Raw genomic sequence first — 57,112 nt, 5'->3', positions numbered from 1 at the left:
CGACATCTTCAAATACCGGCGCAAAACCGACACAGGGGCCACACCAAGGCGCCCAAAAGTCGATCACCAGTGGTAAATCATCCTGCAACAGCTTATCGAAGCTGGCGGAACTGGCATTGATCACCTCGCCAGAAAAAAGCCGTTCTTTACAGCGACCGCATTTAGCGGCATCGCTGATTTTGTCATCAGGGATACGATTGGTAGCAAGACAGTGGCTACATACAGTATTCATTCACCCCTCCGGGGACGGTCATTAGTTCATAGTAGCGTTAATTATCTGCCATACTAAGAACAACCACCAACAGGATCCGGCAATTACTCTGATAGATGAAGGGATTCGGGGCAAAGTTGATAGATTAGCAGCGTGACATCAGGTAATCTTCGCGCTCCAGAACAGGAGGAAAGAATGAGCGACGATTTAAAAGGCAAAAGCAGTAAAGTAAAAGTGATGTATGTTCGCAACGAGGATGATACCCGTCAACGTACCGGTAACCCGCGGACAGGCAAAGGAGGTCGTTCTCCGTCACGACAGCAGGAGCCAGGTCGTCGTCAGGAAGAGAAATCCCGTTCTCCGTGGCGGACTGTGTCGCGTTCTCCTGCTGAGGAGCCGCAGACGACGAAAGAACCCGCGGTGAGAAATATTGTTGATCCCGAAGTGATCCGTAAACAGCGTCAGGAAGAGACCCGCGTGTACGGCGAAAATGCCTGTCAGGCGCTGTTCCAGAGCCGTCCTGAAGCGATTGTTCGCGCTTGGTTTGTGCAGAGCGTGACCCCGCGTTTCCGTGAAACCTTACGCTGGTTAGCGGCGAACCGTAAAGCTTACCACGTGGTGGACGATGCGGAGCTGGTCAAAGCGGCGGGTACTGAACACCACGGCGGCGTCTGTTTCATTATCAAAAAGCATATGGGGCAGGATGTTGCCGATTGGCTGGCGAATGCCGGGGAGAAAGAGTGCGTACTGGCATTAGAAAATGTCGGTAACCCGCATAACCTCGGCGCGATCATGCGTAGCTGCGCACACTTTGGTGCCAAAGGGATCTTAGTCGATGATGCTTCTCTGCTGGAATCCGGTGCCGCCGTCCGTACTGCAGAAGGTGGCGCTGAACATGTTCAGGCCATTACCTCCAATAGTTTTGCCGCCGGGCTGGATGCATTCCGTAAAGCGGGTTACAGCATTGTGACCACTTCCAGCCACACCGGTACGCCACTTTCGACGACAGAACTGCCTAAGAAGATGGTATTGGTACTGGGGCAGGAGAGTGATGGTCTCACCGAGTCTACTCTGAAGCAGGGGGATATCAGTGTCTCTATCGACGGTACTGGAAATGTTGAAAGCCTGAATGTTTCAGTGGCGACCGGTATTCTGCTTGCTCAGTGGTGGCGTCAGAATCACTAAGTCTGTCTGATAAAAAAAGCGCCATTAGGCGCTTTTTTCGTTTCTGTCATTCACTCATCGGCACTGGTACAGGTTAATGCGCACCACCGGCCTCGCTTTTTTTACTCCCCCCTCCACCGCTGCCAAAAGGTGGACGGGCAAACCAGATGGTGACCAGCAATAGAATAAACACTCCACCGGCGGCCCAGAAAATCTCGTTAGCGGAGATAATCAGTCCTTGCTCGGTGATCTGTTGCGCCATCCAAGCCGAGACCTGCTGGTGACTCATGCCCATATTTTCCAGCTTTTGATACATCTGCTGTGCATTGGGATTATAAGGGGTTACGGCTTCGGTCAACTGACTGTGATGCAACGACTCACGGTTACTCCATAACGTGGTGGTAATCGATGTGCCAATTGAACCTGCCAAGGTGCGCAGGAAGTTCGATAGACTGGATGCCGCGGCCATACTCTCGGGCGGCAGTCCTGACAAGGTAATGGTTGTCAGTGGCATAAAGAAGCAGGCTACCGCAAATCCTTGGATAAACTGTGGCCAGGCAGAGGCTGCAAAGTTCATCGCCGGTTCAAAGGTATAGGCTCGCCAGTAGAAGCAGATGGCGTACATGATAAAGCTGAAGGTTACCAGCCAGCGCATATCAATTTTATGGGCAAATCGACCAATGATGGGGGAGAGGAGTACCGGCAGAATACCGACCGGCGCCGACGCTAAACCAGCCCAAGTCGCGGTATAGCCGAAGACTTCCTGCAACAGTTGCGGCAACAGTACGATAGTCCCGAAATAGAGCATATAGGCTAAGCTGATAGAGACACAGCCTATGGTAAAGTTCCGTGAACGGAACAGGCTCAAATCCACAATCGGATGTTTGTCTGTCAGCTCCCAAATCAATAACACCAGTAGGGCGATAACCGCGACCACCGTCAGGGTGACGATTTCTGTCGAGCTAAACCAGTCCAACTCTTTACCGCGATCCAGCATCACCTGTAGACAGCCAATACCAATCACCAGACTGACCAGTCCGACAATATCAATGGGTTGTCGAATGATCCGCGTTTCACGGCCACGTAGTGTCTGCAGGCTCAAGAGGATGACGATGATACCAATAGGCACATTGATAAAAAAGATCCAACCCCAGTGGTAGTTATCGCTGATCCAGCCGCCGAGGATCGGCCCACAGATCGGCGCAACAATAACAGTCATTGCCCATAGAGAGAGGGCGATACTGCGTTTTGCCGGCGGATAGTTATTCAGTAGCAGACTCTGCGACAGCGGGATCAGTGGACCTGCCACCACGCCCTGAATGACGCGGAAAACGATCAGCATTGTCAGGCTGTTGGACATACCACATGCCCAGGAGGCGATGGCGAAACTGACGGTGGACAGCATAAACAATTTTACTTCACCAAAGCGTTTCGCTAGCCAGCCGGTGAGGGGGATAGAAATAGCGTTAGCGACACCAAATGAGGTGATCACCCAGGTCCCCTGGGAGTTGGATGCCCCCAGGTTTCCGGCAATGGTTGGGATCGCCACGTTAGCAATAGTGGAGTCCAGTACCTGCATAAAGGTCGCCAGCGATAAGGCAATGGTCATTAAGACCAGTGCCATACCTTCTAGAGGTTTCTTCTCCATACTGTTGTCTCCGGCCATCAGTCCGCGTTAGCGTGGATAATGGCTGCAATCACCTGGTTCACCGGTGCCAGAGAAAGCTCCAGAGCATTACTCTGATAGGCAGGTGTGGTTCGAACGCTAGTGGCTAAGACAGCCCCCTGCTTATCGCTGGTATCCACGGTCACCAATGTCGATAGGCCAATACGTAACGGATGTTTTGCCAAGTCTTGTGGATCGATAGAAACCCGCACCGGCAGACGCTGAACCACTTTGATCCAGTTACCGGTGGCATTTTGTGCCGGAAGCAGAGAGAACGCACTGCCGGTTCCCATATCCAGTCCCACTACCTTACCGTGGTAGACCACATCATCGCCGTAAATATCGGAGACAATTTTGGCCGGTTGACCGATACGCACATCGGCCAGTTGGGTTTCTTTAAAGTTGGCATCGATCCACAACTGTCGGTCTGGTACCACTGCCATCAGCGCGCTGGAGGTGGAGATCTGTGAACCGACCTGCACGGAACGCTGAGAAACGTAACCATTAATCGGGCTGCGGATATCGGTACGCTGTAATGCCAGCCAAGCATCACGCAACGCGGTGGCGCTCTGCTGGACTGCTGGTTGGTTTTCCAGTGAGGTATTCAGTAGCATCGCCTGGTTAGCATTATATTGCTGAGTGGCGACATCTAAGGCTGCCTGGGCGCTGGTGACCGCATCACGGGCGTGTTGTAAATCTTCACGACCAATCAGTTGCGATTTACCTAATGGGATACGACGCTGTAGATCAGCTTGGGCCTGATTGAGGGCAATTTTTTTCAGGGTAATGTTGGCCAGATACTGTTTACTGTTAATCATCGCCTGCTGGGTCTGGCGAACGCTGGTGGCCAGACCGGTCATTGCTTTTTCATAGGCCTGCTGGGCATCAGTTTTATCCAGAGAGACCAGGATATCGCCTTGCTTCACGTAGTCAGTATTATCGAACCAGACTTTGGTTACGCTGCCGGAGACTTGCGGCATGATTTGTACTTGGTTGCCGGAGACGTAAGCATCGTCGGTTTGCTGATAATGGCTCAGCACCAGCAACCAGTAAACAAAGTAGCCGATAGCCGCCAGGACACAGACGAGTGCCAGCAGACTAAGCAGGGTTTTCCTTTTATTCTTTGCTGGCTGGCGGGGTGGCAGCGTTTCTTCACCTGCACTCATGGTATTCTCCGGATAGGTATAAGTATAAAATCCGGTACCTTGCAACCTTTTCAAGTGAAAAGCCGGTACCGGAGAAAAGGCACGCAAGCATACCTAAAACCCGTACCGGTGATTTAGCACTTCATGACTTATTGACGTATTTGACGTGGTTATCCGTGCTTATAACTGAGTGCCCATTTCGTCAAGACGATGCAGTAACTTGCGGGAAATGGCTTCCAGTTGTTGTTGTTCTTCAGAGTTTAATACGCTCCACAGGTGCTTCAGGCTTTCATGTTGTGGCGGCAGCACTTCACATAAGAAATCGTAGCCCTGTTGGGTGAGATGAAGATGCAGGCAGCGGCGATCGCTGTCACTCTCTTTGCGTTCAATCCAGCCGCGTTTTTCCAGCTCATCCGCAATGCGGGTGGCATTGGTGCGTGAGGATCCCAATGCTGAACTGAGCTCAGAGGGCTGAATACTTTGGTTTTCACGGGCATCTAGGGTCATGAGTGCGGTAAACAGCGTGTCATTGATACCGCGCTCTTTGAGCATTTTATTACGATTATCGAGCAATTTTCCCTGAATATGCATGCACAGACGGGTTAGGAGAACTTCATGTACAGGATAATTGGTGTGACGTTCTGCCAGAACATCCAGCATTTCTTCGATAGGGGTAAAAGAGCTTTCCACGTAGCGGCCTCGCTGAAAAAATAAAGTTCACAATAGATTACTGTTCGGGGACGGTACGCTAAGGCAGTGTTTCCTCAGAATGATAATTACTTCTGCAAAAGTCACCTAACTAAAACAGTAATAGCCTAACGATATCAAAACCCTTAGCAGGGTAATAGTCTGCAACGGTCTTTTCTGCTGATAAAAGGCGAAGAGCTACCGAAAGACACCGATGTGGGATAAAAAAAGGACAGCCGAAGCTGTCCTGAGCGGTAATTGTAAACTTAAGATTTTGCTGCAGCCAATGCGTCACTGATCCATTGGTTAAATTGGGTCTGATGGGCACCAATCCAACCGTTGACCTGGCTGTTGACATCGGCATCACTGCTTTGGCCGTCATTCATGCGGGCATTCTGCGCATTAATATCGGCCAATGGCAGACGCATTTCAGCAAACAATTTTGCCGCAGCGGGGTTTTTCATGGCCCATGCTTTGTTGGCAACAATGTGCATGGTGTTGACCGGGAAGCCATAATTCGCGCCGTTTGACAGCTGGGTATTTACATTCTTTTGGGCTCCCGGTAAGGAAGAGAATGGTACCTGCAACCAGACGACATCGCGGCCGGGCTTGAGGACATCACTGACCCAGTACGGCGTCCAAGTGTAATAGAGGATGGGTTTGCCTTGTTTATAACGGGAGATGGTATCCGCCATCATGGCAGAGTAATTCCCTTCATTAACTTGAACGGTATTGCTCAGGCCATAGGCTTTAACTTGATGGTTAATGACTGCTTCACATCCCCAGCCTGGGGTACAGCCGGTCATATCGGCTTTCCCGTCGCCATTGGTATCAAACAGTTTGGCCAGCTTAGGATCTTTCAACTGCGCAATATTGGTGATGTGGTACTGCTCAGCGGTTTTTTTATCAATCAGATAACCTTGCGCCGCACCGGTGACATAGGTGCCTTCACGGTAAAAGACTTTATCTCCACCCGCCGCTTGATACATATCATCGTGCAGGGGTTGCCAGTTAACCGCGGTAAAGGTCGCATCGCCTGACGCAATAGAGGTGTAGCCGACGTTGTAATCCACTTCTTCTGGCTTCTCAACGGTGTAACCCAGTTTTTCCAAGGCGCGGCTGACCAGCAGGGTCTGGAAGGTTTCTCCACTGATAGAACTCTGTACTGGCTGAACGGTAACGCCGGTACCTGGCAGATCGGCGGCATAACTGTGACCTGCCATCAGTAAGGTAATGGTGGTGGCTGTGGTGAATAATTTACGCATAGGTATTCCTCTGATATCGCGATGCCCGCAGCAGGCGGGCATCTGTTCAATTAGCGGGTAGTGGAATGCTTGGAGAACGGACGCATCAGCAGTCCGACCGGGCCACTGAGGCACCAGTGACGTTGCTGACGGTTGCGGCTGCTGCCTCCGACAGACTGTGTAAGACGGTCAAGGATAATCGCCAGAATGACGATACCGACACCACCGACCGTGGCCAGCCCCATATCGAGACGACCAATGCCGCGTAGTACCATCTGACCTAAACCGCCGACGGCGATCATCGAGGCAATCACTACCATAGACAGGGACAACATCAGGGTCTGGTTAACCCCGGCCATGATGGTTGGCATGGCCAGCGGCAGCTGTACTTTAAACAGCATCTGACGCGGGCTGGCACCGAAGGATTCACTGGCTTCGATCAGATCTGCCGGCACCTGTTTGATCCCGAGGATCGTTAGGCGAACGATAGGCGGCAGGGCAAAGATAATAGTGACCACCACGCCTGGCACGTTACCGATGCCAAACAGCATAACGATCGGGACCAGATAGACGAAGGCCGGGGTGGTCTGCATGGCATCAAGGATCGGGCGAATAATTTTGGCTGCTCGCTCACTGCGTGCCAGCCAGATCCCCAGCGGCAGACCGATAACAATACAGAACAGCAATGAGGTCAATACCAACGATAAGGTGACCATCGCATCGCCCCAAGCCCCGATTGCACCGATGACGACCAGCGAGACAAGCGTTGCGATCCCCATGACGCCGTTGGTCATCTGCCAAGCGATCAATGTAAAGATCAGGATCGCGACAGGAGAGGGCAATGACGTCAGTAGATGCTGGAAAGCACTGAGGATGTAATCCACCGGGACGCGGATCCCCTGAAACACCGGGCGGAAGTTGTTGACCACCCAATCGATCGCATGAGTGACCCAGCTGTCCAGCGGGATCAGTGTCTTATGGAAGGGATCCATCAAACTGAAATGCTCATGACTTGGCGGTGGCGTGGCATTCAGCCAGTCGTTACTGCTGCTACTGTTAGTCGAGGTTCCACCGGTACTCCAAGCATCTCCGCCACCACTACTGGCATCTGCGGTATTGCCGGAAGGGGCTGCCGAGGAGGATGACCAAGGATCGCTGTTACCGGAAGCGGCAGGTGTTGAGGCTGGGGCGCTGCCGGTGGTGGAAGCGGTGTCGCCCCAAGGATTGGTATCTGGTTTACTCATTACTGATTCCCCTCGCGGTCCAGAGCCCGTAACAGACTGCTTTTTGAAATAACGCCAATGTATTGATTGTCTTCATCCGTCACTGGCACTGCACAAGGTGCCGCCGCCACATGACTGAAAATCTCGTTAAGTGGTGTGGTTGCCGGAACCGGCTCCGGCTGCGCCAGGAAAGCACTTTCCAGCGGGGTACCGTTATCCAGTGCTAATTGCAGTGAATCACAGGAGACCACGCCGGCAAATTTTTGCTTATCCAGCACATAGCCATAATCGCGATCCTGATCCCGTAACAGCTGCAGTGCAGTACGCGGACCAAAGCCAGGGGCTTTACGCAACAAGGCGTTGGCACCACGTTTGGCAATGTCTTTGGCACTGAAGACTTGGCTGATATCGACGCCACGGAAGAAGGTTTTCACATAGTCATTGGCCGGATTATTTAAGATCTCATCCGGGGTACCGACCTGTACCACTTCCCCATTCTGCATAATGGCAATACGGTCACCGATACGCATGGCTTCATCAAGATCATGAGAAATAAACACGATAGTGCGTTGCTGGCGGGTTTGCAGTTTGACCAGTTCATCCTGCATTTCCGTACGGATGAGGGGATCGAGGGCAGAGAATGCTTCATCCATCAATAAGATATCAGGGTTTATCGCTAGCGCTCGGGCCAAGCCAACACGCTGGCGCATCCCTCCAGATAACTCATCTGGCCAGGCATGGGCATACTTTTCCAGGCCAACTTGGCGCAGCGCATCTAAGGCTTTTTCCTCACGCTCTGCGAGAGGAACGCCGGCCAATTCCATACCAAAAGCGGTATTGTTAAGCACGTTCATATGCGGCATCAGCGCAAAAGACTGAAACACCATACTGATTTTACTGCGACGAATATCGCGTAACTGTGACTCAGGGATCGCAGCGATATCCAAGCCATCAATCAGCACTTGGCCACGGGTGGGTTCGATCAGACGATTGAGAAGGCGAACCATAGTGGATTTTCCGGAGCCGGATAATCCCATGATCACAAATATCTCGCCTTCTTCAATGGCCAGACTGGCATCTTTGACGCCAACGGAAAGCCCCGTTTTTTCAAGGATCTGATCTTTGTCCATTCCGCGCTCTAGGTATTTAAACGCTCGCCCGGGGTGGTCTCCAAAGATCTTATACAGGTTTTTTACTTCAAGTTTAATTGCCATTCAGTTGTCATTTCCTGAGTGTTATTTATTTTTTCATGGGGTTATGCAGTCCGGAGGGTGATTTACTTTTTTAACCGTACCACAATGAATTTATCTGGCAACCCTTGGTGTGACATTATTCCGCTTGGTTAACTGTGCGGATCTGCGATTATTCCAGTACTGATAAGGGATGGCAGGAAATATTTCACTCTCGATATTTTCTGTTCATTAAATAAAAAATGAATAATAAGCCACGAAACTTTATGTCATTTTTTTTAGCCAAGATCGGGTCTTATCCCTTATTGGATAAGAGGATTTCTTCGCTGACTACGGGCTGTGGGTAGCCTTACTGTGTAGTCCTCTGGCAGACACTGTCAGTATCGCTGGTAAGTGACGTAGAGGTATTCACCAATGAATCCTGCACAGATAAAATTTATTACTGCTTTTAGGTGTTAATTATGGACTTATGGTCTAGGTAGCTATGTTATTTTGGGGGATATTTCTTTTTGAATTTTTGAAGTAGAGGGCGGTAGGAAGTGTAAATATTCTCTTAGCAACCACAAATATATTCATGCTATTCATCGGTCAATATTTTATCCATTTTAGTTCCTTGGAGGACAGAATAATGCTCTGACTTCGTCAGCATATTTTTGTTAATTTCAAGGGGGCGAGTGATGGCTATTTCTGTTGCTAGAGGATGAGTGTCAGGGGGGATTTTATTAAAAATATGGAATGACGAGGGATACATTATTGTGGGGGGAGTGAGTCAGACCTGAGGACTATTTTTGAAAAGTTTTGATGATAGGTAGCGCTATTTTGGACAAAATCGGCCTTTGGCCTTGTCGTCAACGTGGTGGTCGCTGAAAGGGGGAAGCGTACGGAGGTGAGGGCAAGGGGGAGAATATCCGTTCAAAAAAAACTACCAGTCCTGAAAGCGGGCTGGCAGTAACAGGTAAGGCATCAACTTATGCCTTGAGCGGGCCAGAGATTAACGTCTTGCCAGTAGGAAACCGGCAATAAGGCCCAGTGCAGCACCGATACCGGCAGCCGGTACCGGATTACTACGCACCCAAGCATCTGCACAGCATGACGGTTCGCCGATATCGTCGGCATCCGGCAGGTTGTCTTTCAGCGAGGCACGTGCTTTCTTCAGAAGCTTCTGGGCATTTTTTTGCGCTTCTTCTAGGCCGTCCTGAGCATCATCAGAATAAGACTTGAGTAATGCATCCAGGCTGTCCGCGAGTTCACTCACGTCCAGTTGAGTTTCTTCAGTTTCGGCTTCAATTTTTTTTGGTTTAGCTGGCATTTTTAATCTCCGTTTTGATTAATACCTGTTAACTGAGTATAGACGCTGATCTGAACTATGCTGAAAGTTAAGGAAGATTCCGAATGATCTTAGCCACAGGATAGAGGTGCTGCGATAAAGTTAACCGGTATCATAAGAATGAAGGGGATTAACTATGTATTTACGTCCGGATGAGGTCGCCCGCGTATTGGAAAAAGCAGGATTTGAGATGGATCTGGTGACCGCAAAAGCATATGGCTACCGTAGGGGGGAAGATTATGTGTATGTTAACCGGGAAGCCCGCATGGGACGTACCGCATTGGTGATCCATCCGACCCTGAAAGCGAAAAGTCAGAACTTCGCAGAACCGGCGTCTGAAAGTAAAAGCAGTGACCACTACACCGAGTTTCCGTTGCTGTCTACGGATGAACCGGGAGAGCATTATGGCATCCCACACGGTTTCAGTTCACGTATGGCACTGGAACGTTATCTGAACGGTGTCTTCGGCTGAATCTTAACACTTGGCAGAAACAGCCGCGTCGCCGCAGGCTGTTTCTGCCTTACCTTGAGGTAGGCGTTTGTTGCTGCCTTATTGCGCAGTCGGGCTGACCATCGGGGAGCGGGGCTGGCGGAACTTTTCCAGAAACTGATGTTGAAAGATACACATACGAATGGTGTTACGGTATTCACCATTGATAAAAAACTCGTGTTTTAACACGCCCTCTATTTCAAACCCCAGCTTGCTGTATATGTGGATCGCCTTTTCGTTTTCTTCATCAACGATCAGGTAGAGTTTATACAAGTTCAGCACTGAAAACCCATATTCCATTGCCAGTTTAGCCGCTTGACTAGCTAGCCCTTTTCCCTGATGGGCTGGGTCGATGATTATCTGAAACTCTGCACGGCGGTGTACATGGTTGATTTCCACCAGCTCGACCAAGCCAGCATTTTGTCCTTGATGCTCCACCACAAAACGGCGCTCGGTCTGATCATGAATATGTTTGTTGTACAGGTCAGAAAGCTCGACAAAAGCTTCATAGGGTTCTTCAAACCAGTAACGCATGACACTGGCATTGTTATCCAGCTGATGAACGAAATGGAGATCTTCGCGTTCCAGTGGGCGAAGTTTGATAGTCATGGTGGACTCCTGAATAGCCTGTGGCATCCGTGTGCCGAGTAATAAATGCCATTATGATAGTCTAAACCGGCAGGGGAATATCCGGATGATTGTGCAACAGTGCCGTGAAAATGGCGATGGCACAATCCTTGCTTACTGAACTGTGACGCATTTGGCAGCAAGGGAACAGTTACCCGATTCAGGAGAGCATTAACATGAGCGAACGTCACCTTCAGAAATACGATCTCGGCGATCACTATCCACGGGATCTGATCGGTTATGCCGGTAAGCCGCCTCGGGTAGTCTGGCCCGGTAACGCCCGAGTGGCAGTACAGTTCGTCCTCAACTACGAAGAAGGAGGGGAAAATCATGTCTGGCACGGTGATGCCGGGTCTGAACAGTTCTTATCGGATATTATCGGGGCGGCCAGTTATCCGGCACAGCATATGTCTATGGATTCGCTGTATGAGTACGGCTCCCGGGCAGGGTTCTGGCGCATCCATCAGGAATTTGAAAAGCGTGGACTACCTCTTACGGTATTTGGGGTGGCGATGGCGCTGGCCCGTAATCCAGAGATTGTCGCGGCGATTAAAGCGGCTGATTATGATGTGGTGAGTCATGGCTGGCGCTGGATCCATTATCAGGACATGCCGCCACATCAGGAGCAGCAGCATATGCAGCAGGCCATTGACGTCCTGACTGAGCTGTTCGGTAAGTCTCCTGTGGGGTGGTACACCGGACGAGATAGCCCCAATACCCGCAGGTTGCTGGTGGAGCAGGGCGGATTCCTTTATGACAGCGATAATTACGGGGATGATCTGCCTTTCTGGACGCCGGTTACCTGTGAGTCTGGTGAGGTACGACAGCATCTGGTGGTCCCTTATACGCTGGAATGTAATGATATGCGCTTCGCCACGCCACAAGGGTTTAATACCGCAGAGCAGTTCTTTACCTACCTGCGTGACAGTTTTGACGTGTTGTACCAAGAAGGAGCGGATTCACCGAAGATGATGTCGGTCGGCATGCATTGCCGTATTCTCGGAAGGCCGGGACGTTTTCGCGCCTTACAGCGCTTTCTTGACCATATCAGTCAGTATTCGGATGTGTGGGTCTGCACTCGCCAGCAGGTCGCTGAACACTGGGCTACCCATCATCCGGCTCCCTAAAAGCCGAACGCCCCCGGATGGGGGCGCTAGGATCAGGACATTAAGCTGACTTGGGCGGCGACAATGCGCCAGCCTTCTGGAAAACGCACCCAGGTCTGTTGTTGGCGACCAATTTTGTCGGTGGTGGTACGGGTGAATTCGGTGCTACAGACCGCGAAATCCGTACCGTAGGTGGTGATCACGGTATTTCTCAGTGTTCGCTCCAGGTTAGCGGAAGGGCGAGCGTTACGGAAATCACGGATTTCATCGATACCATAGAGGTTCTCACCGGCTCCGAGGCGCACGGTGTGAGGGCTATGCCAAAATAACTCGTCCAGTACCGCAATATCATTCCCGGTGAGGGCTTTTTCATAGCGCTGGAACTGGGTGGTGACTTCCTGCAGGGTGGCAGGGTGATTGATCACAGGTGCATTCATGCGGATTTTTCCATAAATGAAAGTGGAGGCAGCGTGATGTGCTGCTTTTCTAACGCCCGGGCGGCACGCAGAGCGACAGCTTCTTTAAACGGCGCGGCAATGATCTGTACGCCGATAGACAGTCCGTTCGCGGCAGGTAACGGCACGGTACACACCGGCAGCCCAAGGAAGGAGATCGGTTGGGTCAGCATCCCCATACTGGCACGTACTGGCAGTTGCTGACCGTTAATCAGCATCGTTTCCTGATTGATCACCGTGGCACTACAGGGGGTTGCCGGAGCCAGTAATAGATCAACCTTATCAAACAGAGGCAAGACTTGATCGCGGAAGTGACGGCGGAAGCGTTGCGCTTGCACATACCAGGTCCCTGGCAGCATGGCGCCGGCCAGCAGGCGTTCACGAGAATGAGGCTCGAAGAGTTCCGGACGGTTACGCAGTTCTGGTAAGTAATGGTTGCCCCCTTCGCTGGCGCTGAGAATAAAGGCTGCGGAGCGGGCCAAGGCCGCATCTTCAAGGATAACCTCCTCGCTCGCTCCCAGTGCTGCGGCAACCCGAGCCACCGCCTGACGCGCCTCATCATCACACCATTCTGAGAAAAAGCCTCCCAGTACTCCAACTCGCAGTCCGGAAACCGGATCTTCTAGGGTCGTTAATGCCGGTTCCGACGGACGCATCGCTTGGAAACTGTCTTGTGGGTCGTTGCCCTGCAGTTGATCGTAGACCAGCGCCAGATCTTCCACATAACGTGCAAAGGGACCGATATGATCGAGGCTAGCAACGAATGGATGGGTGCCCTGTCTTGAAAGGCGACCAAAGGTCGGTTTTAAGCCAAAAACGCCGCACAGTGAGGCGGGTACTCGGATCGAACCGTTGGTATCGGTGCCGAGAGAAAAAGGCACCAGCCCAGCGGCAACGGCAGCGGCTGAACCGCCGGAAGAACCGCCAGCAATGCGATGTAAATCCCGAGGGTTATGGGTTGGCCCGAAATGGGTATTTTCGGTGGTAAAACCGTAGGCGTAAGCATCCATATTCAGCATACCGGACAGCAGTGCCCCTGCATTATGTAGGCGGGAGACCGCCCAGGCATCTTGGCTGGCCGCTGCACGGCCGGAGAACAGCTTAGCCCCCGCGAGGGTGGCATATCCCTGAACATCAAACAAGTTTTTGACCGCGTAAGGGATCCCGGTCAGCGGACCACCGCGTTCTCCCTGCTTAAATGTTTGGTCTGCGGCGGCGGCTTCATGCAGCATCCGCTCGCGGGTCACTTCCGTCCACGCATTGATTTGCGGGTTGTAACGGGCAATGCTCTCCAAGGTTTGCTTGGCAATATCGGTGGCACTGAGTTCACCCTGCTGTCTGGCCTGCTGGATCTGGCGGATGGTCATTGATGGAAGGGTCATAGCTTGTACTCCCCAGCCACTTCGAGGCGATCATCGAGGGGATACGCCATTAATGGGCCAGCCATGCCGGCAATACGGGTCAGCTGTACCAGGAGTTCGGCGCGGCGTTCATCCGTAAGATCAAGGTCAAGTATCGCTTCCATTTGGGTCAGATAGGAGGACCAGTTATCCTGTGTTGTCATTTTATTCTCCTTAGAAACCGGCTGCACTGCCGTTACTGCGTGGGTCCGATGCCCCTTCCAGCATACCGTTAACATGGCGAACTACCGCGCCGGCATGTCCGGTGGCTTCACTGTAATCACTGAGCATTTCTACTTCATGGCCCATGGCGACTAGCTGCGCCACGGTATGTTCGGAAAAGCGTCCTTCCAGTTTCAAGGATTCACTGGAATCGCCCCAGGTACGACCCAACAGCCAGCGCGGGGCTGAAATCGCCTGTTGCAATGGCATTTTTTGCTGAATATGACGGGTAAAAACAGTGGCCTGGGTCTGTGGCTGACCGTCGCCGCCCATCGAACCATAGACCATGACTCTGCCATCTTTCAGGCGGGCTGCTGCTGGATTGAGGGTATGAAAAGGGTATTTGCCTGGCGCTAGGGTCAGTAGTTTATTGGGTTCTAAGCTGAAGGAGGCGCCGCGATTCTGCCAGAGGATGCCGGTATCAGGGATGACGACGCCACTGCCGAATTCATGATAAATGCTCTGGATAAACGAGACTGCCATTCCCTGCTGGTCTATGACGCCCATCCAGACCGTATCTCCCGGATTACGTTGTCCTGCAACCGGTGCGGCACGCTGAGGGTCGATATTTGCTGCCATGGCGGCCACTGCCTGCGGGTCGAGTAACGACTGGGCATCAACCGTCATTTCCCGAGGATCTGTGAGATAGTTATCACGCAGTGTGAAAGCTTGTTTGGTTGCTTCCACAATTCGGTGAATGGTATCAGCCTCACTGGCTTCTGCCATCTGTAAGTGATCGGTAATGCCGTTAATCGCCAAAGAGACCAGCCCCTGGGTTGGCGGGGTAAGGTTATACAGTGTTCCGTCACTGTGCTGCAGCTGCAGTGGGGCGCAGGTTTTGGCGTGATGCTGCTTCAGGTCAGCAGCGGTTACTGGCATCCCAAGAGTCTGCATCCCCTGAGCAATTTTCTCTGCCAGCGGGCCGCGGTAGAAACTGTCTAATCCATCATCCGCCAGGGCCTGCAGGGTAGCAGCCAGATCGGGTTGGCAGAAGCGACTGCCGGGCTCAGGTACCTTACCCTCTGGCAGATAAATGTCGGCAAAGCCGGGTAACGATTCCAGTTCTTGGCGCTTGGCGGCGGTGGCGGCAGCCTGTGATTCGGTGACGGGAATACCGGTTGCAGCATAACCGATGGCATCCTGCAGTAACTCTGCCAGCGGAGCAGGGGCGGCTCCCATCTGTTGTGATAAGGTGAGAGCTTGCTGCCAGCCACTGACCGTACCGGCCACCGTGAGTGCCGCTTGAGTCCCTCGATAAGGAATAGCTGTCATTCCTTGGTAAAAATCAACCGTGGCGAGGCTACCTGCGGCACCGCTGGCGTCAATAGCCACCGGTTCACCTTCTGGCGGTACGATAAGCCAGAAGCTGTCCCCGCCTAAACCGTTCATATGGGGGTAGACAACGGCAATAGTGGCTGCTGCTGCCACCATGGCTTCGATGGCATTGCCACCGCGCCTTAATACGGCCAGCGCACTTTGGCTGGCTAAATGATGGGGGGTGACCGCCATACCGTTTGGCGCAATATTACTCTGTATCATAGGCTCCTCAGAGGGCACAGATAAAAACAGTGCAATACCTAGCAATTTTTGTTCCTGATTTGTTTTTTTAGGGTGACTGCCATCAGAGTGGATCGAATCGTGCTAGGTTCTGCTGTAACAAACGTTGCAGGAGCGATGATGAAATCTTTGGACCAACGACTGGAAAGTCAGTATTCACAACTCTCCCCAAGGGAAAAACGGGTGGCTGATTTCGTGTTTGACCACTTTGATGATTTGATTAGCTATAACAGTGCAGAACTGGCCAGGCTGAGTGGCGTCTCTAAGGCGACAGTAAGCCGGTTATTTAAGCGCTTGGGTTATGAAAGATATAAGGATATGCACGATGAGCTGCGTACCCTACGCCAGACCGGTATGCCGCTAACGGATAACCGTGATGCGGTGCAGGGAAACACGTTACTGGCCCGACATTATAAGCAGGAGCTAGCAAATCTGACCCAGCTGTCAGGCAGCATCGATGCACAGCAGTTTAGTGGCATTATTCAGGCACTGAGCAGTGCGCGGCGGGTAGTGGTGTTTGGGTTACGTAACTCCTACCCGGTGGCCATGCACCTGCGCTTGCAACTGATGCAGAGCCGCCCCCAGGTGCAGTTGTTACCGACACCAGGACAGACGTTATCTGAAGAATTGGTGGATCTTGGCGAACAGGATGTGGTGGTGGTAGTAGCTTTTCGTCGCCGTCCGGCCATTATTCGCCCATTGCTGGAACAGTTACAGCGACAGTCGGTGCCGGTAGTACTGTTCAGTGAACCAAATGTGACAGCTCTGCAGGGATTGAGCCGCTGGCAATTGTCTGCACCGCTCGAGAGTGTTTCTGCCTTTGATAGCTACAGTGCCGCAATGAGCTTGGTTAATTTAGTGGCGAATGCCTTGTTACATGAGACCTTAGCCAGCGGCCGGCAGCGCATCCATCAGATTGCCGATCTCTATCAGCAATTGGATGAGCTAGAAACACGCTGATGGGGCACCAAGATGGTGCCTTGCATTTTCCGGGTGCAATCTCGCACCCTTTTTTTTTGCTGTTACTCGCGCTATTCCCCATCAAAACCGAGAGTTAATAAAAAAATCTTGTCGCGATTTTTTGGCACATTAGTTGCAAAAAGAATAACAAAGAATTTTTTGTTTCATTCACGGGGCAGGGTAGAAAAATGAAAAAATTATTGATGGCATGTGCCGGCGCAGCATTACTTTTCGCACAAAGTTCAGCCGTATTAGCCGACCAGTTGCAGGATATTCAGCACCGTGGCGTGCTGCGGGTAGCGGTCCCTCAGGATTTTCCTCCTTTTGGATCAGTGGGTACCGATCTGCAACCGCAGGGCTACGATATCGATATGGCCGCTTACCTGGCGAACAAGATGAAACTTAAGTTACAGCTGGTGCCGGTCAGCAGTGCTAACCGTGTTGCCTATCTGCAGACGGATAAAGTGGATTTAGTGATCTCCAGTCTGGGCAAAAATGCGGAACGTGAAAAAGTGATCGATTTTAGCCGTGCTTATGCACCATTCTTCCTAGGCGTGTTCGGCCCGAAAGATCATCCGGTAAAAGATGCTGCGGAACTGAGCGGCAAAACCATCGGGGTAACCCGTGGTGCCGTTGAAGACATGGTGCTGACTTCAATTGCGCCCAAAGACGCCACCATTCAGCGCTACGAAGATAACAACACTACGCTGTCTGCCTACTTAGCGGGGCAGGTTCAGTATGTGGCGACTGGCAACCTGGTGGTGGCTGCCATTACCCGTGAACATCCGTCCTCAGCACCGGTAGCAGAGTTTATGCTGAAAGATTCCCCTTGCTTTATTGGCCTGAAAAAAGATGAACCGGCACTGAAGCAGGAAGTGGATACGCTGATTAGTGACGGAATCAAAGACGGCACACTGAATGCGATGTCAGAAAAATGGATGAAAGCGCCGCTACCAGCCAGTTTGGGGAGCTGATCACTGTTTATGACACATCTCGATTTTCCGGCCTTATGGCCATATCGGCAGGCATTGCTATCCGGATTGTGGGTCACTGTCCAGCTGACAGTATTGGCGACTTTGGGCGGTGTGGCTCTGGGGATCCTCGGTGCGGCATTGCGCAGTGGCAAGCCAACCCTATTGAGCCGCCTGTGGGGCGGCTATGTGGCCCTGATCCGTAATACCCCTTTTATGGTTCAATTGTTCTTTATTGTCTTCGGCTTACCTAACATCGGCCTACGTCTGACGGCCGGTGAAGCCGCACTGTTAACCATGATCATCAACCTTGGGGCTTACAGTACCGAAATTATCCGTGCTGGGATCCAAGTCACGCCGAAAGGGCAGTGGGAAGCGTGTCGAGTGCTGGGCTTCAGCCGGCTGCAGACCTTTCTACGCGTGATCTTGCCCCCGGCCTTACAGCGTATTTATCCGTCGCTGGTGGGGCAGTGCATTATCGTGATGCTCGGGTCGTCGGTAGTGTCTCAGGTTTCCTATCAGGAATTGACCTTCCAGAGCAGCCTGATCCAGTCACGTACCTTCCTTAGTTTTGAGGTCTATTTGGTGACTACCCTGATCTATCTGCTGTTATCGATGGCGATGCGTCATATCCTGTTATTTGCTGGCCGACGTTGGCTGGGAGTGAGTGCAAAATGATGACATTTACAGATTGGGATATCATCCGCAACTTACTGCTAGCGGGGCGCTGGACGCTGGCTTTATCGCTGGTGGCGTTCTTCGGCGGTACCCTGACCACGATCCCGTTGCTACTGATGAGAATGAGCCGTTTTCGCAGCCTACAGTTACTGGTGCGTGGCTACTGTGGATTGTTTCAAGGAACACCGTTGTTGATGCAACTGTTCTTGGCCTTTTTTGGGGTGGCACTGTTCGGGATTGATGTCTCTCCTTGGGCCGCTGCATCTATTGCCCTGACCCTATATACCAGCGCCTTTCTGCTGGATATCTGGCATGGCAGTATTCTCGCGTTACCAAAAGGGCAATGGGAAGCTTCACGCTGTGTGGGGCTGAGTTTTACCCAAACGATGCTGCATGTGATCCTACCGCAGGCGCTGCGTATTGCGCTGGCCCCGACCGTCGGGTTTGCGGTACAGGTGATTAAAGGGACGGCGCTGGCCTCAATTATCGGCTTTGTCGAGATCACCAAAGCCGGTTCCATGCTGACTAATGTCACCTTCGAGCCATTTAAAGTCTTTGGCTTAGTTGCCTTGGGCTATTTTATTGTGTGTTACCCGCTGTCGCGTTACAGCCAATATCTGGAGAAGAAATTCGATGCCTCTCATCACCATTAATCAAATGCAAAAATATTACGGTGATAACCATGTGCTGAAAGGCATTGACCTAGATATCGATGCTGGCGAAGTCGTCTCAATTATCGGGCGAAGTGGATCTGGGAAAAGTACCTTATTGCGCTGCATTAACGGTCTTGAAGGTTATCAGGAAGGCAGTATCAAACTGGGTGGCATGACCATTACTGACAGCGACAGCCAGGCGCGCACTATCAGCCAATCGGTAGGCATGGTGTTTCAGAGTTTTAATCTGTTCCCACACATGACCGCATTGGAAAATGTGATGCTGGCACCACGACTGGTCCTGAAAAAATCTAAAGCAGAGAGCCGTGAATTGGCAGTACGGATGCTGGAAAAAGTCGGTCTTGGTGAGCGTCTGGACTATTCGCCGTCCAGCCTATCTGGGGGACAGCAGCAGCGTGTTGCCATCGCCCGAGCATTGGCGATGGAGCCAAAGGTGTTACTCTGCGATGAAATTACCTCCGCCTTGGATCCGGAACTGGTCGGCGAGGTACTGCGGGTGCTCGAGCAATTGGCCGCCGATGGTATGACCCTGATTCTGGTGACCCATGAAATGAACTTCGCCCGCAATGTTGGTGATCGGGTGGTATTTATGCACCAAGGAAAAGTCTGGGAGCAGGGGGACAGCAAAACCTTGTTTTCGGCTCCGCAGACCGCGGAACTCAAACAGTTTATTTCATCAGTACGTTTGTAATCCTCATTTTTAAGGAACAAGTTATGGATCTCAGCCAGTTTTCCTCAATTAATCCGCCACAACGTTTACTGATGGGGCCTGGGCCAATCAATGCTGACCCGCGGGTGTTACGCGCTATGTCTAGTCAGTTGGTGGGCCAGTATGATCCGGCGATGACCGGTTATATGAACGACGTCATGGCGCTGTATCGCGGCGTATTTTGTACCCAAAACCCGTGGACCTTTCTGGTAGACGGTACCTCTCGTGCTGGTATTGAGGCGATCCTGGTGTCGGCGATCCGCCCCGGAGACAAAGTGCTGGTACCGGTGTTCGGTCGCTTTGGTCATCTGCTATGTGAAATTGCTCACCGCTGTCGCGCCGAGGTGCATACCATCGAAGTTCCTTGGGGAGAAGTCTTTACTGCCGATCAGGTGGAAGATGCGATTCGTCGTATCCAGCCGAAAATGCTGCTAACGGTACAGGGCGATACCTCGACCACTATGCTGCAACCGCTAGCAGAGCTAGGTGAAATCTGTCGTCGACACGATGTGTTGTTCTATACCGATGCCACGGCATCGCTGGGAGGGAACCCGCTTGAGACCGATGCCTGGGGACTCGATGCGGTCTCTGCAGGTATGCAGAAATGCCTTGGCGGCCCGTCCGGAACCTCTCCGGTAACCCTGAGTCCGAAGATGGAAGCTGTGATCCGCAAACGTAAACGCGTGGAACAGGGGATCCGTACCGCTGATCATCTGGAAGGTGAGGATGAGATGATCTACTCCAATTATTTTGATCTCGGCATGATCATGGATTACTGGGGCCCGGAGCGTTTGAATCACCATACCGAAGCCACAACAGCACTGTTTGGGGCTAGAGAATGTGCCCGTCTTATTTTGCAGGAAGGGGTAGAGGCTGGCATTGCACGCCACAAGTTACACGGAGATGCGATGCTGAATGGTATCCGTGCCATGGGGCTGGAAGTGTTCGGTGATGTGCAGCATAAAATGAATAACGTACTGGGGGTCGTGATCCCGCAGCAGGTGAATGGCGATCAGGTGCGCAGCATGATGCTGAACGATTTCGGCATTGAGATCGGCACCTCTTTCGGTCCTCTGCATGGCAAAGTCTGGCGTATCGGCACCATGGGCTATAACGCCCGCAAACAATGTGTGCTGCAAACCCTCAGCGCCTTAGAGTCAGTGCTTAACCGTCTGAAATTTACCACCACACAAGGTGCAGCCATGCAGGCAGCCTGGGACAGCTATCCGGCGGATGCGGCCCATGGCTAATCCGATGAGCGTCGAACAGGCGCAACAGGCCGGTGAGCGGGCGATGGCCCGTTGCGAGACACTGGCATCTATCAGTGAAACGCCGGGTCAACTGACTCGGGTTTATTTGTCAGCGGAACATCTACGTGCTAATCAGCAAGTGGCGCAATGGATGGAGCAGGCAGGTATGCGAGTTTGGCAAGATCAGGTCGGCAATATCTGTGGCCGTTATGAAGGATTGACCGCCGGTGCACCAGCGATCTTACTGGGTTCTCATCTGGACAGTGTGCGTAATGCCGGTAAATATGATGGCCCACTAGGGGTACTGACGGCGATTGAAACGGTCAGTTGGCTGAATCAACAACAGAAACGGCTACCGGTCGCCATTGAGATTGTTGGATTTGCCGATGAAGAAGGCACTCGCTTTGGGATCACCCTGCTGGGCAGTAAAGGGATCACCGGACGCTGGCCGGAGAGTTGGGTGGATCATCCGGATCAGCAGGGGATCACCGTGGCGCAGGCGATGCAACAGCTTGGACTGAATGCGGCAGAGATCCACCACGCTGCCCGCCGCCGTGACGAATTCATCGCGTATCTGGAACTGCATATTGAACAAGGGCCGTGCTTGGAAGACGCCGAGTTGGCGCTGGGCGTGGTGACTGCCATTAACGGCGCACGCCGTTTGAACTGTTGCTTTACCGGCATGGCAGGACATGCTGGGACGGTGCCAATGACCCACCGCAAAGATGCGTTAGCGGCGGCGGCAGAATGGATGGTATTTATCGAGCAGCAGACTCAAGCGGCTGACCCACAGTTGGTGGCAACCGTCGGGACGCTGTCCTGTGCCCCCGGCGCAGTCAATGTGATCCCCGGAGAGGTCCAATTATCGTTGGATATCCGTGGGCCAGAGGATGAACCCTTACAAAACTTGCTACAGCAACTGTTACAGGAAGCCGAGGCGATTGCCGCCCGGCGCGGTTTGACCTTCAGCGCCGAGCAATTCTACGGTATACCGGCCACCACCTGTGACAGCGGTTTACGCGATGCTCTCAGTGATGCGGTGACGGCGGTGCAGGGTAAATCGATGTTGTTGCCTAGCGGCGCAGGGCATGATGCGATTGCCATCGCTGAATGTTGGCCTGTGGCGATGTTGTTTGTTCGTTGTGCCGGTGGGATCAGTCATCATCCGGCAGAGTCCGTTACCACTGAGGATGTGGCACTGGCTATCCATGCTTATCTACTGGCGATATTGGGTGTGGCCGAACGACATCATCTGGCCTAACCCTGCGGATATCCATTGAGGAAGTGTCATGAATATTGAGCAATTTAATGCCCTGACGGTCGCCGAGGCATTAGCAGCTGTTGCACCCTGTGTGGCGATTAATGCTTGGCAACAGCAACTGGTTGCCGCCCGGCCTTTTGACAGCAGTGAGCAGGCGTTGACCGTGGCAGAACAACTTTCTATGCACTGGCAATTGCCGGAGCTGATGGAAGCCCTAAGTGCGCATCCGCGTATCGGTGAACAAGCTCAAGGAGAACAGGCGCATCATCAAGCGTCACGCAGTGAGCAGGCTTCGGTACTGAGTGCGGACGATGTGGTGAAACAGGCAATGGCCGCAGGTAACCGTGCCTATGAAGCACGTTTTGGTCGTATTTTTCTGATCCGCGCCAAGGGACGCAGTCCACAGGAGATCCTCGCGTGTTTGCAGCAACGGCTGAAAAATAGCGATAATGAAGAGCTGCCTGAAACTCTGCAGCAATTACGTGAAATAACGTTATTGCGATTACAGGAGGTTTTGCTATGAGCACCATTACCACCCATATTCTGGACACCGCGCTAGGAAAACCGGCCCGTGATGTGCGGATTGTGCTTGAACAGCAGTCGCCGGAAGGCTGGTCTGAATTGGCGACGGGCAAGACAGACAGTGACGGTCGTCTAAAAACCCTGACACCGGAACCGGTGACGCCGGGGCATTACCGTCTGACGGCAGAAATCGGTGATTATTTTGCGGTGACAGGCCGACAGTCGCTCTACCTGACCGCGCAGATTGATTTTGTGATCCCGGAGGCGGGGAGTCACTATCATCTGCCGTTTGTGATCACCCCTTGGGCATGGTCGACCTATCGTGGCAGTTAAGTGGTGTTGAAAAAAACGGGTCACTCAGTGACCCGTTTTTTTCCCCTTAATTCAGGGTAAAAGCATCTGCATCGCGCCATGCGGGGAAACGTTCGCGGTAGGCCTGTAACGCTTCCAAGGACAGCACTGCGCTGCTGACGGTCGCTACATGAGGCTCCGCACAGGCCAAGAACTCGCCGGTCGGGCTAATGATGCGGCTGTCGCCACTGTAACTGAGTTGATTGGCATCTTCGCCGACACGGTTACAGCCAAGGACATAGGCCTGGTTCTCGATAGCTCGCGCCAGTAATAGCGCCTGCCAGTGTGCACTACGGGCGGCTGGCCAGCTCGCAATATACAGCGCCAAGTCGTAATCGTTACGGTTACGGGCGAACACTGGGAAACGTAGGTCATAGCAGATCTGTGGCAGGATACGAAAGCCCCGCCATTCAATGATCACCCGCTGATTGCCAGCCTGATAAAAATGATGTTCTTCCCCCATCCGGAACAGATGGCGTTTGTCATAACGATGGACTTCGCCTGCGGGGCTGACCAGCAGGAAACGGTTAACCGACCCTTCACCTTCGGCCGGCGTTAGGGCGACGCTGCCGCCGATCAGAGCATCGTATTTTTTCGCCTGCTCCGTCAGCCAGGCAATCACCACCGGTTCTGGTAAGGAACTTTTAGCGGCTTCCATGGCAAAACCGGTAGTGAACATTTCCGGAAGGATGATCAAATCACTGTCCGGTACTTGCTGTAATACCTGTTCAAAATGACGGAAGTTGGCTTCACCGTCCATCCATACTAAGGGTTGTTGCAATAAGCTGACTTTTAAATCTGACATAAGCGCTCCGCGGCCGCAGCCAGTGTATGTTCCTGTTTAGCAAAACAGAGACGGATCAGTTTATGAGGGAATTCACCGGCACAGAATACCGATAATGGGATCGCCGCTACACCGACTTCTTTGGTTAGCCACTGGCAAAAACTGACATCATCCAAGTCAGAAATATCACTGTAATCAAGTAGCAGGAAGTAGGTCCCTTCACAGGGCAGGATCTTGAAACGGCTGTCCTGCAGCGCATTGACCAGAAAATCGCGACGTTGCTGATAAAATCCTGGCAGTTCTAAATAATGCTCCGGCGCTTGGTGCAGCATATCGGCTAAAGCGAACTGGGCAGGAGTATTGACCGCGAAGGTCAGGTACTGATGTACCTTACGGATTTCAGCAGAAATGGCTGCGGGTGCCACACAGTATCCCACTTTCCAACCTGTCATATGAAAGGTTTTACCGAAAGAGGAGACCGCGATCCCACGCTGGCGCAGTTGTGGATGTTGCAGGATGCTGTAATGACCGTTTTTGGCAAAGCAGATATGCTCGTAGACTTCATCACTCAGTACGTAGGTTTCCTGCTGACCAATGGCCTGCCATAAGGCTTCGAAATCACTCTGCTGCCAGACGGTAGCCGTCGGGTTGTGTGGGGTATTCAGGATCACCAACCGGGTTTTGTCGGACAGTAAGTCGGCAAAGGCTTGCCAGTCAGGGCGGAAGCCCGGGGGCTGCAGGGCGATCCGCTTGAGGATCCCGCCGGACAGTTCCACCGCCGGCGCATAGCTGTCATAGCTTGGGTCAAAACAAATCACTTCATCGCCGGGACGAACCAGTGCGGTAATGGCAGCAAACAGCGCTTCGGTTGCCCCGGCAGTGACGGTAATATCGGTGTTAACGTCCGGTGTATAACCGTAGCAGCGTGCTGTTTTCTCCGCAATGGCTTCACGCAGTGGCTGCACTCCGGTCATTGGCGCATACTGGTTGGCACCTTGGCTGACATACCACGCTAACTGCTTTTGCAGATAAACCGGGCCATCAAAATCAGGAAAACCTTGAGACAGGTTGATGGCCTGATGCTGCTGCGCCAGGGCGCTCATCTGGCTGAAAATGGTAGTGCCAAGGGCCGGAAGTTTACTGTCGGGAGTGAAAGTCTGCTGCGTCATGTTTAATTCTGCCTTATCCGCGGCGGGTGTTGTGAATGATAAATCTTGGAATGACCGAAGCCTTTATTGATGCCACTATAAACAGGATGCTAGAATTTGGCAATGAAGACGCTTAGACGGCTAAACACTTTGCAGAACCCCCGACCTGATAATCATCAGGCTTTTCTGCACATTATAGGCAGCTATGCTGCGGAGGTTGAATGATACGCGCGATTGTGACGGACATTGAAGGGACGACCAGTGATATCCGCTTTGTACACCAGGTGTTATTTCCTTATGCGCGTCAGCGTCTGGAGAGCTTTGTCACCGAGCACCAGCACACGCCGGAAGTGGCTGCGATCTTGGAAAGCCTGCGAGATGAAACCCATCAGCCACAAGCAACTACGGCTGATCTGATCGACACTTTGTACCGTTTTATGGATGAAGATCGTAAATCGACGGCGCTGAAATCCTTACAGGGAATGATCTGGCGTGAAGGGTATGTGAGCGGTGATTTTACCGGGCACCTGTATGCAGACGTGTTACCCGCCTTGAAACAGTGGCATGAGCAGGGAATTGCGCTAAATGTCTACTCTTCCGGATCGGTGCCAGCACAGAAGCTGTTGTTCGGTTATAGCGATGCGGGGGATATTACCGGCTTGTTCAGCGGTTATTTCGATACCCGTGTCGGAGCAAAAAGAGAAACGATCTCTTACCAAAATATTGGCAAGCAACTGGGCTTGGAAGCAGAGCAGATCCTGTTTCTGTCCGATATCCATCAAGAACTGGATGCAGCCCGTGCCGCCGGCTGGAAAACCGTACAGTTAATCCGCGGCGACGCTGATCACGACAGTGTTCATCCTCAGGTCAGCCGCTTTGATCAGATCAGCGTGGAGAGTGTGTAAGATGAGTGCATTAACCATTTTTACTGATAACGATGCCAGCCAGCCTGTCTGGCAAAGTGAAGATGCGGCACAGATCCGCGACAAACTGGCCGCACTGCATATCCGTTTTGAACGCTGGGCCGCTGATCGTGAGTTGGGCAGCGACCCGACGGCTGAGACGGTGCTTAAGGCTTATCAGCATGAAATTGAAAAACTGGTGGCAGAGAAAGGCTACAAAAGCTGGGATGTGATCAGCATGGGTGCTAACCATCCGGATAAGCAGGCACTGCGTGAGAAGTTTCTTTCAGAGCATACCCATGGCGAGGATGAAGTTCGTTTCTTTGTCGAGGGGGCCGGATTGTTTTGCCTGCATATTGACGATCATATCTATCAGATCCTCTGTGAAAAGAATGATCTGATCTCGGTGCCTGCGGGAACGCCACACTGGTTCGATATGGGATCACAGCCGGATTTTACGGCGATCCGCATTTTTGATAACCCAGAAGGGTGGATCGCTCGCTTTACTGGCGATGCCATTGCCGACAGCTACCCGCGTCTACCATAACGTCGCGGACATCCCCCGCGGACAGCGGGGGAATCGCTATGCAGATAAGGGGTTTACTCTGCAGAGCGGAAAAAACCCTCAGTAACCTGCTGCGGCGTGACGCAGCCGGTATCCAGCACCCAGCCACTGATCAGCGCCGCCGGAGTGACATCGAACGCCGGATTGTGGACCGAAATACCTTCTGGTGCCCACTGTACTGCGCCAAAGCTACCGGATACACCTGTTATTTCACTGGCGGCCCGCTGTTCAATCGGGATCTCTTTTCCAGAGAGACAGTGTCGGTCGATAGTGGTATGTGGTGCGGCCACATAGAAAGGAACACGGTGATAATGGGCCAGCACCGCCAGACTGTAGGTGCCGATTTTGTTGGCCACATCGCCGTTAGCGGCAATACGGTCTGCGCCGACCCATACGGCATCCACCTGACCTTCCGCCATTAAGGCCGCGGCCATGCTGTCGGTGATCAGTTGACAAGGGATGCCCTTTTCAGTGAGTTCCCATGCGGTCAGACGTCCTCCCTGTAACAGTGGGCGCGTTTCTCCCACCCACACATGTTGGACCTTACCTTGCTGCCACGCGTGACTGATGACACCCAGTGCTGTACCACTGCCTGCGGTTGCCAGCCCGCCGGTATTACAGTGAGTGAGAATACGGCTGTCGGCGTTGACCAGTGGTGTCCCGGCGTGGGCAATATTATCACACAGCTGCCGGTCCTCTTCGATCAGACGCTGGGCTTCTCTGACCATGGCATTGATATAATCAGTGCCTTCCAGGGCCTGCTTCATACGGTCGAGATTATTCATCAGATTCACCGCCGTTGGCCGCGAGGCGCGCAGGGTGGCTAATGAGGTGTGCAGCGCCTGCTGCGACATTCCCTGTTCAGCCTGTAACGCCAACAGCAGTGAGGCCGATAAGCCAATCAGCGGCGCACCGCGTACGCGCAGGGCATGAATATGGGCGACCAACTGGTCGGTGGTGGCGGCAGGGAGCCAGTTTTTTTCCTGAGGTAGCGCCTGCTGGTCAAGGATCCACAGCTGGTTATCAGTAATTCTCAGGCTGGTTGTTTGCAGAGTTTGCATCAAAATTATTTCCGGTTTGCTTCACTGGCAATGAGTATGCCAATATACGGCGCATAATAGAAGTGTAGACGTCTGAAAGGCCTAAGTTATCCGGCCGGGATCTGAGAGGAAAGCCACAATGTCGCAATACCGTACCTTTACTGCCACCGATGCCGTGGAATATGCGAGGCAGTTTTCTGGGCTGGGAAACCCTGAAACGCTAGTCAGCGCACAGGAAATTGGTGATGGTAATCTGAATCTGGTATTCAAAATTCTGGATCAGCAGGGTATCAGTCGTGTGATTGTGAAACAGGCGCTACCCTATGTCCGCTGCGTTGGAGAATCTTGGCCGCTCACCCTTGACCGTGCGCGCCTCGAAGCCGAAACGCTGACCGAACATTATCGTTATAGCCCGCAGTATACAGTGCAGGTGACGCATTACGATGCTGAGCTTGCAGTAATGGTTATGGAAGATCTTTCCGACCATAAAATCTGGCGTGGTGAGTTAGTCAGCGGTAAACATTATCCCGAAGCGGCTCGCCAGTTAGGAGAGTATCTGTCAGCGGTGCTGTTCTCGACTTCTGATTTTGCCCTGGCTGCCGCTCAGAAAAAGCAGCAGGTTGCGCAGTTTATCAATACCGAAATGTGTGAGATCACCGAAGACCTGTTCTTCAATGATCCTTATACCGATCATCCGCGTAACAGCTATCCGTCGGCACTGGAGCCTCTGGTGGCGTCGCTGCGCGAGGATGCTGAGTTAAGAGTGGCGGTGGCTGGGCTGAAGCAACATTTCCTGAGCCATGCTGAGGCATTACTGCATGGCGATATTCATTCTGGATCGGTGTTCGTGACTGATACCTCACTGAAAGCTATTGATGCAGAGTTCGGCTATTTTGGGCCGATGGGCTTTGATATCGGTACCTTAATGGGCAATCTGTTACTGAACTACTGTGGCGCTCCCGGATTACTGGCCCCTCGTGAAGCGGCAGATGTCCGTGAACAGCGTCTCACGGATATTGTGACGCTGTGGGAAACTTTCCGCGCTGACTTCCTCAAGCGTGCTGCCGAGCACACTCACGATGTGGCGCTGGCCGTCAACGGCTATGCGCAGCACTTTTTGCAGAAAGTCTGGCGAGATGCCATCGGTTATTGTGGTGTGGAACTGATCCGCCGTACCGTCGGCATGTCGCATGTGGCGGATATGACTCAGATTCAAGATGATATGATGCGCACTGATTGTCTGCGCCATGCGATCACCCTCGGGCGGACGTTGATACTGGCGGCGTCTCACGTAGGGGATGCTCAGGCGCTGGTGGCAAGGGTCCGTCAGGTGATCTAAGCGAGTGCTGCCACAAACGGATGCCACCTGCGGGTGGCATCTGCATTGTTGGGTGTTGGCTTCATTAGTGCTCACTCGCTTTTTCTATGTAGTTAGGCTTAGGTGAACGGTTGGATATGCGAGCGAGCTAACACTCTTTGGCGGATCCCGTCACAGAGGCTTGCGCTGGAAACTGGTTGGGCTACACTGGCGGCGTTAATTTTTCGATCTAAGGACCCCCTATGTACCAGGATATTATTCGTTCAGAACTGAATGAAGCCGCAGAGACGCTTAACCACTTTCTGAAGGATGAAAACAATATTCAGGCGATCCAGCAGGCAGCCGTATTGCTGGCAGACAGCTTTAAAGCCGGGGGTAAAGTACTCTCCTGCGGTAATGGCGGTTCCCACTGCGATGCCATGCATTTTGCAGAAGAACTGACCGGCCGTTATCGTGAAAACCGTCCCGGCTATCCGGCGATTGCTATCTCAGATGTCAGCCATATTTCCTGCGTCAGCAATGACTTTGGCTATGATCACGTCTTTTCCCGTTTTACCCAGGCGGTGGGCCGTCAGGGGGATGTATTACTGGGGATCTCAACCTCTGGCAACTCTGCCAATATTATCAAGGCTATCGAAGCGGCTCGGGCGCAGGGCATGAAAGTGATTACCCTGACCGGTAAAGACGGCGGTAAAATGGCCGGCAGTGCCGATGTTGAAATCCGTGTACCGCACTTCGGGTTTGCCGACCGGATCCAGGAAATTCACATCAAGGTGATCCATATCCTGATCTTGCTGATCGAAAAAGAGATGGAAAAGTAAACATCCCTTATCACCGCGGCTAAAAAGCGCAGAAAGGCGGGCTTGCGGGCCTTGCCAGCGCGCTGACTGCATGGTATCTCTTTGGAATAACGCCTGGGCGACCTCCGCCCAGCGATAAGATTCTGAAGAGGGCGTAGCGATGTGTGAACTGCTCGGGATGAGCGCCAACGTACCGACTGATATCTGTTTCAGCTTTACCGGTTTGGTGCAGCGTGGCGGGGGCACCGGCCCCCATAAAGATGGCTGGGGGATCACTTTCTACGAAGGGAAGGGTTGCCGGACGTTTAAAGATCCGCTGCCCAGTATCCATTCGCCGGTAGCAAACTTGGTACGCGACTACCCTATCAAATCACACTCAGTAGTGGCCCATATCCGCCAAGCTAACCGCGGTAATGTCTCCTTAGAAAATACCCACCCCTTCACCCGCGAATTATGGGGACGTCACTGGACCTATGCCCACAACGGTCAGCTAAAAGGTTATCAGCAGCTGGACACCGGCACCTTTCGGCCGGTGGGCGAGACCGACAGTGAAAAGGCCTTTTGCTGGATCTTACACAAGCTCGCCACCCGTTATCCGCGAACACCTGGTAATTGGCCGGCGGTATTCCGCTATATAGCCAGCCTGGCAGACGAGTTACGTCAGAAAGGGGTGTTCAATATGCTGCTCTCTGATGGTCGCTATCTGATGGCCTATTGCTCGACTAACCTACACTGGATCACTCGCCGGGCCCCTTTTGGTAAGGCAACGCTGTTAGATCAGGATGTTGAAATTGATTTTCAGCAACAGACCACCCCGCAGGATGTGGTGACGGTGGTGGCGACTCAGCCACTGACCGGAAATGAAACCTGGCACAAGATTGCGCCAGGTAAATGGCAGTTATTTTGTCTGGGCGAGCGTGAAAACGGGCTTTGACGGTGACTGGTTGCCGCTGAACGGGTCACGGTTCAGCGGCGCTGAGCGAGGCAGGTCTTGTGATAGCACGTAGCGACCATTCTGAACGCTCATCGCCGGTGGCTGATGATGCTGCTGGAAGTAGTCATACCCCGGCTTCAGTTGCTGCCAAAAGTTGTAATAATCAGAATAACGGTGTAACTGCATATTCTGATCGGTCATGCGGAATGGGAAAATATCCACATCCACCTCTGATTGCCCGGCCCGCAATGCGGCACTGACCCACGCATAAATCTGATCAATACTGGTATCCGTCATCGCATAACAACCGATTGAAACGCAGTTACCGTGGATCATCAGATACTTGCCATTATAGCCGTTCTCACGGTCAAACTGGTTGGGGAAACCAATGTTGATCGCCTTATTGAAATGGCTATCGGGATTTAACTGACTGCTGCGCACGGTATAGAAACCTTCGGGACTTTTAAAGTCGCCTTCTACCCGTTTCGGCCCTAAACCCCCTGAAAAATCACAAATCCGGAAACTATTGATTAAACGGTACTGATTGCCCTCAAGACCGTAGAGATCGAGGGTTCGCTCCTGTTTGAATATCTGAATAAATACCGGTGTGCCGGGCTGCATCGCCAGCGGCGGGCTAGTGGCGGGAGCGGGTGCGAAGGGGCGGATCAAACCATCAGCCATAACCTGAAAACCAGCGGTTACTAACAGGATCGCAATAAAGAGTGCGATTTTACGCATGCTGCAAATACCTTGAAAAAGGGTGAGAGAGAGTCGGTGAAGCCGGTGGACAGGTGTGATATCTGCATAGTGCGGCCACGGGCAACATTATCATTGTCTGAGGTTTAATCAAGCCAGCAGCTGAGAAAATTCTGTCAATTTTGTCAACGGATTTGTCATACCCTGGCAACAACGGTGTCAGGTTGATTTTTACACTGATTATTTATACAGTACTGCCAGTTAACTACCGGAGCTGGAGCGGATGCGTAAAATCATTCATGTGGATATGGACTGCTTTTATGCTGCGGTAGAGATGCGTGATAACCCGGCATTACGGGAGATCCCTTTGGCTATTGGTGGTAGCCGTGAGCGGCGTGGCGTGATCAGTACCGCCAACTATCCGGCCCGCAAATACGGGGTACGCAGTGCCATGCCCACGGCAACGGCACTGAAACTGTGCCCGCACCTGACGTTGCTACCTGGTCGATTTGATGCCTATAAAGCCGCGTCAGCGCATATCCGTGAAATCTTTAGCCGCTATACTCCGTTGATTGAACCTCTGTCGCTGGATGAAGCCTATTTGGATGTCAGCGACTGCTCACGTTTTCAAGGGTCCGCGACCCTGATCGCCCAAGAGATCCGCCAGACTATCTGGCAGGAGTTGCAACTGACCGCATCCGCTGGGGTGGCACCTATCAAATTTTTGGCGAAGATCGCCTCTGATATGAATAAACCCGATGGTCAGTATGTGATCACGCCGGTGGAGATGGATGCCTTTATCTGTGGACTGGCACTAGAGAAAATTCCCGGCGTCGGCCAGGTCTCGGCCCGTAAACTGGCTGAGATGGGGCTGAATACCTGTCAGGATGTCCGTAATACCGATTTGGCGATGCTGCTGAAACGGTTTGGTAAATCCGGTCGGATATTGTGGGAGCGCAGCCACGGCATTGATGAGCGAGAGGTGGTGGTGGACCGGGTGCGTAAATCTGTTGGCGTTGAGACCACCCTGGAGCGGGACATTGATCAGTGGCAGGACTGTTTGACGGTTCTGGAGCGGCTGTATCCTGAACTTGAGCGCCGGCTAAAGCAAGTGCGTCCTGACCTTCGTATCAGCCGACAGGGCGTTAAATTCCGTTTTTCTGACTTTCAGCAGACGACTCGCGAACATGTCTGGTCAGTGTTGAATAAACAGGATTTGCTGGAGATTGCCCGTGAGGGATGGGAGCAACGGCGAGGGGGGCGAGGCGTTAGGCTAGTGGGGCTGCATGTCACTTTGACCGACCCAGATCAGGAAAGGCAGTTGCCGTTATTGTTGTAGCAGCAATGAATGCGCCGGAGAGCTGTCCCCGGCGCAGTGGTGACTATGCTCGTTGAGAGCGGAAATAGGTCATGGCCAGTGCTAATGCCAACACCAGTCCTTTAATGATATCCATCGCATAGTAAGGCACAGAAAGCATCACTAAGCCGTTCTGCAATACACCGAGAATGATGGCACCGATCAGTGTCCCGAGAGCATTCGGTTTACCGGAACCGCCCAAAGACAATCCAATCCATGCCGCGGCCACCGCATCCATCAGGTAACCACTGCCAGCGTTAACCTGGGAAGAGCCGATACGGGAGGCCAGCAAAATACCGCCCAAGCCGGCCAGCAGAGAGGCCAGCAGATAAGCAATCACTCGGTAACGGGTGGTGCGGATCCCGGATAGGCGAGCGGCTTCCGGGTTGCCCCCCAGCGCATACATTCTGCGACCATGCTTGGTCAGAGACAGTCCAATCTGGGTCAGCAGGGTGACGACCAGCATGATGATCACAATGCCAGGGATCTCCCCTAACCAGCTAAACCCAGCAGGAATGATCCCTTCCGCCATATCCCCGCTTGGCATCACCATATTCTGGGTGATGGAACCACCGTAACTGTAGGTCATAGCGACACCCTGCACCACAAACAGTGTTGCCAGTGTGGCTAACATATCGGGAATGCGTAATACCACAATCAGGAAGCTGTTGAACAGCCCCACCAGCAGGCAGATCGCTAAGGTAAGAGTGATGGCAGTGGCGATGCCGAAGCCGTGCCAGACAAACATCGAAATCACCAGCGCATTGGCCAGTGTTGCCGTTGAGCCTACCGACAGGTCAAAGCCACCAACGGTTAGCGAGATGGCAACCGCCATGGCGATGACGGTGACAATCGCGATCGAACGGAGAATGTTCAGTAGGTTATTGGGTTCCAAGAAACCATCTGCCGTCAGACCAAAGCCTGCCAGCAGCACCACAACTGTCAGTAACATGCCCCATTTGTAGAGAAAATCAAACAGCCGATGATGCCAGGCCGAGTTCAGGGGTAAAGCGTCAGGTTTGCTGCTCACGCAGGGGTTCCTCCGGTTGAATAAAGCAATAATAATTCTTCGTTGGCGGTTTTGCCGTCCAGCTCGGCGACGATACGCCCATCCCACAGTACACAGATCCGGTCACACAGCCCCACCAGCTCGTTAAACTCACCGGAGGCATAGATAATGCCTTTACCGCTTCTGGCCAGTTGATCGACCAGCAGAAACAGGTCGGATTTTGCTTTCACATCGACACCTTTGGTGGGCTCATCGAAAATCAGCACATCCGAGGCATTGGCCAGCCATTTCCCGATAGCCACTTTCTGTTGGTTTCCGCCGGATAGACGACGCAGTTTTTGTTGCGGGCCACGGCTACGCACAGAGAGCGTACTGATAATGTCCTGCGCCCATTGCACAGACTGACGGACACTGAAAAAGCCGCCCTTGGAAAAACGGTTATCGGCACTCACAGAGAGGTTCATCGCGATATCTTCGTCAATAAATATCCCTTCTTTGCGGCGTTCTTCCGGTACCAGGGCGATGCCATCGGCCACCGAATGAGAAGGGGAGCGGGGTTTCCACGGCTGACCTTTTAGCTGGCCGCTGTTAACCTTGCTTTTACTGGCACCGAACAGCGCCTTACAAAGCTCAGTTTTTCCGGCCCCAGCTAGACCGGCAATCCCAAGGATTTCGCCTTTATGCAAGGTCAGGTTAATTTCCTGTAATAGGCCATGGTCATGCAGTCCGTTAACACACAGCAATTCGCTGCCGTTGTGCTGTGGGCGGCGTGGCGGATAAAGATCGGTGAGGGTATGACCAATCATCTTTTCGACGATCTGTTCACCGCTCAGGGCATTCATCGGGCAGGTTTCAATCAGTTTGCCATCACGGAGTACCGTCAATTGGTCGCAGATGGTTTTCAGTTCATGAATACGGTGTGAGATAAAGACAATGGCGATCCCTTGCTGCTGTAGACGACGGACCACGCGGAACAGCTGTTCACTTTCATGCTGGTCAAGGGGGGCTGTTGGCTCATCAAGGATCAGCACCCGGCAGTCGTGGGAGAGAGCTCGAGCGAGCAAAATCTGCTGCTTCTCCGCCAGCGAGCAGCGTTCTACCGGCTGACGCAAGTCGATACTGACATGCAGCTGTTCCAACAAGGAGGCTGCCTGTCGGTAGAGTGCTCCCCAATGACACAACTGTCCTTTGGCCGCCAGGGTGTCCAACATAATATTCTCAGCGACACTGAGGGTGGGTACCAGGCCGTTATCCACTTCCTGCTGAACGATATGTATACCCGCCTGCTTTGCCTGGCGCGGACTGTGGATATTCAGGACTTCACCGTTGAGTAAGATATCACCCTGGTAATGGGCGTGTGCGCCGGAAAGGATCGCCATTAACGTCGATTTACCAGCACCGTTGGCACCTGTCAGTGCATGCACTGAGTGTCCGTGCAGGGTAAAATCGACCTTATCCAGTGCGGCGAATCCGGCAAAATTTATCGAGATATTGCGCATCTCGAGGCGATGAGCTTCAGCCATAGTGTATTCACTGTCGGGTGGTTAAACACGACAACATCCGTTGTCGCGGGTATCAGTCAGTTCCCAGCCGGTCTGACAGGGAGCATACGCTATCACAAAAACCGTCTGGACATCCAGAAGTCCAGCATTGCCAATCATATTTACTGGTTTGGCCGAGTTTATTTAGTGAATTTATCTTTATAGGGCCGTGCTTCAGCAATTTGTGTTGGTCATTAGGCTGGATACAGAATGATATCAGCAACGTAAAACATTGCCGTCATGGGCTGCTTGATAGGGCTTTTGGGGAGTATCAGAGTGACGTTCACTCGCAAAGCCGCGTGCTATGCGGTTCTATCGATCATGATCAGGATGGTTTACCCGAAATCGATAACAGCACAATGATCAGCACAGAGCTTAGCAATAAAACGCATAAAAAAAGCCAGAGACAGGCTCTGGCTTAGTGACCGCTAAGTCATGAATTATTTAGTGGGGACTTCTTTTAACAATCCAGTCAGCAGTTGCCAATAAAGATCGACGCTGCCGATATGCACCTGTTCGTCCGGCGAGTGTGGACCCGTAATGGTTGGGCCGATAGACACCATATCCAGGTATGGATAAGGCTTTTTAAACAGACCACATTCCAGACCCGCGTGGATCACCTGAATATCCGGCATTTTTCCGAACAGGGTTTGGTAGATTTCACGGGTCTTGGCCATGATTGGAGAATTTTTATCCGGTTCCCAGCCAGGGTAGCTGCCAGAGGCTGTGGTGGTAGCGCCTGCCAGTTCACCTAGTGAGGTGAGGGTATCCACCACATATTCTTTACCGCTGTCGATCAGCGAGCGGATCAGACAGAAGATCTCGCCCTTCTGTTCGCTTAAGGTGACAATACCGACGTTGAGTGAGGTTTCCACCACGCCTGGTACGGCATCAGAAAAACGAATGACACCGTTCGGCGTCGCATTCAATAGGCGCAGGAAGGTATCGCGACTGTCAGCAGTCAGTGCCTGTTGTTCGCTGTTCTGCTCTTCGGTCAGTAAAACAACGTTTTCATCTTTTGGACCCGCTTCGTGTTTCAGTAATTGCTGCGCGTCATGCACCGCTTTTTCAAAGTCTGCACGCTGTGACGGGCTTAAAGAGAGTGTCGCGAAGGCTTCACGGGGGATTGCATTGCGCAGGGTGCCACCGTTGAAGTCTATCAACTGGAAGTCGACTGTTTTCGCTAAGGTGATCAGCACGCGGGCTAGCAGTTTATTGGCATTGCCGAGCCCCATATGAATGTTGGCCCCTGAATGCCCACCACGTAATCCTTTCAAGGTCAGTTTTACTTGGGTATTGCCAGCAGCCTGGGATTCACGGCTAACAGGCAGATCCGTCACGGCATCAATACCGCCCGCGCAGCCCATATAAATTTCACCTTCTTCTTCAGAATCGGTGTTGATCAGGATCTCTGCGCGTAACCAATCTGGTTGCAAGCCAAACGCACCTTCCATACCGGCTTCTTCGGTCATGGTTAGCAATACTTCCAGTGGGCCGTGGACTACGCTGTCATCGGCCAGTACAGCCAGTGCGGAGGCCATGCCGATACCGTTATCGGCACCCAGGGTGGTCCCACGGGCTTTCAGCCACTCACCGTCAACATAAGGTTGGATAGGATCAGTGGTAAAATCATGAACGGTATCGTTATTTTTCTGTGGCACCATATCGAGGTGCGCCTGCAGTGCCACCGGAGTGCGGTTCTCCATTCCTGGCGTGGCCGGCTTACGGATCAGGATATTGCCGACATTATCACGTTCACACCACAGGTTTTTCTCTGCCGCCCACGCCATAATGTGTTGTGCTAGCGCCTCTTCATGATATGAAGGGTGGGGGATAGAACAGATGGTGGCAAAGATGTCCCAAAGGGGCTGCGGAGAAAGCTGAGAAAGTTCAGACACAATGAATACTCCTGTGCGAATACCGGAACACGACTGTCCGGAAATAAGGTATAAAAGCGGGGCGAGGCCCGAGTCAGCATAGCCTGAGGATAGCATTGTTTAGCCGGCGAAAGGCACTGCGACAAGGAAAAAAAGCCTCACAACGCAGCGGATGCTGGTTTTTAGGCCATCATATCCTTATAATCCCGCGCAAACTTTTTTACCTTGCACTTAACTTAGGCTTTTTTATTGGCCGGGACTCCTGAAAAATGAGCGAAAAATACGTCGTCACCTGGGACATGTTACAGATCCATGCCCGTACCCTCGCGAAGCGTTTGCTGCCCGTAGAACAGTGGACAGGCATTATCGCCGTCAGCCGTGGCGGTCTGGTCCCTGCAGCGCTGCTGGCTCGTGAGTTGGGAATTCGTTATGTCGATACCGTCTGCATTTCCAGCTACGATCATGATCACCAGCGCGACATGAAAATTGTTAAGCGTGCCGAAGGTGACGGCGAAGGTTTTATCGTTATCGATGACCTGGTAGACACCGGGGGTACTGCGAAGGCCATTCGTGAAATGTATTCTAAAGCACACTTTGTCACGATCTTTGCTAAACCAGCAGGACGTCCGCTGGTCGATGATTATGTGATCGATATCCCTCAAGATACCTGGATCGAACAGCCTTGGGATATGGGCGTGGCTTACATCCCACCGATCGTTAAAGACTGATAATATCTTCTGGCAGCATCCTTGAGATCAAAGGATGCTGCGTTATCTCTCCTTTCCACATCCTTCCTCGGTTACACTCCTTACTCATCATCCGGTAACGGAGTCACGGGTATGCAGAAAAAGAATCTCAGTGAAGAATTGTTCAAGCCTCGGTTTGAACATCCGGAAACATCGACACTGGTACAGCCTCTTTGTGCCCCTGCTGCGGGCACAGGCCATTCCGCGACGACAGGTCTTTGGTATCGTACGCTACTGCCGTTTCACTGGCATTTTCGAGGTGTCCCACCGCTAGAAACAAAGGAAGTGCTCTCGCGCATTGCCGCAAGTCGCCTCACCCGAACCTCTGAGCAGCAGCTGGATACGGTGCGTGGTTATCGCAATGGCAATTGGATTTATGAATGGTCGCGCCAAGCCGCTCTCTGGCAGGAGAGAGCTTTGCAGGAAACGGCGGCAGATGCGGCGGCGTATGGGTTACACGCCGCAGCGTTATTCAGTATCGCCGCCTATCCCCATCTCAGCGGCGATGAACTGTCTGACCACGCCCAAGCTCTGGGATACCGTGCCTTTGAACAGGCCATGGAGCGTTCTGCCACCTGCGTCAAAAAACTGAACCTTGAGGTTGGCTCCGGCAAAAAGGTGATGGCATTTTTGTTTCTCCCGGCACAGGCTGGTGGCCCCTACCCAACAGTGATGATGTGCGGCGGATTGGATACCCTACAGTATGATCATTTCCATCTGTTTAAGCAGTATTTGGCCCCTCGGGGATTGGCAATGTTGACGCTGGATATGCCCTCAGTAGGCTACAGTGCTCGCTGGCGTCTGACACAGGACACCAGTTGGCTTCATCAGCAGGTTTTGCAGCAGTTGGCGTCTATCCCTTGGATAGACAGCCGTAGGGTCGCCTTATGGGGACACCGCTTCGGTGCCAATGTTGCTGTTCGTCTCGCCTATTTGGAGAGTGCTCGTTTACGGGCAGTCGCCTGCCAGGCGCCGATCGTCCATAGCCTGCTCACCGATCCCTTGTTACAGCGACAGGTGCCGCTGATGTTTATGGATATGCTGGCGAGCCGTCTTGGTAAAAACTACCGTGATGACAGCATGTTGGCGAATGAACTGAGTGCATTCTCATTAAAAAATCAGGGCTTACTCGGGCGTCGCACAACGGTACCGTTACTCTCCGTCAGCGTGGCGGAGGACCCTTTCAGCCCGCCATCAGAGTCAGAACTTATCCGCCGCTCATCCAGCGCCGGTCAAATGATTTCTTTGTCGGCCCATCCAGAGATGACCTGTTGGCTGAAATGTCTGGCGCAAACCAGTAATTGGTTAGGGCAGCAATTAAAAGGGTCATAAAAGATAGGTTGCGATTATCTGTAAGTTTGCTAAAACTTGACCCTTATTCATCCGGAGGATTAGCAATGACTTTACCTGGCGGACACCCCAGAGGCCGTGTTCTGAAACGTTTTAATGAGCTGGGACCTTATCTCAGAGAAGATAAATGTGATTCACAACGTTTCTTTTTTGATTGTCTGGCGGTTTGTGTCAATGTAAAACCTACCCCCGATAAACGTGAGTTCTGGGGCTGGTGGCTGACCGTAGAAGCAAAAGAAGCGCATTTTACTTATCAATATGCGTATGGATTGTTCGATAAAGAAGGGATTTGGCAGCAAACGGATATAAAGAAAGCCGAGGATAAAGCGGCTGTTGAAAAGACCTTACAGGCCTTTTTCCCAAGACTTGAAGCCACACTGCATCAACAGGACATTTTACTTATCCCAGAGCCGGGTACAGAACAAATTATTGTTGAGGACTGATGAGTCGTTGGGGAGAGCTCTCGGCTTTCCCCTGTCAGTTGGGTGTGTCAGCGAACGTCCTGATACAGAGGCTTTATTGGGCTGTCGACGAATGCGGGATGCTTATAAACGTCATCTTTAGCGCGGATAGCCATCGTGTTCAGTTCACCGCAGTGAGCCCTTCTTTGTTTACTCTTCCATGCCGTGGCCTAGATCGAGTCCGTGCTCGATGTGCTAACCCGGCTCTTTCTACCCGCCCCGACTTTAACCTTGCGTAATCAGCTATCTTCGCGAGCCCAGATCACCTTGCGTGTTGGACGAGGTCATCTCTGTGCGATAGCCGGTTGTGTCAGCAGTATTTTTGTCCTGTTACGGTGTCGTGGCGTAACCCACGGATGAAAAAAAACTACGGTCTTGAGGGCGCATGCGACAGCCCTAAATCTGGGGGCGGCTTAAGATAAAGTGTTGGATTCCGACGCGACACCTGTTAAAAGGAAGGTTTGTTTACCTCTTTTTAATGGTAGGAAATATGAGTGGCAGTCAGACCCTAGTGGTCAAATTGGGAACCAGCGTGCTCACCGGCGGCTCACGTCGGCTTGATCGTGCACACATTCTGGAACTGGTACGGCAATGCGCGCAGGCGATCAGTGCTGGCCATCGGATTGTTATTGTGACCTCTGGAGCGATTGCTGCCGGACGTGAACATCTGGGATACCCCGAACTGCCCCCCACCATTGCGTCTAAACAGCTGCTGGCTGCGGTTGGTCAGAGTCAGTTGATTCAGCTATGGGAACAGTTATTCGGTATTTATGGCCTGCATGTCGGACAGATGTTACTGACCCGTGCCGATATGGAAGATCGTGAGCGCTTTCTGAATGCCCATGACATGCTACATGCTCTGCTGGAAAACCAGATTATCCCTGTTATCAATGAAAATGACGCGGTTGCGACGGCGGAGATCAAAGTCGGTGATAATGATAATTTGTCGGCATTGGCGGCTATTCTTTCCGGTGCCGATAAATTATTGCTGCTGACCGATCAGCGTGGACTGTTTACCGCAGATCCGCGCAGTAATCCAGATGCCAGCCTGATCACTGATGTCCATGTTATTGATGATGAACTGCGGATGATTGCCGGTGGCAGTGTTTCCGGCCTCGGCACCGGCGGTATGGCGACGAAACTTCAGGCGGCAGATGTGGCCTGTCGTGCCGGTATTGATGTGATCATTGCCAGCGGCAGTGAACCTGAGCTTATCAGTGAAGTGTTAAACGGCCAGCCGGCCGGAACCTTGTTCCACGCCCAGAAAAATCCACTGGAAAACCGTAAGCACTGGCTGTTTGGCGCACCGCCCGCCGGCTCGGTGATCATTGACGATGGTGCCCTGACCGCTTTGCTGGAGCGCGGAAGTTCTCTGTTGCCGAAAGGTATTCGTCAGGTGCAGGGAGATTTCTCTCGCGGCGAAGTGATCTCGATCCGCAGTGAGCAGGGCAAAGATATTGCCCACGGTGTGTCACGCTATAACAGCGATGCCTTACGAATGATTGCCGGTTATCACAGCCAGCAAATCAGTGAAATATTGGGCTACGAATACGGTTCGGTTGCGGTTCACCGTGACGATATGATTGTAAGTTAAGGAATTATCATGCTGGAATCGATGGGTAAAGCGGCGCGTGAGGCATCTTATCAGCTGGCGACGCTAACTACCGAACAAAAAAACCAAGTGCTGCTGACTATTGCCGGACAGTTGGAGAAAGAGTCTGCCGTGATCTTGGCGGCTAACGATGATGACGTGGCGCAAGCTCGAGCTAACGGCATGGGTGAAGCATTGCTGGATCGCCTGACGTTGACGCCAGAGCGGTTAAAGGGCATTGCCGACGATGTCCGTCAGGTCTGTAACTTAGCAGATCCCGTGGGTCAGATTATGGATGGCGGGGTGCTTGAGAGTGGGTTACGCATTGAGCGTCGCCGTGTGCCTCTGGGAGTGGTCGGGGTCATCTATGAAGCTCGTCCTAATGTGACGGTAGATGTTGCCTCATTGTGCCTGAAAACCGGCAATGCAGTGATCCTGCGTGGGGGGAAAGAGACTTGCAAAACCAATGCTGCCACCGTTGGTGTGATCCAGAATGCCTTGAAGTTGCATGGTCTGCCAGCAGGAGCCGTTCAGGCGATCGATAACCCAGATCGTCAGTTGGTGGCCGAAATGCTGAAGATGGATCGTTACATTGATATGTTGATCCCACGTGGCGGCGCAGGCCTGCACAAGCTATGTCGTGAACAATCGACCATTCCGGTGATCACCGGCGGTATCGGTGTTTGTCATTTATATGTTGATGACACCATGGACACTGAGGTCGCGCTCGATATTATCGTCAATGCGAAAAAGCAGCGTCCAAGTGCCTGTAACTCACTGGAAACACTGCTGATCGATAAAAACATTGCGGAAATCTTCCTGCCTGCATTTTGTCAGCGTATGGCAGAAGAAGGGATCACACTGCATGCGGATACCAATATTATTGACGCAGTGCGGACTTTTCTGCCGGAAGTGGTGGCCGTCAAGGCTGCTGACTATGATGATGAATGGCTGTCCCTAGACCTCAATGTTAAATACGTTGATTCACTGGCACAGGCGGTGAGCCATATCCGCGAGCATGGTACCCAACATTCGGACGGTATCCTGACCCGCAGCCTGAAAAATGCTAGCAACTTTGTTGATCTGGTGGACTCCTCGGCAGTTTATGTTAATGCCAGTACCCGTTTTACCGACGGCGGCCAGTTTGGGCTAGGTGCCGAAGTGGCGGTCAGTACTCAGAAACTCCATGCCCGAGGGCCGATGGGACTGGAAGCTTTGACCACCTATAAATGGGTTGCCTGGGGTGACGATACATTACGTCGCTGATCCTCTTACTTTTCACAGCCCGCGACTGCGGGCTGTGAGTAATATACCCTCCAATCGCCTAACGGCTGTAGTGCTGTAAGGATTACGTTAAAAACACTCCTTGCTGCAATGGATCCTCACACTCTGCGGTTTTAATCCAGGATTTTTCTTCCTGTTTTCCGGTCGGCCATCCCTCATAGTGATAAGCATCTCTTGATAAAGGAATAAATACGATGAAACGTACAACAGTGGCTTTATTGACCGGTTTACTGATTGCTAATGGTGCTGTGATGACGTCAGCGATGGCTGAACCGGGTGATCAACCAGGGCAGCCGCTACCGCATGCTGCGCAACAGGGACAACCTCACGGCGATATGCAGAGAATGAAAGGCATGCAAGGGATGCAAGGGATGCAACAACACCGCTCCCAGGACCACGGTCCTCAGCAGCATCGCGAATTCCGTCAGGGTGAGCGCTTTGAATTCCACGGCAACAATTTCCGTCGTGGCCATGCGATGCCAAAACCTTACCGTGGTGATCAATACCGTGTTAATGACTGGCGTGCGCGTGGCCTGACACAGCCACCTCAGGGGCACTACTGGGCGGCGGTTAACGGTAACTATGTCCTGATGGCGGCGGCCACTGGCATTATTACCTCAATTATTCTTAACGGTGCGGTCTCGCACTGATAAATGAAGTACACCGGATCACCATTTCCGGAGGATAAACGATGAAAAAACTTACCTGTGCGCTATTGAGTGCCACTGTGTTAGTCAGCAGCGCACTGAGCGTTTTCCCAGCCAGTGCTGATCAGCCAGGCCCGTGGCATCAGGACGGTGGTAGTCCCCGTGGTGGTCATGACGGACATCATGGTGGACCGGGAGGGGAGCAAGGTGGTCCAGGTGGACATCATGGCGGTCCTTCTGGTCCTTATGGTGGCGCTGATCGCTTTGCCGACGGTCCCCATCATGGTGGTTTTGGCAACCCGCATGGCGGTCCAGGCGGTGGACCGCGTTGGCATGAACATCGTCACGGCGGTGATTTCGCCTGGCGCGGTCATCGCTTCGCTCCTGGGCGGCCGATGCCTGCTGGCTTCTACGGCCCGCACTATCGAGTTGATGACTGGCGCGGACGCGGCTTACCGGCCCCCCCACCGGGTAACCGTTGGTCGTATATCAACGGCAACTATGTGTTAGTGGCTATTGCCACTGGGGTAATCACCTCAATTATCCTCAATCAGGCGTTTCAGCACTAACGCCATCAAAGCCCGCCAGGAAGACCTGAGTGGGCTTTTTACTGCCCGTTATTTGTCTATCTGCCTGACTTAACCAATGAACTAGCCGTTGCTGATTCTCATCCTGAACACTTTCCGGTGGCTGTAATAACCGATAAGACGCCCCGGTTCTTACTCTTTGTGTATAAGGGGCTACCAGCCGTCCCTGCGTGATTTCAGGCTCTGCAAGGCGAATATCCGCAATCGCAATCCCAAACCCCTGACAGGCGGCATTCAGTGCCAGATCCATGGTATCGAAGTGCTGGTTGCGCAACATTGTAGCTTTTAGGGGGCTGTGCTTCAGCCACAGTTGCCAGTCACGGGTATCACGGGTCGGATGTAAAAAGGTAAGTTGCTGTAGGGCCAGAGTAGGATCAGCAGAAGAAAAATGGCTGGCCATCACCGGTGTTAGCTCTTCATCGAATAATTTGGTCCCTTCGTTTTCATCATGGCCATAGATAATGGCTGCATCAAAATCTTCCAGCCGGCGTCGGTGGTCGAGGGTGGTGGTCAGCGCCACATGAATATTCGGATACTGTTGTTCGAAACTGACCAGTTTCGGTACTAGCCAGCGCATCGCGCAACTTGGTGCTTTCAATCGTAGCTGACGTGGTGCTTGTCGGACATCATCGGTAAGACGGTACAGTTGTTCCAGTAACGAACCTAATTTGGGTAATAGACGTTCTCCCCCAGGGGTCAGTGTCAGACCACGGGCATGACGATGAAATAATGGAAAGCCAAACCAGGCTTCCAATGCAATGATTTGCCGACTGACCGCACTCTGAGTAATGCATAACTCTGTCGCCGCCCGAGTTAGGTTTAAGTAACGGGCGGTGACCAAAAATGTTTGTAGTCCGTTGATGGGTAAGTCGCGTCTAGACATGGCTCCCTCAGCTATGCAAAAAACTCATGGCTATTATGCCAACATTTCGCTTGTGCTCCTATTGGTGTAGCCGTTGAATAGCTCATTATTCCAAGCTCACTGTCGCCATCACTTAGGAGTGAATAATGTCTATCCCTTCCGCTGTGTCGTTGTCTTCCAAGCTCCCAGATGTCGGGACTACCATTTTTACGGTGATCGGCGATCTGTCGGCTCGACACAAGGCGATCAATCTTTCTCAGGGTGCCCCAAACTTCCCCTGCGATCCCCAGCTGGTACGTGCAGTGAGCCAGGCGATGGAGGCGGGCCATAACCAGTATGCACCAATGGCGGGATTATTGGTCTTACGTGAGGAAATTGCCGGCAAAGTCAGCGCGTTATATGGCCGTGACTATGATCCGGGTAGCGAGGTCCTGGTCACCGGCAGTGCCAGCCAGGGGTTGTTTATGGCGATTTCTGCGTTGGTTCATCAGGGGGATGAGGTTATTTTCTTTGAACCGGCCTTCGACAGCTATGCGCCTATCGTCCGCCTGCAGGGTGCGACGCCGGTAGGCCTGAAACTGACGGTGCCGGAGTTTAGGATTGACTGGCAGCAGGTGGCAGCGGCCATTACGCCGAAAACGCGGATGATCATTATTAACAGTCCGCACAACCCTGGTAGCCAGGTTCTGACCGCGGACGATCTGCAGCAACTGGATAGATTAACACGGGATACCGATATCGTGATCTTGTCTGATGAAGTGTATGAGCATGTGCTGTTTGATGGTCATAAACATTTCAGCATGGCGACTCACCCCTCGTTAGCAGAGCGTAGCGTCATCGTTTCATCGTTTGGTAAAACCTTCCATGTGACGGGCTGGCGGGTAGGCTACTGCTTGGCTCCAGCCGACATTATGGATGAAGTGATTAAAATCCATCAGTTTATGATGTTCTCCGCGGATACACCAATGCAATGGGGCTTCGCAGAGTACCTGCAACATCCGGAACATTATCTGGGCTTAGCTGCGTTATATCAAAAGAAAAGGGATTTACTGGCATCGTTGTTGGTGGACTCTCCTTTCCAACTGCTGCCGTCACAAGGGTCTTTTTTTATGTTGGCGGGTTACGGACATTTAAGTCAGGATGCGGACAGTGATATTGTTAAGCGTCTGATTACCGAGTGCGGTGTGGCGACTATTCCTCTGTCAGCCTTCTATACCGACGGTACTGATAACAAGTTTATCCGTTTGTCATTTGCTAAGGACGATAACACCTTACTGGCAGGTGCTGAAGCACTGTGTCGCTTCATGCTGTGATGCGCCCACGGGCCTGGCAGAGCGTAGGCCCACGACCGATCACAATCACTACCCGTCACTGGGAAAAATAATAACCATCACTATCAGGGTTACAGGACTATGCAAAATAAAATGAAAGCCGTGTGGGTGGCCTTAGGCCTATGTACCGCATTCCATGCCTTTGCGGAGGGAACATTACGTTACGGTTTGGAATCGCAGTATCCGCCATTTGAAAGCCGTAATGCCCAAGGTCAGTTACAGGGCTTTGATATCGATTTAGGTAATGCGATCTGCCAGAGCGCAAAAGTGAAGTGTCAATGGGTTGAAAGCAGCTTCGATGCCCTGATACCGGCGCTGGAAGCGAAAAAATTTGATGCGATCAACTCTTCAATGAACATCACGGCCGAGCGTGAAAAGAGCATTGATTTCACTCAGCCGATTTACCGTATCCCGACCATGCTGGTGGCTAAAACCGGGGTTATTAAAGATGCCAATATTAGCTCTCTGAAAGGGAAGAATATTGGTGTATTGCAGGGCTCTATCCAAGAAACCTATGCCAAACAGCATTGGGAGCGTCAGGGGGTCAATGTCGTCTCTTACCAAGATCAGAACCAAGTGTATAACGATATGGTAGCCGGTCGTCTTGATGGAACGGTAGTGATGTCTGCCGCGGGCCAAGCCGGATTCTTGGATAAGCCGCAGGGTAAAGGCTTTGCTTTTGTCGGCAAACCTCTGGAAGACGATGTCATCCTGGGCAGCGGAATTGGTTATGGTCTGCGTAAGGGTGACACAGCACTCAAGCAGGAACTGGACAGCGCTATTACTACCGTGCAGAAAAACGGTACGGTTACCAAGCTGGCGGCTAAATACTTTCCAGGTATTGATGTCAGCGTGAAGCCGTAATCTGTTTAATTGACTGAGGCCCTTGCACAGGGCCTCTTCTTTCCCTGACCTCTTTTCATATCCACTCGCTGTTTTCTCCGCAAAAAAAAACATCGTTTTCAAATCTCAGCTATCAATTATTTCAAACAGTTACCATTAAGGTTGCAAAGTAATATTTACACTTGTTTGTATTTGGTCGATATTAAATGCCAGCTGTAAACATTATGGTACACCGATGGATTGAAAACTTTACTCTCTGTGGTAGGCTGTCTCTGCGCTAACCCGCGTCAGGCAAGAGCCGTCATACAACAGGATGCTAATCATGCAAAAAGATGCACTGAATAATGTACACATTACCGAAGAGCGGGTAATGATGACCCCGGATCAGCTAAAAGCACTGTTTCCGCTGAGCGACGCGCAGCAGCAGCAGATTTCTGCTTCGCGGAAGGTAATTTCTGACATTATCGCAGGGCGTGACAAGCGCCTGTTAGTGGTGTGTGGTCCTTGCTCTGTTCACGATCCTGACGCGGCTATTGAGTATGCACAACGCTACAAGGTGCTGGCCGATCGTTACAGCGATAGCCTCTGTCTAGTGATGCGGGTCTATTTCGAAAAGCCGCGTACCACCGTAGGTTGGAAGGGGCTTATCAATGACCCACATATGGATGGCTCATTCGATGTTGAGCAGGGGCTGAAAATTGCACGTGAATTATTGGTTAAGTTGGTAGAAATGGGATTACCGCTGGCGACCGAAGCTTTGGACCCGAATACCCCGCAATACCTCGGCGATTTATTCAGTTGGGCAGCGATCGGTGCCCGTACCACTGAATCTCAGACCCACCGGGAAATGGCCTCCGGCCTCTCCCTACCAATCGGCTTTAAAAACGGTACTGATGGTAGCCTGAGTACGGCTATCAATGCGATGCAAGCCGCAGCAATGCCACACCGCTTTATGGGGATTAACCAAGCAGGGCAGGTATCGCTGTTACAGACCCGCGGTAATCCGGATGGGCATGTGATCCTCCGTGGCGGAAAAGTACCGAACTACGGGCCAGAAGACGTTGCGGCCTGTGAAAAAGAGATGCAGAAGGCGGGTCTGAAACCGGCATTAATGGTAGATTGTAGCCACGGGAATTCGAATAAAGACTTCCGCCGTCAGACTCTGGTGGCTGAATCCGTCATGGCACAAATCAAAGACGGTAACCGTGCCATTATGGGTCTGATGCTTGAGAGTCATCTTCATGAAGGGAATCAGTCTTCGGAACAACCACGGGCAGAGATGCGCTACGGTGTCTCGGTGACTGATGCCTGTATCAGTTGGGAAACAACAGAGACCTTGTTGCACGATATACATCAGGATATGTGTACCGCGTTGCAGGCGTTATAAGGGGTGTTTTAAGTCATGGTGGCTGAGCTGACCGCACTGCGCGATAAAATTGATGAAACAGATAAAGCCTTGCTGGAATTGCTGGCCAGGCGCCTTGAATTGGTAGCAGAAGTCGGTGAAGTCAAAAGCCGTTATGGATTACCTATTTATGTGCCGGAGCGTGAAGCCAGTATGTTGGCCTCTCGACGTCAGGAAGCGGAACAGTTGGGGGTTCCGGCTGATCTTATTGAGGATGTACTGCGCCGGGTAATGCGCGAGTCCTATTCCAGTGAGAACGACAAAGGTTTTAAAACTCTTAATCCAGATCTCGGGCCGGTAGTGATTGTCGGCGGGGAAGGGCAGATGGGCCGGTTATTCGGTAAAATGCTGACATTGTCTGGCTATCACGTCCGCTCGCTGGAGAAAGACGATTGGCCGCGGGCCGAGGAATTGCTGGCGGATGCCGGAATGGTGGTGATCAGTGTCCCTGTGCACCTTACGGAGAAGGTGATCCATCAGTTGCCGCCATTGCCGGAAAACTGTTTGTTGGTGGATTTATGTTCGATTAAAAATAAGCCGTTGCAGGCGATGCTGGCTGCCCATTCTGGGCCAGTACTGGGTTTACACCCGATGTTCGGACCAGATTCAGGGAGTTTAGCCAAACAGGTGGTCGTTTGGTGTGATGGACGTCAGCCAGAATCGTACCAATGGCTATTAGAGCAGATCCAGGTTTGGGGGGCTCGATTGCATCGAACCAGTGCGGTAGAGCATGACCAGAATATGGCCTTTATTCAGGCACTGCGCCATTTTGCCACCTTCGCCTATGGTTTACATCTGGCGGAAGAGAACGTCGATCTGGAGCAGTTACTGGCATTATCATCGCCGATCTACCGTCTGGAACTGGCGATGGTCGGGCGGCTGTTTGCTCAGGACCCGCAACTATACGCAGACATTATTATGTCGTCAAAAAGTAATCTGGCGCTGATAAAACGTTACTATCAACGCTTTGGTGAAGCGATAAGCGTATTAGAAACCGGCGATAAAGCCGAGTTTGTTGATAGCTTCCGGCGTATTGCTCACTGGTTTGGCGATTACGCCAGCTCCTTCCAAGCCGAAAGCCGTGGACTGCTGCGCTCCGCCAATGATAAACGTCAATAAGCATAATGCGACCAGCAAAAAGGGCACCTATTGTGTGCCCTTTTGATTAGCTTGGATTGACCGGTATCACATCTTCTCCGGGGTAACAGCCTAGCACCTTAATAAAGCGGGTAAGGGCCGTCAGTTCTTCCAGAGCTTGCTGCATCTCAGAGGAGTGAATATTGGCTTGAACATCCAAGTAAAACATCTCCTCCCACGGATTGCCGTGGATGGGACGAGACTCCAACTTGGTCATTACCAGCCCTTGCTTGCGTAGCACCATCAGTGCATCCACTAAGGCACCGGATTGCTGACCAGTTGCCATCAGTAAGGTGGTTTTTGCTGGAACCTGATCCGATACTCGTACCGGTTTGCGTGCCAGTACGATAAAACGGGTCATATTCTGCTGCTGGTTGGCCAGTTGGCGCTCCAGAACCTGTAAATCATAAAGCCCGCCACCGGCCTCGCTGCCGAGGGCAGCTACCCGGTTATCCTGTAACTCTGCCACTTTCTCCATGGCAGCAGCAGTACTCTCGGTATATTCAATTTTCCAATGCGGAAAGCGGTTAATGAATTGGCTGCATTGCTGGAATGGCTGTGGATGGCTGTAAACGGTAGTGATATCGTCCAGCGATGTCTGTTCGGCGACGAGTACACAGTGGTCGATAGGCAAGGTAATTTCACCGACGATATGCAAACGGGTATGTTGCAGCAGATCATAGACATCATTAATTGAGCCGGAGCTGGTATTTTCCAGCGGCAACACCGCATAGTCAGCCAGACCAGCATCCACCTGTTGCAGAATATCGGCAAACTTACTGCAGCCTACTTCGGTCATATGGGAAAAATGGCGGGTAGCATATTGGCGGGCGGCCAGGTGAGAGTAAGAGCCTTTAGGGCCTAGAAATGCAACTCTGGCGCTGTTTTCCTGAGACTGATTTAACGCTTTCTGCAGCAATGCCTGTTGAGTTAATACTGACTCTTCAATAATGAGCTGAAAGACACGGGTAATGTAGTGACTTTCCAGTGACAGGCTACGACCTTTTTCGGTCAGCTTTTCCAGGAGTTGTTTTTCCCGATCGATATCACGGATCGGGCGGTGGGTTGTCATTTTATATTTGCCGACGGCCACGGCTATTTGTTGACGTTCTGCCAGCAAGGTCAGTAGCTGTTCATCCAGACGGGTAATTTTTTCCCGTAACTGGTCTAAAGAGGGCTCTGCACTCATCTCTGTCACCTGTGTTCCTGTTATTTTATACCCAATAAAAAAGCCCCCCGATTGGGAGGCTTTTCTGTTCGTCTTCTCATTCATTCTTACAGGACGAAACCTCTCCCAGGGTCAGTGGGGGTTAAAAAAGAATGAGAAGAAAAACATCAGAGGTTGCATAGTAAAATCCCTAGATAATAGACTCTGAGAGTAACTTCTGGCAGGTAGCGCGTCAATAAAAAACGCGCCCGGTGGGCGCGTCTGTAAACTTATGGAATTATTCAGCCGGGATAATGTCTTTCACGCTGGCAGAGGCACGACGGGCTTCGCCTTTATGCTGAACTTTGTTCAGCTGGCGTTCGAGTTTGGCCAGCAGGTCATTAATCGCGGCATACATATCGTTATGTCGGCCGGTGGCGACCAGCGGGCCATTCGGCGTATTAATGGTGGCATCGGCCACAAATTCACTGGGCTCTTTCGACAGAACAATATGCGGATTGATCAGCGGGGTCTGCCATTTTTCGAGCTTGGTCAGGCGGTCTTCAACATGGCTACGAATAGCGTCGGTAATGTCCATTTGTTTGCTGGTGATGTTGATCATCATGTTGCTTACCTCTCTGTCGTTACCATTGAATTGATATTCAGATTAACGTTACAGAACAATAATAATGTGATCTAGATCACAAAATAAAGTGGCGTAGGATTAATTGCAAAAATTCTCAGAGTTTCCTGAGGAAATGGCAAATAGTGATTGAATCCGGATAATTTTCCGGCCATTATTGATGGGATAAGGTCATAAAAAAAGCAGCCGATTGGCTGCTTTTTGTCGTTTAAAAGTCAATCTGCCTGAATAAATCAGTGTTTCTGATTATCCGCAATCAGGCGGGCAACTTTATCTGCTTCCGCGGTTAACTGCATCTGGCGATAGGCATTTTCCATCAGCGGTAAGGCTTCACGGGTAGCACGAGTGTCTGGATAATTACTCAGCATATCTTGTACACGGTTAACAACCGCGACATAGGCCCCGCGTTTGGTATAGAATTGCGCCACTGACAGTTCATGTACAGACAAACGGTCCTTTAAGGCGATCAGACGCAGTCTTGCATCGGCGGCATATTGGCTGTTTGGGTAACTCTGAAGCAGCTGTGAGAAATCGGTGAATGCCTGACGGGCATAAGCCGGATCCCTGTCTGAACGATTAATACCAAAGAAGTGTTGCAGGGCAGAGTCATCCATAGACATGTCTGTCAGGCCCTTCATATACATGACATAGTCGATATTAGGATGCGTAGGATTCAGCCGCATAAAGCGGATGATAGTGGCCTGCGCCATTGGCATATCGCCATTTTTGTAATAGGCGTAGATAAGATCCAGCTGCACCTGCTGTGAGTAAGGGCCGAAAGGATAACGATTATCCAACGCTTCTAATTGGGTGATGGCCGCTTTAAAATTCCCGTCCTGCAGTTTCTGCTGGGCGGTTGCATAGATCACTGAAGGAGGGTTGTCCGGGACAATGTCTTTAGAGCCGGAACACCCTACCAGTGCCAGGCCCAGAGTGGCAACGGCCACCAGATGTTTCATACGCGTCATGACGAAATGGTTATCCTCAAAGTTTTAGCGGAAGCTTTCTATGAAGCATCCATGGATGATCAGCTAAGATAGCACATTATAGTAAACGGCTTTGCCGTAAAACCCAACGTTAACGAAAGAAGCTTATATGGCACAACAAGTACAACTCACCGCGACAGTCTCCGAAGCGCAACTTGGACAACGCTTAGATCAGTCTTTAGCGGAATTGTTCCCTGATTATTCACGATCGCGGATAAAAGAGTGGATTTTGCAGGGCCGGGTCACGCTTAACGGTACAGTGATCACTATTCCTAAAGAAAAAGTCCTCGGCGGTGAGCAGATCAGCATTGATGCCGAAATTGAAGAGGAACAGCGCTGGGAAGCGCAGGATATCGCATTGGATATTGTCTATGAAGATGACGATATCTTGGTGATTAATAAACCGCGTAATCTGGTGGTCCACCCGGGAGCCGGTAATCCTGATGGCACTGTCCTGAATGCCTTGTTGCATCATTATCCGGCGATTTCCGATGTGCCCCGTGCCGGAATTGTTCACCGTCTGGATAAAGACACCACCGGTCTGATGGTGGTAGCAAAAACCGTTCCGGCGCAGACCCACTTGGTGGATAGCCTGCAGCGCCGCGAAATCACCCGTGAATATGAAGCGGTGGCAATTGGGACCATGACGGCGGGCGGTTTTGTCGAAGAGCCTATTGCTCGCCACCCGACCAAGCGTACTCATATGAGTGTGCATCCAATGGGTAAACCGGCGGTTACTCATTACCGGATCATGGAACATTTCCGTGCGCACACGCGTCTGCGCTTGCGTCTGGAAACGGGCCGTACTCACCAGATCCGTGTGCATATGTCACACCTGACGCACCCGCTAGTCGGTGATCAGTTGTATGGTGGTCGTCCTCGCCCGCCGAAAAATGCCTCTGATGAATTTATCGCGGTACTGCGTCAGTTTGACCGTCAGGCGTTGCATGCCACTATGTTACGCCTGTATCACCCGATTACCGGTATCGAAATGGAATGGCATGCGCCATTACCTCAGGATATGGTTGAGCTGATCGATGCGCTGAAGGCGGATACCGCTGAGCATCGCGATGAAATGGACTGGCTGTGAGTACATTGATCATCCCTGACTGGCCGGCACCGGCACGGGTCAGATCTTGCTCAACAACCCGGCACGGTGGTTTCAGTGAGGGGGCTTATCACAGCCTGAATCTTGGCGCCCATGTGGGGGATGACCTTGCTACTGTCGAGAAAAACCGTCGCCAACTCTGTTCACTGGCGGGTTTACCGGCCATGCCACACTGGCTAAATCAGGTGCACGGCACCCAATTGGTCACCTTACCGGGTAATGCCAATTCTGTGCCTGACGCTGATGCGGTGACTACCACACAGACCGGTCAGGTCTGTGCCGTCATGACGGCGGATTGTCTGCCCGTGATTTTCTGTTCGGCAGACGGACTGCAAGTCGCCGCCGCCCATGCAGGCTGGCGTGGCCTGTGCAATGGGGTACTGGAAAATACGCTGGCAGGCTTTCGGGTACCGGCCAGTGAAATATTGGCGTGGATGGGACCGGCCATCGGCCCTCAGGCATTTGAAGTTGGCCCTGAGGTCCGCGCAGCCTTTCTGGCGCAAGACAGTGCGGCCACACAGGCGTTTACCGCCACGGCGGACGGGAAATATCTGGCGGATCTCTGGTCTCTGGCGCGTATGCGGCTCCATCGGGCTGGGGTTAAACAGATCTTCGGTGGCGGGTTATGCACTTACAGCGGAAGTGATGATTTTTTCTCCTACCGTCGCGAGAGGGTGACCGGACGTCTGGCAACTTTGGTATGGCTGTTATAACCTTAGCCCTCGGACGATCCTGATTGTGTAGTTTTTCTTATTTTTTAGGTCGGAAAACTTGAATATGTTGGCCACAGGCCTCATTTAATCTCCAGTAGCATTTCGACCTTTAACAGGAGGAATTATGCGTCTGGATCGTCTAACTAATAAATTTCAACAGGCGCTGGCTGATGCACAATCGCTGGCCCTCGGCAATGACAACCAATTTATCGAACCTCTTCATCTGATGAGCGCACTGCTGGCTCAGGAAGGAGGATCGCTGCATCCTTTACTCTCCTCTGCCGGACTTGATGTAACGGCAATTCAGGGGAAAATTACCGAAGCTGTAAAACGACTACCACAGGTCCAGGGCAATGATGGTGATGTCCAGCCCTCTGCAGACCTGATCCGCGTCCTGAACCTGTGCGACAAACTGGCACAGAAACGCGGCGATTCTTATATTTCATCTGAACTGTTTGTTCTTGCTGCGCTGGATTCACGCGGTGCTCTCGCGGATATTCTGAAATCTGCCGGAGCCAGCAGTGAAAAACTCACCACAGCCATAGAACAACTGCGTGGGGGCGACAACGTGAACGATCAGGGTGCTGAAGATCAGCGTCAGGCATTAAAAAAATATACCATTGATCTGACCGAACGGGCAGAGCAGGGCAAACTCGACCCAGTGATTGGGCGTGATGAAGAAATCCGCCGCACTATTCAGGTTCTGCAACGCCGGACCAAAAATAACCCCGTGCTGATTGGTGAGCCTGGGGTCGGTAAAACCGCAATAGTAGAAGGCTTAGCACAACGTATTATTAACGGTGAAGTGCCTGAAGGCCTGAAAGGGCGTCGGGTACTGGCGTTGGATATGGGGGCTCTGGTCGCCGGTGCCAAATTCCGTGGTGAATTTGAGGAGCGTCTGAAAGGGGTTCTGAACGACCTCTCAAAACAGGAAGGTAATGTGATCCTGTTTATTGATGAACTGCATACTATGGTAGGTGCCGGTAAAGCGGATGGCGCAATGGATGCCGGTAATATGCTGAAACCGGCATTGGCCCGCGGTGAACTTCACTGTGTCGGGGCAACGACCTTAGATGAATATCGTCAGTATATTGAGAAAGACGCTGCGCTGGAACGCCGTTTCCAGAAAGTGCTGGTGGATGAGCCAACTGTTGAAGATACCATTGCGATTTTGCGTGGTTTGAAAGAACGCTATGAGCTGCATCACCATGTGCAGATCACTGATCCGGCGATTGTTGCGGCAGCGAACCTGTCACATCGTTATATCGCTGATCGTCAGTTGCCGGATAAAGCCATCGACCTGATCGATGAAGCCGCCTCTAGCATTCGTATGCAGATTGACTCGAAACCTGAATCTCTGGATCGCCTGGAAAGACGTATTATCCAGTTAAAACTGGAACAGCAGGCACTGAAAAAAGAGTCCGATGATGCCAGCGTTAAGCGTCTGGAGATGCTGGAAACTGAACTTGACCAGAAAGAGCGTGAATATGCCGAACTGGAAGAGGAGTGGACCGCTGAAAAAGCCTCATTAAGCGGCACCCAGAATATTAAGGCCGATCTGGAACAGGCGCGTATCGCGCTGGAACAGGCTCGTCGTACTGGCGACTTGGCTGAAATGTCAGAACTGCAATATGGCAAAATCCCTGAGCTAGAAAAACAGCTGGCGGCAGCGACCCAGGCAGAAGGCAAATCCATGAAGATGTTGCGTAACCGCGTAACCGACACGGAGATTGCTGATGTGCTGGCGCGTTGGACCGGTATTCCGGTAGCCAGAATGCTGGAAGGTGAGCGTGATAAGCTGCTGCGTATGGAAGAAGAACTGCACTCGCGGGTAATTGGTCAGAATGAAGCGGTAGAGGCGGTGTCTAATGCTATCCGCCGCAGCCGTGCCGGACTGTCTGATCCCAATCGTCCTGTAGGGTCATTCCTGTTCCTGGGGCCTACCGGTGTCGGTAAAACCGAGTTATGTAAATCTCTCGCGGATTTCCTGTTCGACAGTGATGACGCGATGGTGCGCATCGATATGTCGGAGTTTATGGAGAAACACTCAGTATCCCGACTGGTGGGGGCACCTCCTGGATATGTTGGTTATGAAGAGGGCGGATACCTAACAGAAGCGGTGAGACGCCGTCCTTATTCCGTCATTCTGCTTGATGAAGTTGAGAAAGCACATCCGGATGTGTTCAATATTTTGCTGCAGGTCCTGGATGATGGTCGCCTAACCGATGGTCAGGGCCGTACCGTTGATTTCCGTAACGCGGTGATCATCATGACCTCAAACCTGGGTTCAGACATGATCCAAGAGCGGTTCGGTGCCTTGGACTATGCGGACATGAAAACGCTGGTAATGACTGAAGTTAGTCAGCACTTCCGTCCAGAGTTCATTAACCGTATAGATGAAGTGGTGGTGTTCCATCCGCTGGGGGCTGAGCATATTGCCTCTATTGCACGCATCCAGCTGCAGAGACTGTACCAACGTCTGGAAGAGCGTGGCTTCGACTTGCATATTAGTGATGAAGCACTGAAGCTGTTGGGTGAAACCGGCTTCGATCCTGTTTATGGCGCGCGTCCTTTGAAACGAGCTATCCAGCAGGAAATCGAAAACCCGCTGGCACAACAGATTCTGTCAGGGAAATTGCTGCTAGGTAAAACCATTGAGATGGATGTACAGGACGGTGTGATCGTCGCCCATCAGTAAGCGGTAATAGCTGTATCCTTAAAAAGCGGACGTTTATCGTCCGCTTTTTTTATGTTTATAGGCTGTTTTGCCGTCTTTTAGTACGAAGCGTATGAAAAAGCGCCATTCAGAAATTAATTTCAAATAAACCCTTGTCAGAAAAAATTAACTCCCTATAATGCGCTCCCACTGACACGGCAAAGCGCGATGCGCTGCGGCGTGACAGGGACTGAAGCGATTCGGTCCGGAGAAAAAATCATGAAAAAGTGATTGACTCCTGAGGTGAAAAGAGTAATATACGCCACCTCGCAACAACAACCTAAACGGTTGAGTTGCAACGCTCTTTAACAATTTATCAGACAATCTGTGTGGGCACTCGCAAGATTGATATCAACGTCCTCGGACGTAAAATATATCAAGTCTTAAGAGTGAACTCATAATGAAATTCATTATGAGTGTTTTACACTTGAGCATCGCTTAAACATGTTTTAAGCAAATCAAACTTTAAATTGAAGAGTTTGATCATGGCTCAG

The 57,112-nt window shown here is 52.0% G+C and carries 56 protein-coding genes and 1 other annotated feature (1 of these 57 cut by a window edge); of the genes, 32 read left to right on the top strand and 24 right to left on the bottom strand.

What is annotated here, in order from left to right; genetic code table 11:
* Window positions 1–232, bottom strand: the 5' portion of a protein-coding gene (trxC, locus tag DW47_RS0114815; protein ID WP_029687205.1) for a thioredoxin TrxC. Its footprint begins 188 nt before the window's first position; 232 of the gene's 420 nt are visible here — the first part of the coding sequence; it begins with the start codon at window positions 230–232; its stop codon lies off the left edge, out of view.
* A gap of 174 nt (window positions 233–406) precedes the next feature.
* Between trxC and DW47_RS0114810 the strand changes: the two genes are divergently transcribed.
* A complete protein-coding gene (locus DW47_RS0114810; RefSeq protein WP_029687204.1) occupies window positions 407–1,396 on the top strand; it encodes a tRNA/rRNA methyltransferase in 990 nt (329 codons plus the stop codon).
* A gap of 73 nt (window positions 1,397–1,469) precedes the next feature.
* Here the strand turns inward: DW47_RS0114810 and emrB are convergent, their stop codons facing one another.
* The 7 genes from emrB to DW47_RS0114775 form a co-directional block, all read right to left on the bottom strand.
* Complete coding sequence (gene emrB / locus DW47_RS0114805; RefSeq protein ID WP_029687203.1) at window positions 1,470–3,023, bottom strand: multidrug efflux MFS transporter permease subunit EmrB; 1,554 nt, start codon at window positions 3,021–3,023, stop codon at window positions 1,470–1,472.
* A 17-nt stretch (window positions 3,024–3,040) separates the two neighbouring features.
* Entirely contained in the window at window positions 3,041–4,207 is a 1,167-nt protein-coding gene (gene emrA / locus DW47_RS0114800; RefSeq protein ID WP_029687201.1) for a multidrug efflux MFS transporter periplasmic adaptor subunit EmrA, read from the bottom strand.
* A 159-nt stretch (window positions 4,208–4,366) separates the two neighbouring features.
* Window positions 4,367–4,876: a transcriptional repressor MprA gene (gene mprA / locus DW47_RS0114795; RefSeq protein ID WP_029687200.1), complete on the bottom strand. Its 510-nt coding sequence runs from the start codon at window positions 4,874–4,876 to the stop codon at window positions 4,367–4,369.
* Window positions 4,877–5,139: 263 nt separating this feature from the next.
* A complete protein-coding gene (gene proX / locus DW47_RS0114790) occupies window positions 5,140–6,138 on the bottom strand; it encodes a glycine betaine/L-proline ABC transporter substrate-binding protein ProX (protein WP_029687199.1) in 999 nt (332 codons plus the stop codon).
* Between the two features lie 50 nt (window positions 6,139–6,188).
* A complete protein-coding gene (gene proW, locus DW47_RS0114785) occupies window positions 6,189–7,361 on the bottom strand; it encodes a glycine betaine/L-proline ABC transporter permease ProW (protein WP_029687197.1) in 1,173 nt (390 codons plus the stop codon).
* Window positions 7,361–8,554 (bottom strand): glycine betaine/L-proline ABC transporter ATP-binding protein ProV, encoded by a 1,194-nt coding sequence (gene proV / locus DW47_RS0114780; protein ID WP_029687195.1) that lies wholly within the window; start codon window positions 8,552–8,554, stop codon window positions 7,361–7,363. The genes proW and proV overlap by 1 nt, the downstream gene beginning before the upstream one ends.
* Before the next feature lie 967 nt (window positions 8,555–9,521).
* Window positions 9,522–9,839, bottom strand: coding sequence for an ElaB/YgaM/YqjD family protein (locus tag DW47_RS0114775; protein WP_029687194.1), 318 nt, complete (start codon window positions 9,837–9,839; stop codon window positions 9,522–9,524).
* 154 nt (window positions 9,840–9,993) lie between these two features.
* Between DW47_RS0114775 and DW47_RS0114770 the strand changes: the two genes are divergently transcribed.
* A complete protein-coding gene (locus DW47_RS0114770; protein WP_029687193.1) occupies window positions 9,994–10,329 on the top strand; it encodes a DUF2002 family protein in 336 nt (111 codons plus the stop codon).
* Window positions 10,330–10,407: 78 nt separating this feature from the next.
* Here DW47_RS0114770 and speG read toward each other — a convergent pair whose 3' ends face one another.
* A complete protein-coding gene (gene speG / locus DW47_RS0114765; protein ID WP_029687192.1) occupies window positions 10,408–10,956 on the bottom strand; it encodes a spermidine N1-acetyltransferase in 549 nt (182 codons plus the stop codon).
* A 194-nt stretch (window positions 10,957–11,150) separates the two neighbouring features.
* On the opposite strand from speG, the gene puuE reads away from it, so the two are divergent.
* Complete coding sequence (puuE, locus tag DW47_RS0114760) at window positions 11,151–12,101, top strand: allantoinase PuuE (protein ID WP_029687191.1); 951 nt, start codon at window positions 11,151–11,153, stop codon at window positions 12,099–12,101.
* A gap of 32 nt (window positions 12,102–12,133) precedes the next feature.
* Here the strand turns inward: puuE and hpxZ are convergent, their stop codons facing one another.
* The 4 genes from hpxZ to ggt are packed head-to-tail and all read right to left on the bottom strand — an operon-like array spanning window position 12,134 to window position 15,696.
* Entirely contained in the window at window positions 12,134–12,517 is a 384-nt protein-coding gene (hpxZ, locus tag DW47_RS0114755; RefSeq protein ID WP_029687190.1) for an oxalurate catabolism protein HpxZ, read from the bottom strand.
* Window positions 12,514–13,917, bottom strand: a complete 1,404-nt coding sequence (locus tag DW47_RS0114750) for an AtzE family amidohydrolase (protein WP_029687189.1) — start codon at window positions 13,915–13,917, stop codon at window positions 12,514–12,516. The genes hpxZ and DW47_RS0114750 overlap by 4 nt, the downstream gene beginning before the upstream one ends.
* On the bottom strand, window positions 13,914–14,099 hold the full coding sequence (hpxX, locus tag DW47_RS0114745) for an oxalurate catabolism protein HpxX (RefSeq protein ID WP_029687188.1): 186 nt from the start codon (window positions 14,097–14,099) through the stop codon (window positions 13,914–13,916). The genes DW47_RS0114750 and hpxX overlap by 4 nt, the downstream gene beginning before the upstream one ends.
* Before the next feature lie 10 nt (window positions 14,100–14,109).
* Window positions 14,110–15,696 carry a gamma-glutamyltransferase gene (gene ggt, locus DW47_RS0114740; RefSeq protein WP_029687187.1) on the bottom strand — a complete coding sequence of 529 codons (1,587 nt, stop codon included), beginning with the start codon at window positions 15,694–15,696 and terminating at the stop codon, window positions 14,110–14,112.
* Between the two features lie 138 nt (window positions 15,697–15,834).
* On the opposite strand from ggt, the gene DW47_RS0114735 reads away from it, so the two are divergent.
* The 9 genes from DW47_RS0114735 to uraH all read left to right on the top strand — a co-directional run bounded on the left by DW47_RS0114735 (window position 15,835) and on the right by uraH (window position 23,072).
* Window positions 15,835–16,674: a MurR/RpiR family transcriptional regulator gene (locus DW47_RS0114735; RefSeq protein ID WP_029687186.1), complete on the top strand. Its 840-nt coding sequence runs from the start codon at window positions 15,835–15,837 to the stop codon at window positions 16,672–16,674.
* Window positions 16,675–16,862: 188 nt separating this feature from the next.
* Complete coding sequence (locus DW47_RS0114730) at window positions 16,863–17,648, top strand: transporter substrate-binding domain-containing protein (RefSeq protein WP_029687185.1); 786 nt, start codon at window positions 16,863–16,865, stop codon at window positions 17,646–17,648.
* A gap of 9 nt (window positions 17,649–17,657) precedes the next feature.
* Window positions 17,658–18,323 (top strand): amino acid ABC transporter permease, encoded by a 666-nt coding sequence (locus DW47_RS0114725; RefSeq protein WP_029687184.1) that lies wholly within the window; start codon window positions 17,658–17,660, stop codon window positions 18,321–18,323.
* The gene (locus DW47_RS0114720) at window positions 18,320–18,976 is read left to right on the top strand and encodes an amino acid ABC transporter permease (RefSeq protein ID WP_029687183.1); all 657 of its coding nucleotides are present in this window, start codon (window positions 18,320–18,322) and stop codon (window positions 18,974–18,976) included. Before DW47_RS0114725 ends, DW47_RS0114720 begins: the two co-directional genes overlap by 4 nt.
* Window positions 18,957–19,688, top strand: a complete 732-nt coding sequence (locus DW47_RS0114715) for an amino acid ABC transporter ATP-binding protein (RefSeq protein ID WP_029687182.1) — start codon at window positions 18,957–18,959, stop codon at window positions 19,686–19,688. The genes DW47_RS0114720 and DW47_RS0114715 overlap by 20 nt, the downstream gene beginning before the upstream one ends.
* A 23-nt stretch (window positions 19,689–19,711) precedes the next feature.
* Window positions 19,712–20,956, top strand: a complete 1,245-nt coding sequence (locus tag DW47_RS0114710; RefSeq protein WP_029687181.1) for a pyridoxal-phosphate-dependent aminotransferase family protein — start codon at window positions 19,712–19,714, stop codon at window positions 20,954–20,956.
* Window positions 20,940–22,217, top strand: coding sequence for an allantoate amidohydrolase (hpxK, locus tag DW47_RS0114705; protein ID WP_038027632.1), 1,278 nt, complete (start codon window positions 20,940–20,942; stop codon window positions 22,215–22,217). The genes DW47_RS0114710 and hpxK overlap by 17 nt, the downstream gene beginning before the upstream one ends.
* 28 nt (window positions 22,218–22,245) lie before the next feature.
* Window positions 22,246–22,740, top strand: coding sequence for a 2-oxo-4-hydroxy-4-carboxy-5-ureidoimidazoline decarboxylase (gene uraD / locus DW47_RS0114700; protein WP_029687179.1), 495 nt, complete (start codon window positions 22,246–22,248; stop codon window positions 22,738–22,740).
* Window positions 22,737–23,072 (top strand): hydroxyisourate hydrolase, encoded by a 336-nt coding sequence (uraH, locus tag DW47_RS0114695; RefSeq protein WP_029687178.1) that lies wholly within the window; start codon window positions 22,737–22,739, stop codon window positions 23,070–23,072. Before uraD ends, uraH begins: the two co-directional genes overlap by 4 nt.
* Window positions 23,073–23,118: 46 nt before the next feature.
* Here the strand turns inward: uraH and DW47_RS0114690 are convergent, their stop codons facing one another.
* Both DW47_RS0114690 and DW47_RS0114685 read right to left on the bottom strand, forming a co-directional pair.
* The gene (locus DW47_RS0114690; protein ID WP_029687177.1) at window positions 23,119–23,895 is read right to left on the bottom strand and encodes an amidohydrolase; all 777 of its coding nucleotides are present in this window, start codon (window positions 23,893–23,895) and stop codon (window positions 23,119–23,121) included.
* Window positions 23,883–25,043, bottom strand: a complete 1,161-nt coding sequence (locus DW47_RS0114685; RefSeq protein WP_029687176.1) for a pyridoxal phosphate-dependent aminotransferase — start codon at window positions 25,041–25,043, stop codon at window positions 23,883–23,885. Before DW47_RS0114685 ends, DW47_RS0114690 begins: the two co-directional genes overlap by 13 nt.
* A gap of 200 nt (window positions 25,044–25,243) precedes the next feature.
* Between DW47_RS0114685 and mtnC the strand changes: the two genes are divergently transcribed.
* Both mtnC and DW47_RS0114675 read left to right on the top strand, forming a co-directional pair.
* Window positions 25,244–25,927 carry an acireductone synthase gene (gene mtnC, locus DW47_RS0114680; protein WP_029687175.1) on the top strand — a complete coding sequence of 228 codons (684 nt, stop codon included), beginning with the start codon at window positions 25,244–25,246 and terminating at the stop codon, window positions 25,925–25,927.
* A 1-nt stretch (window position 25,928) separates the two neighbouring features.
* Entirely contained in the window at window positions 25,929–26,471 is a 543-nt protein-coding gene (locus DW47_RS0114675; RefSeq protein WP_029687174.1) for a 1,2-dihydroxy-3-keto-5-methylthiopentene dioxygenase, read from the top strand.
* Window positions 26,472–26,524: 53 nt separating this feature from the next.
* Here the strand turns inward: DW47_RS0114675 and mtnA are convergent, their stop codons facing one another.
* Window positions 26,525–27,550, bottom strand: coding sequence for an S-methyl-5-thioribose-1-phosphate isomerase (gene mtnA, locus DW47_RS0114670; protein ID WP_029687173.1), 1,026 nt, complete (start codon window positions 27,548–27,550; stop codon window positions 26,525–26,527).
* Between the two features lie 118 nt (window positions 27,551–27,668).
* Here mtnA and mtnK point away from each other — a divergent pair, with 118 nt between their 5' ends.
* The 3 genes from mtnK to DW47_RS0114655 all read left to right on the top strand — a co-directional run bounded on the left by mtnK (window position 27,669) and on the right by DW47_RS0114655 (window position 30,581).
* A complete protein-coding gene (gene mtnK, locus DW47_RS0114665) occupies window positions 27,669–28,868 on the top strand; it encodes an S-methyl-5-thioribose kinase (RefSeq protein WP_029687171.1) in 1,200 nt (399 codons plus the stop codon).
* A gap of 221 nt (window positions 28,869–29,089) precedes the next feature.
* Window positions 29,090–29,668, top strand: a complete 579-nt coding sequence (lpcA, locus tag DW47_RS0114660; RefSeq protein ID WP_029687170.1) for a D-sedoheptulose 7-phosphate isomerase — start codon at window positions 29,090–29,092, stop codon at window positions 29,666–29,668.
* Between the two features lie 139 nt (window positions 29,669–29,807).
* Window positions 29,808–30,581, top strand: a complete 774-nt coding sequence (locus tag DW47_RS0114655; protein WP_029687169.1) for a class II glutamine amidotransferase — start codon at window positions 29,808–29,810, stop codon at window positions 30,579–30,581.
* On the opposite strand, the gene DW47_RS0114650 is transcribed toward DW47_RS0114655, so the two are convergent.
* Window positions 30,546–31,319 carry a L,D-transpeptidase family protein gene (locus tag DW47_RS0114650; protein WP_029687168.1) on the bottom strand — a complete coding sequence of 258 codons (774 nt, stop codon included), beginning with the start codon at window positions 31,317–31,319 and terminating at the stop codon, window positions 30,546–30,548. The two genes, DW47_RS0114655 and DW47_RS0114650, sit on opposite strands and share 36 nt — an antisense overlap.
* 241 nt (window positions 31,320–31,560) lie before the next feature.
* On the opposite strand from DW47_RS0114650, the gene dinB reads away from it, so the two are divergent.
* Entirely contained in the window at window positions 31,561–32,616 is a 1,056-nt protein-coding gene (dinB, locus tag DW47_RS0114645; RefSeq protein ID WP_029687167.1) for a DNA polymerase IV, read from the top strand.
* Between the two features lie 43 nt (window positions 32,617–32,659).
* Here the strand turns inward: dinB and DW47_RS0114640 are convergent, their stop codons facing one another.
* From DW47_RS0114640 to pepD, 3 genes are all read right to left on the bottom strand, one after another.
* Window positions 32,660–33,664, bottom strand: a complete 1,005-nt coding sequence (locus DW47_RS0114640; protein WP_029687166.1) for an ABC transporter permease — start codon at window positions 33,662–33,664, stop codon at window positions 32,660–32,662.
* Entirely contained in the window at window positions 33,661–35,166 is a 1,506-nt protein-coding gene (locus tag DW47_RS0114635) for a sugar ABC transporter ATP-binding protein (protein WP_029687165.1), read from the bottom strand. Before DW47_RS0114635 ends, DW47_RS0114640 begins: the two co-directional genes overlap by 4 nt.
* A 458-nt stretch (window positions 35,167–35,624) precedes the next feature.
* Window positions 35,625–37,082: a beta-Ala-His dipeptidase gene (pepD, locus tag DW47_RS0114630; RefSeq protein ID WP_029687164.1), complete on the bottom strand. Its 1,458-nt coding sequence runs from the start codon at window positions 37,080–37,082 to the stop codon at window positions 35,625–35,627.
* A 248-nt stretch (window positions 37,083–37,330) separates the two neighbouring features.
* Between pepD and gpt the strand changes: the two genes are divergently transcribed.
* The 7 genes from gpt to DW47_RS0114595 all read left to right on the top strand — a co-directional run bounded on the left by gpt (window position 37,331) and on the right by DW47_RS0114595 (window position 43,709).
* Window positions 37,331–37,789: a xanthine phosphoribosyltransferase gene (gene gpt / locus DW47_RS0114625; protein WP_029687163.1), complete on the top strand. Its 459-nt coding sequence runs from the start codon at window positions 37,331–37,333 to the stop codon at window positions 37,787–37,789.
* Window positions 37,790–37,900: 111 nt separating this feature from the next.
* Window positions 37,901–39,139 (top strand): esterase FrsA, encoded by a 1,239-nt coding sequence (gene frsA, locus DW47_RS0114620; protein ID WP_029687162.1) that lies wholly within the window; start codon window positions 37,901–37,903, stop codon window positions 39,137–39,139.
* Window positions 39,140–39,204: 65 nt separating this feature from the next.
* Entirely contained in the window at window positions 39,205–39,600 is a 396-nt protein-coding gene (gene crl / locus DW47_RS0114615; protein ID WP_029687161.1) for a sigma factor-binding protein Crl, read from the top strand.
* A gap of 508 nt (window positions 39,601–40,108) precedes the next feature.
* On the top strand, window positions 40,109–41,212 hold the full coding sequence (gene proB / locus DW47_RS0114610) for a glutamate 5-kinase (protein WP_029687160.1): 1,104 nt from the start codon (window positions 40,109–40,111) through the stop codon (window positions 41,210–41,212).
* Between the two features lie 9 nt (window positions 41,213–41,221).
* The gene (gene proA, locus DW47_RS0114605) at window positions 41,222–42,475 is read left to right on the top strand and encodes a glutamate-5-semialdehyde dehydrogenase (protein WP_029687159.1); all 1,254 of its coding nucleotides are present in this window, start codon (window positions 41,222–41,224) and stop codon (window positions 42,473–42,475) included.
* Window positions 42,476–42,687: 212 nt separating this feature from the next.
* Complete coding sequence (locus tag DW47_RS0114600; RefSeq protein ID WP_029687158.1) at window positions 42,688–43,143, top strand: RcnB family protein; 456 nt, start codon at window positions 42,688–42,690, stop codon at window positions 43,141–43,143.
* A 41-nt stretch (window positions 43,144–43,184) separates the two neighbouring features.
* Window positions 43,185–43,709 (top strand): RcnB family protein, encoded by a 525-nt coding sequence (locus DW47_RS0114595; protein WP_029687157.1) that lies wholly within the window; start codon window positions 43,185–43,187, stop codon window positions 43,707–43,709.
* Here DW47_RS0114595 and DW47_RS0114590 read toward each other — a convergent pair.
* Window positions 43,687–44,610, bottom strand: coding sequence for a LysR family transcriptional regulator (locus tag DW47_RS0114590; RefSeq protein WP_071846663.1), 924 nt, complete (start codon window positions 44,608–44,610; stop codon window positions 43,687–43,689). The two genes, DW47_RS0114595 and DW47_RS0114590, sit on opposite strands and share 23 nt — an antisense overlap.
* A gap of 125 nt (window positions 44,611–44,735) precedes the next feature.
* On the opposite strand from DW47_RS0114590, the gene DW47_RS0114585 reads away from it, so the two are divergent.
* From DW47_RS0114585 to tyrA, 4 genes are all read left to right on the top strand, one after another.
* Window positions 44,736–45,902, top strand: a complete 1,167-nt coding sequence (locus DW47_RS0114585) for a methionine aminotransferase (RefSeq protein ID WP_029687155.1) — start codon at window positions 44,736–44,738, stop codon at window positions 45,900–45,902.
* Window positions 45,903–46,001: 99 nt separating this feature from the next.
* On the top strand, window positions 46,002–46,784 hold the full coding sequence (locus DW47_RS0114580) for an ABC transporter substrate-binding protein (protein WP_029687154.1): 783 nt from the start codon (window positions 46,002–46,004) through the stop codon (window positions 46,782–46,784).
* A 301-nt stretch (window positions 46,785–47,085) separates the two neighbouring features.
* Window positions 47,086–48,150 (top strand): 3-deoxy-7-phosphoheptulonate synthase, encoded by a 1,065-nt coding sequence (locus DW47_RS0114575; protein WP_029687153.1) that lies wholly within the window; start codon window positions 47,086–47,088, stop codon window positions 48,148–48,150.
* A gap of 15 nt (window positions 48,151–48,165) precedes the next feature.
* The gene (tyrA, locus tag DW47_RS0114570) at window positions 48,166–49,287 is read left to right on the top strand and encodes a bifunctional chorismate mutase/prephenate dehydrogenase (protein WP_029687152.1); all 1,122 of its coding nucleotides are present in this window, start codon (window positions 48,166–48,168) and stop codon (window positions 49,285–49,287) included.
* Window positions 49,288–49,333: 46 nt separating this feature from the next.
* Here the strand turns inward: tyrA and pheA are convergent, their stop codons facing one another.
* From pheA to bamD, 3 genes are all read right to left on the bottom strand, one after another.
* A complete protein-coding gene (pheA, locus tag DW47_RS0114565; protein ID WP_029687151.1) occupies window positions 49,334–50,494 on the bottom strand; it encodes a bifunctional chorismate mutase/prephenate dehydratase in 1,161 nt (386 codons plus the stop codon).
* Between the two features lie 33 nt (window positions 50,495–50,527).
* Window positions 50,528–50,654 (bottom strand) — a sequence feature (Phe leader region).
* Between the two features lie 96 nt (window positions 50,655–50,750).
* Entirely contained in the window at window positions 50,751–51,077 is a 327-nt protein-coding gene (gene raiA, locus DW47_RS0114560) for a ribosome-associated translation inhibitor RaiA (protein WP_029687150.1), read from the bottom strand.
* Between the two features lie 251 nt (window positions 51,078–51,328).
* Window positions 51,329–52,063: an outer membrane protein assembly factor BamD gene (bamD, locus tag DW47_RS0114555; protein ID WP_029687149.1), complete on the bottom strand. Its 735-nt coding sequence runs from the start codon at window positions 52,061–52,063 to the stop codon at window positions 51,329–51,331.
* Between the two features lie 127 nt (window positions 52,064–52,190).
* Here bamD and rluD point away from each other — a divergent pair, with 127 nt between their 5' ends.
* The 3 genes from rluD (at window position 52,191) to clpB (ending at window position 56,600) form a co-directional block, all read left to right on the top strand.
* Window positions 52,191–53,171 (top strand): 23S rRNA pseudouridine(1911/1915/1917) synthase RluD, encoded by a 981-nt coding sequence (gene rluD, locus DW47_RS0114550; RefSeq protein ID WP_029687148.1) that lies wholly within the window; start codon window positions 52,191–52,193, stop codon window positions 53,169–53,171.
* Window positions 53,168–53,902 (top strand): purine nucleoside phosphorylase YfiH, encoded by a 735-nt coding sequence (gene yfiH, locus DW47_RS0114545; RefSeq protein WP_029687147.1) that lies wholly within the window; start codon window positions 53,168–53,170, stop codon window positions 53,900–53,902. The genes rluD and yfiH overlap by 4 nt, the downstream gene beginning before the upstream one ends.
* A 124-nt stretch (window positions 53,903–54,026) precedes the next feature.
* The gene (clpB, locus tag DW47_RS0114540) at window positions 54,027–56,600 is read left to right on the top strand and encodes an ATP-dependent chaperone ClpB (protein WP_029687146.1); all 2,574 of its coding nucleotides are present in this window, start codon (window positions 54,027–54,029) and stop codon (window positions 56,598–56,600) included.
* The last annotated feature ends 512 nt before the right edge of the window (window positions 56,601–57,112 follow it).

It is taken from the genome of Tatumella saanichensis, from assembly GCF_000439375.1.
GTDB lineage: Bacteria > Pseudomonadota > Gammaproteobacteria > Enterobacterales > Enterobacteriaceae > Tatumella > Tatumella saanichensis.
This window is presented reverse-complemented; position numbering and strand designations above follow the sequence as displayed.

Coding starts and splice junctions, on each gene's coding strand:
- DW47_RS0114735 (WP_029687186.1), top strand. CDS start 15,835: ATGAAATCTTTGGACCAACGACTGGAAAGTCAGTATTCACAACTCTCC.
- DW47_RS0114730 (WP_029687185.1), top strand. CDS start 16,863: ATGAAAAAATTATTGATGGCATGTGCCGGCGCAGCATTACTTTTCGCA.
- DW47_RS0114775 (WP_029687194.1), bottom strand. CDS start 9,839: ATGCCAGCTAAACCAAAAAAAATTGAAGCCGAAACTGAAGAAACTCAA.
- DW47_RS0114720 (WP_029687183.1), top strand. CDS start 18,320: ATGATGACATTTACAGATTGGGATATCATCCGCAACTTACTGCTAGCG.
- mtnC (WP_029687175.1), top strand. CDS start 25,244: ATGATACGCGCGATTGTGACGGACATTGAAGGGACGACCAGTGATATC.
- speG (WP_029687192.1), bottom strand. CDS start 10,956: ATGACTATCAAACTTCGCCCACTGGAACGCGAAGATCTCCATTTCGTT.
- DW47_RS0114725 (WP_029687184.1), top strand. CDS start 17,658: ATGACACATCTCGATTTTCCGGCCTTATGGCCATATCGGCAGGCATTG.
- DW47_RS0114595 (WP_029687157.1), top strand. CDS start 43,185: ATGAAAAAACTTACCTGTGCGCTATTGAGTGCCACTGTGTTAGTCAGC.
- gpt (WP_029687163.1), top strand. CDS start 37,331: ATGAGCGAAAAATACGTCGTCACCTGGGACATGTTACAGATCCATGCC.
- DW47_RS0114580 (WP_029687154.1), top strand. CDS start 46,002: ATGCAAAATAAAATGAAAGCCGTGTGGGTGGCCTTAGGCCTATGTACC.
- DW47_RS0114690 (WP_029687177.1), bottom strand. CDS start 23,895: ATGTCAGATTTAAAAGTCAGCTTATTGCAACAACCCTTAGTATGGATG.
- ggt (WP_029687187.1), bottom strand. CDS start 15,696: ATGATACAGAGTAATATTGCGCCAAACGGTATGGCGGTCACCCCCCAT.
- bamD (WP_029687149.1), bottom strand. CDS start 52,063: ATGACGCGTATGAAACATCTGGTGGCCGTTGCCACTCTGGGCCTGGCA.
- DW47_RS0114590 (WP_071846663.1), bottom strand. CDS start 44,610: ATGTCTAGACGCGACTTACCCATCAACGGACTACAAACATTTTTGGTC.
- proB (WP_029687160.1), top strand. CDS start 40,109: ATGAGTGGCAGTCAGACCCTAGTGGTCAAATTGGGAACCAGCGTGCTC.
- DW47_RS0114750 (WP_029687189.1), bottom strand. CDS start 13,917: ATGACCCTTCCATCAATGACCATCCGCCAGATCCAGCAGGCCAGACAG.
- DW47_RS0114650 (WP_029687168.1), bottom strand. CDS start 31,319: ATGCGTAAAATCGCACTCTTTATTGCGATCCTGTTAGTAACCGCTGGT.
- hpxZ (WP_029687190.1), bottom strand. CDS start 12,517: ATGAATGCACCTGTGATCAATCACCCTGCCACCCTGCAGGAAGTCACC.
- DW47_RS0114685 (WP_029687176.1), bottom strand. CDS start 25,043: ATGACGCAGCAGACTTTCACTCCCGACAGTAAACTTCCGGCCCTTGGC.
- DW47_RS0114675 (WP_029687174.1), top strand. CDS start 25,929: ATGAGTGCATTAACCATTTTTACTGATAACGATGCCAGCCAGCCTGTC.
- lpcA (WP_029687170.1), top strand. CDS start 29,090: ATGTACCAGGATATTATTCGTTCAGAACTGAATGAAGCCGCAGAGACG.
- uraD (WP_029687179.1), top strand. CDS start 22,246: ATGAATATTGAGCAATTTAATGCCCTGACGGTCGCCGAGGCATTAGCA.
- crl (WP_029687161.1), top strand. CDS start 39,205: ATGACTTTACCTGGCGGACACCCCAGAGGCCGTGTTCTGAAACGTTTT.
- hpxX (WP_029687188.1), bottom strand. CDS start 14,099: ATGACAACACAGGATAACTGGTCCTCCTATCTGACCCAAATGGAAGCG.
- puuE (WP_029687191.1), top strand. CDS start 11,151: ATGAGCGAACGTCACCTTCAGAAATACGATCTCGGCGATCACTATCCA.
- DW47_RS0114770 (WP_029687193.1), top strand. CDS start 9,994: ATGTATTTACGTCCGGATGAGGTCGCCCGCGTATTGGAAAAAGCAGGA.
- proX (WP_029687199.1), bottom strand. CDS start 6,138: ATGCGTAAATTATTCACCACAGCCACCACCATTACCTTACTGATGGCA.
- rluD (WP_029687148.1), top strand. CDS start 52,191: ATGGCACAACAAGTACAACTCACCGCGACAGTCTCCGAAGCGCAACTT.
- tyrA (WP_029687152.1), top strand. CDS start 48,166: ATGGTGGCTGAGCTGACCGCACTGCGCGATAAAATTGATGAAACAGAT.
- raiA (WP_029687150.1), bottom strand. CDS start 51,077: ATGATGATCAACATCACCAGCAAACAAATGGACATTACCGACGCTATT.
- DW47_RS0114600 (WP_029687158.1), top strand. CDS start 42,688: ATGAAACGTACAACAGTGGCTTTATTGACCGGTTTACTGATTGCTAAT.
- clpB (WP_029687146.1), top strand. CDS start 54,027: ATGCGTCTGGATCGTCTAACTAATAAATTTCAACAGGCGCTGGCTGAT.
- mtnK (WP_029687171.1), top strand. CDS start 27,669: ATGTCGCAATACCGTACCTTTACTGCCACCGATGCCGTGGAATATGCG.
- emrB (WP_029687203.1), bottom strand. CDS start 3,023: ATGGAGAAGAAACCTCTAGAAGGTATGGCACTGGTCTTAATGACCATT.
- DW47_RS0114635 (WP_029687165.1), bottom strand. CDS start 35,166: ATGGCTGAAGCTCATCGCCTCGAGATGCGCAATATCTCGATAAATTTT.
- uraH (WP_029687178.1), top strand. CDS start 22,737: ATGAGCACCATTACCACCCATATTCTGGACACCGCGCTAGGAAAACCG.
- hpxK (WP_038027632.1), top strand. CDS start 20,940: ATGCGGCCCATGGCTAATCCGATGAGCGTCGAACAGGCGCAACAGGCC.
- DW47_RS0114810 (WP_029687204.1), top strand. CDS start 407: ATGAGCGACGATTTAAAAGGCAAAAGCAGTAAAGTAAAAGTGATGTAT.
- mtnA (WP_029687173.1), bottom strand. CDS start 27,550: ATGCAAACTCTGCAAACAACCAGCCTGAGAATTACTGATAACCAGCTG.
- DW47_RS0114575 (WP_029687153.1), top strand. CDS start 47,086: ATGCAAAAAGATGCACTGAATAATGTACACATTACCGAAGAGCGGGTA.
- emrA (WP_029687201.1), bottom strand. CDS start 4,207: ATGAGTGCAGGTGAAGAAACGCTGCCACCCCGCCAGCCAGCAAAGAAT.
- proA (WP_029687159.1), top strand. CDS start 41,222: ATGCTGGAATCGATGGGTAAAGCGGCGCGTGAGGCATCTTATCAGCTG.
- DW47_RS0114585 (WP_029687155.1), top strand. CDS start 44,736: ATGTCTATCCCTTCCGCTGTGTCGTTGTCTTCCAAGCTCCCAGATGTC.
- proV (WP_029687195.1), bottom strand. CDS start 8,554: ATGGCAATTAAACTTGAAGTAAAAAACCTGTATAAGATCTTTGGAGAC.
- DW47_RS0114655 (WP_029687169.1), top strand. CDS start 29,808: ATGTGTGAACTGCTCGGGATGAGCGCCAACGTACCGACTGATATCTGT.
- proW (WP_029687197.1), bottom strand. CDS start 7,361: ATGAGTAAACCAGATACCAATCCTTGGGGCGACACCGCTTCCACCACC.
- pheA (WP_029687151.1), bottom strand. CDS start 50,494: ATGAGTGCAGAGCCCTCTTTAGACCAGTTACGGGAAAAAATTACCCGT.
- frsA (WP_029687162.1), top strand. CDS start 37,901: ATGCAGAAAAAGAATCTCAGTGAAGAATTGTTCAAGCCTCGGTTTGAA.
- DW47_RS0114710 (WP_029687181.1), top strand. CDS start 19,712: ATGGATCTCAGCCAGTTTTCCTCAATTAATCCGCCACAACGTTTACTG.
- dinB (WP_029687167.1), top strand. CDS start 31,561: ATGCGTAAAATCATTCATGTGGATATGGACTGCTTTTATGCTGCGGTA.
- DW47_RS0114715 (WP_029687182.1), top strand. CDS start 18,957: ATGCCTCTCATCACCATTAATCAAATGCAAAAATATTACGGTGATAAC.